54 protein-coding genes and 1 pseudogene (1 of these 55 cut by a window edge) are annotated in these 55,522 nt (G+C 68.3%); 33 read left to right on the plus strand and 22 right to left on the minus strand.

Annotated elements, in window-relative coordinates; genetic code table 11:
• Positions 1-109: 109 nt before the first annotated feature.
• The gene (locus ABD255_RS33485) at positions 110-1,114 is read right to left on the minus strand and encodes a glycoside hydrolase family protein (RefSeq protein ID WP_344220829.1); all 1,005 of its coding nucleotides are present in this window, start codon (positions 1,112-1,114) and stop codon (positions 110-112) included.
• Positions 1,115-1,210: 96 nt separating this feature from the next.
• Between ABD255_RS33485 and ABD255_RS33490 the strand changes: the two genes are divergently transcribed.
• A complete protein-coding gene (locus tag ABD255_RS33490) occupies positions 1,211-2,233 on the plus strand; it encodes a LacI family DNA-binding transcriptional regulator (protein WP_344220830.1) in 1,023 nt (340 codons plus the stop codon).
• On the opposite strand, the gene ABD255_RS33495 is transcribed toward ABD255_RS33490, so the two are convergent.
• Complete coding sequence (locus tag ABD255_RS33495) at positions 2,159-2,959, minus strand: hypothetical protein (protein WP_344220831.1); 801 nt, start codon at positions 2,957-2,959, stop codon at positions 2,159-2,161. The two genes, ABD255_RS33490 and ABD255_RS33495, sit on opposite strands and share 75 nt — an antisense overlap.
• 52 nt (positions 2,960-3,011) lie before the next feature.
• Here ABD255_RS33495 and ABD255_RS33500 point away from each other — a divergent pair, with 52 nt between their 5' ends.
• Complete coding sequence (locus tag ABD255_RS33500) at positions 3,012-4,529, plus strand: phospholipase D family protein (RefSeq protein ID WP_344220832.1); 1,518 nt, start codon at positions 3,012-3,014, stop codon at positions 4,527-4,529.
• Between the two features lie 16 nt (positions 4,530-4,545).
• On the opposite strand, the gene ABD255_RS33505 is transcribed toward ABD255_RS33500, so the two are convergent.
• Positions 4,546-5,598: a hypothetical protein gene (locus ABD255_RS33505; protein ID WP_344220833.1), complete on the minus strand. Its 1,053-nt coding sequence runs from the start codon at positions 5,596-5,598 to the stop codon at positions 4,546-4,548.
• A 188-nt stretch (positions 5,599-5,786) separates the two neighbouring features.
• Between ABD255_RS33505 and ABD255_RS33510 the strand changes: the two genes are divergently transcribed.
• Entirely contained in the window at positions 5,787-6,671 is an 885-nt protein-coding gene (locus ABD255_RS33510; RefSeq protein ID WP_344220834.1) for an aminoglycoside phosphotransferase family protein, read from the plus strand.
• A gap of 133 nt (positions 6,672-6,804) precedes the next feature.
• Positions 6,805-8,535: an L-aspartate oxidase gene (locus tag ABD255_RS33515; protein ID WP_344220835.1), complete on the plus strand. Its 1,731-nt coding sequence runs from the start codon at positions 6,805-6,807 to the stop codon at positions 8,533-8,535.
• Between the two features lie 103 nt (positions 8,536-8,638).
• On the opposite strand, the gene ABD255_RS33520 is transcribed toward ABD255_RS33515, so the two are convergent.
• Together ABD255_RS33520 and ABD255_RS33525 are read right to left on the minus strand one after the other, a co-directional pair.
• A complete protein-coding gene (locus ABD255_RS33520) occupies positions 8,639-9,070 on the minus strand; it encodes a VOC family protein (RefSeq protein ID WP_344220836.1) in 432 nt (143 codons plus the stop codon).
• A 10-nt stretch (positions 9,071-9,080) separates the two neighbouring features.
• Positions 9,081-9,389: a DUF1905 domain-containing protein gene (locus ABD255_RS33525; protein ID WP_344220837.1), complete on the minus strand. Its 309-nt coding sequence runs from the start codon at positions 9,387-9,389 to the stop codon at positions 9,081-9,083.
• A gap of 105 nt (positions 9,390-9,494) precedes the next feature.
• Between ABD255_RS33525 and ABD255_RS33530 the strand changes: the two genes are divergently transcribed.
• From ABD255_RS33530 to ABD255_RS33540, 3 genes are read left to right on the plus strand one after another with little or no spacing between them, the layout of a single operon-like run.
• The gene (locus ABD255_RS33530; RefSeq protein ID WP_344220838.1) at positions 9,495-9,926 is read left to right on the plus strand and encodes an SRPBCC domain-containing protein; all 432 of its coding nucleotides are present in this window, start codon (positions 9,495-9,497) and stop codon (positions 9,924-9,926) included.
• On the plus strand, positions 9,916-10,257 hold the full coding sequence (locus ABD255_RS33535) for an ArsR/SmtB family transcription factor (RefSeq protein WP_344220839.1): 342 nt from the start codon (positions 9,916-9,918) through the stop codon (positions 10,255-10,257). Before ABD255_RS33530 ends, ABD255_RS33535 begins: the two co-directional genes overlap by 11 nt.
• On the plus strand, positions 10,254-10,721 hold the full coding sequence (locus ABD255_RS33540; protein WP_344220840.1) for an SRPBCC family protein: 468 nt from the start codon (positions 10,254-10,256) through the stop codon (positions 10,719-10,721). Before ABD255_RS33535 ends, ABD255_RS33540 begins: the two co-directional genes overlap by 4 nt.
• Here the strand turns inward: ABD255_RS33540 and ABD255_RS33545 are convergent.
• On the minus strand, positions 10,699-11,970 hold the full coding sequence (locus ABD255_RS33545; protein WP_344220841.1) for an endonuclease/exonuclease/phosphatase family protein: 1,272 nt from the start codon (positions 11,968-11,970) through the stop codon (positions 10,699-10,701). The genes ABD255_RS33540 and ABD255_RS33545 overlap by 23 nt on opposite strands.
• 218 nt (positions 11,971-12,188) lie before the next feature.
• On the opposite strand from ABD255_RS33545, the gene ABD255_RS33550 reads away from it, so the two are divergent.
• Positions 12,189-13,661, plus strand: coding sequence for a M28 family metallopeptidase (locus ABD255_RS33550; protein WP_344220842.1), 1,473 nt, complete (start codon positions 12,189-12,191; stop codon positions 13,659-13,661).
• 103 nt (positions 13,662-13,764) lie between these two features.
• Here the strand turns inward: ABD255_RS33550 and msrA are convergent, their stop codons facing one another.
• Both msrA and yczR read right to left on the minus strand, forming a co-directional pair.
• Entirely contained in the window at positions 13,765-14,409 is a 645-nt protein-coding gene (gene msrA / locus ABD255_RS33555) for a peptide-methionine (S)-S-oxide reductase MsrA (protein ID WP_344220843.1), read from the minus strand.
• An 82-nt stretch (positions 14,410-14,491) separates the two neighbouring features.
• A complete protein-coding gene (gene yczR, locus ABD255_RS33560) occupies positions 14,492-15,934 on the minus strand; it encodes a MocR-like transcription factor YczR (protein ID WP_344220844.1) in 1,443 nt (480 codons plus the stop codon).
• A 62-nt stretch (positions 15,935-15,996) separates the two neighbouring features.
• Between yczR and yczE the strand changes: the two genes are divergently transcribed.
• Entirely contained in the window at positions 15,997-16,707 is a 711-nt protein-coding gene (gene yczE, locus ABD255_RS33565) for a membrane protein YczE (RefSeq protein ID WP_344220845.1), read from the plus strand.
• Between the two features lie 69 nt (positions 16,708-16,776).
• Here yczE and ABD255_RS33570 read toward each other — a convergent pair whose 3' ends face one another.
• Positions 16,777-17,871, minus strand: coding sequence for an MMPL family transporter (locus ABD255_RS33570; protein WP_344220846.1), 1,095 nt, complete (start codon positions 17,869-17,871; stop codon positions 16,777-16,779).
• A 160-nt stretch (positions 17,872-18,031) separates the two neighbouring features.
• Positions 18,032-18,961, minus strand: a pseudogene (locus ABD255_RS33575) (MMPL family transporter); the annotation flags it as partial.
• A gap of 71 nt (positions 18,962-19,032) precedes the next feature.
• On the opposite strand from ABD255_RS33575, the gene ABD255_RS33580 reads away from it, so the two are divergent.
• Complete coding sequence (locus ABD255_RS33580; RefSeq protein ID WP_344220847.1) at positions 19,033-19,611, plus strand: TetR/AcrR family transcriptional regulator; 579 nt, start codon at positions 19,033-19,035, stop codon at positions 19,609-19,611.
• A gap of 129 nt (positions 19,612-19,740) precedes the next feature.
• On the opposite strand, the gene ABD255_RS33585 is transcribed toward ABD255_RS33580, so the two are convergent.
• Together ABD255_RS33585 and ABD255_RS33590 are read right to left on the minus strand one after the other, a co-directional pair.
• Positions 19,741-21,132 (minus strand): hypothetical protein, encoded by a 1,392-nt coding sequence (locus ABD255_RS33585; protein ID WP_344220848.1) that lies wholly within the window; start codon positions 21,130-21,132, stop codon positions 19,741-19,743.
• A gap of 8 nt (positions 21,133-21,140) precedes the next feature.
• A complete protein-coding gene (locus tag ABD255_RS33590) occupies positions 21,141-21,722 on the minus strand; it encodes a hypothetical protein (RefSeq protein ID WP_344220849.1) in 582 nt (193 codons plus the stop codon).
• 169 nt (positions 21,723-21,891) lie between these two features.
• On the opposite strand from ABD255_RS33590, the gene ABD255_RS33595 reads away from it, so the two are divergent.
• From ABD255_RS33595 to ABD255_RS33605, 3 genes are read left to right on the plus strand one after another with little or no spacing between them, the layout of a single operon-like run.
• Positions 21,892-23,046 (plus strand): cystathionine gamma-synthase, encoded by a 1,155-nt coding sequence (locus ABD255_RS33595; protein WP_344220850.1) that lies wholly within the window; start codon positions 21,892-21,894, stop codon positions 23,044-23,046.
• On the plus strand, positions 23,043-24,416 hold the full coding sequence (locus ABD255_RS33600; protein WP_344220851.1) for a glutamate mutase L: 1,374 nt from the start codon (positions 23,043-23,045) through the stop codon (positions 24,414-24,416). The genes ABD255_RS33595 and ABD255_RS33600 overlap by 4 nt, the downstream gene beginning before the upstream one ends.
• A gap of 31 nt (positions 24,417-24,447) precedes the next feature.
• On the plus strand, positions 24,448-25,893 hold the full coding sequence (locus ABD255_RS33605) for an AI-2E family transporter (RefSeq protein ID WP_344220852.1): 1,446 nt from the start codon (positions 24,448-24,450) through the stop codon (positions 25,891-25,893).
• A gap of 167 nt (positions 25,894-26,060) precedes the next feature.
• Here the strand turns inward: ABD255_RS33605 and ABD255_RS33610 are convergent, their stop codons facing one another.
• Entirely contained in the window at positions 26,061-27,671 is a 1,611-nt protein-coding gene (locus ABD255_RS33610; protein ID WP_344220853.1) for an MDR family MFS transporter, read from the minus strand.
• Complete coding sequence (locus ABD255_RS33615) at positions 27,668-28,246, minus strand: MarR family winged helix-turn-helix transcriptional regulator (protein ID WP_344220854.1); 579 nt, start codon at positions 28,244-28,246, stop codon at positions 27,668-27,670. The genes ABD255_RS33610 and ABD255_RS33615 overlap by 4 nt, the downstream gene beginning before the upstream one ends.
• A gap of 145 nt (positions 28,247-28,391) precedes the next feature.
• Between ABD255_RS33615 and ABD255_RS33620 the strand changes: the two genes are divergently transcribed.
• Complete coding sequence (locus ABD255_RS33620; protein ID WP_344220855.1) at positions 28,392-29,150, plus strand: SDR family oxidoreductase; 759 nt, start codon at positions 28,392-28,394, stop codon at positions 29,148-29,150.
• Between the two features lie 3 nt (positions 29,151-29,153).
• Here ABD255_RS33620 and ABD255_RS33625 read toward each other — a convergent pair whose 3' ends face one another.
• Positions 29,154-29,525, minus strand: a complete 372-nt coding sequence (locus ABD255_RS33625) for a MerR family transcriptional regulator (protein WP_344220856.1) — start codon at positions 29,523-29,525, stop codon at positions 29,154-29,156.
• 25 nt (positions 29,526-29,550) lie between these two features.
• Between ABD255_RS33625 and ABD255_RS33630 the strand changes: the two genes are divergently transcribed.
• From ABD255_RS33630 to ABD255_RS33660, 7 genes are all read left to right on the plus strand, one after another.
• Positions 29,551-30,948, plus strand: a complete 1,398-nt coding sequence (locus tag ABD255_RS33630; RefSeq protein WP_344220857.1) for an MFS transporter — start codon at positions 29,551-29,553, stop codon at positions 30,946-30,948.
• Positions 30,949-30,957: 9 nt separating this feature from the next.
• Complete coding sequence (locus ABD255_RS33635; RefSeq protein ID WP_344220858.1) at positions 30,958-31,905, plus strand: ABC transporter ATP-binding protein; 948 nt, start codon at positions 30,958-30,960, stop codon at positions 31,903-31,905.
• On the plus strand, positions 31,905-32,690 hold the full coding sequence (locus ABD255_RS33640) for an ABC transporter permease (RefSeq protein ID WP_344220859.1): 786 nt from the start codon (positions 31,905-31,907) through the stop codon (positions 32,688-32,690). The genes ABD255_RS33635 and ABD255_RS33640 overlap by 1 nt, the downstream gene beginning before the upstream one ends.
• Entirely contained in the window at positions 32,690-33,493 is an 804-nt protein-coding gene (locus ABD255_RS33645) for an ABC transporter permease (protein WP_344220860.1), read from the plus strand. Before ABD255_RS33640 ends, ABD255_RS33645 begins: the two co-directional genes overlap by 1 nt.
• A gap of 279 nt (positions 33,494-33,772) precedes the next feature.
• Positions 33,773-34,459: a M48 family metalloprotease gene (locus ABD255_RS33650; RefSeq protein ID WP_344220861.1), complete on the plus strand. Its 687-nt coding sequence runs from the start codon at positions 33,773-33,775 to the stop codon at positions 34,457-34,459.
• 202 nt (positions 34,460-34,661) lie between these two features.
• Complete coding sequence (gene ilvA, locus ABD255_RS33655) at positions 34,662-35,867, plus strand: threonine ammonia-lyase (protein WP_344220862.1); 1,206 nt, start codon at positions 34,662-34,664, stop codon at positions 35,865-35,867.
• A 9-nt stretch (positions 35,868-35,876) separates the two neighbouring features.
• Complete coding sequence (locus ABD255_RS33660) at positions 35,877-37,214, plus strand: extracellular solute-binding protein (RefSeq protein WP_344220863.1); 1,338 nt, start codon at positions 35,877-35,879, stop codon at positions 37,212-37,214.
• 9 nt (positions 37,215-37,223) lie between these two features.
• Here the strand turns inward: ABD255_RS33660 and ABD255_RS33665 are convergent, their stop codons facing one another.
• Entirely contained in the window at positions 37,224-37,658 is a 435-nt protein-coding gene (locus ABD255_RS33665) for a MarR family winged helix-turn-helix transcriptional regulator (RefSeq protein WP_344220864.1), read from the minus strand.
• An 88-nt stretch (positions 37,659-37,746) separates the two neighbouring features.
• Between ABD255_RS33665 and ABD255_RS33670 the strand changes: the two genes are divergently transcribed.
• The 3 genes from ABD255_RS33670 to ABD255_RS33680 all read left to right on the plus strand — a co-directional run bounded on the left by ABD255_RS33670 (position 37,747) and on the right by ABD255_RS33680 (position 42,261).
• The gene (locus ABD255_RS33670; RefSeq protein WP_344220865.1) at positions 37,747-39,243 is read left to right on the plus strand and encodes an MFS transporter; all 1,497 of its coding nucleotides are present in this window, start codon (positions 37,747-37,749) and stop codon (positions 39,241-39,243) included.
• Positions 39,244-39,396: 153 nt separating this feature from the next.
• The gene (locus ABD255_RS33675; RefSeq protein WP_344220866.1) at positions 39,397-41,079 is read left to right on the plus strand and encodes a serine/threonine-protein kinase; all 1,683 of its coding nucleotides are present in this window, start codon (positions 39,397-39,399) and stop codon (positions 41,077-41,079) included.
• A gap of 90 nt (positions 41,080-41,169) precedes the next feature.
• Positions 41,170-42,261 (plus strand): hypothetical protein, encoded by a 1,092-nt coding sequence (locus ABD255_RS33680; RefSeq protein ID WP_344220867.1) that lies wholly within the window; start codon positions 41,170-41,172, stop codon positions 42,259-42,261.
• A 6-nt stretch (positions 42,262-42,267) separates the two neighbouring features.
• On the opposite strand, the gene ABD255_RS33685 is transcribed toward ABD255_RS33680, so the two are convergent.
• On the minus strand, positions 42,268-43,509 hold the full coding sequence (locus ABD255_RS33685; protein WP_344220868.1) for an MFS transporter: 1,242 nt from the start codon (positions 43,507-43,509) through the stop codon (positions 42,268-42,270).
• A gap of 172 nt (positions 43,510-43,681) precedes the next feature.
• Here ABD255_RS33685 and ABD255_RS33690 point away from each other — a divergent pair, with 172 nt between their 5' ends.
• Together ABD255_RS33690 and ABD255_RS33695 are read left to right on the plus strand one after the other, a co-directional pair.
• Entirely contained in the window at positions 43,682-44,743 is a 1,062-nt protein-coding gene (locus ABD255_RS33690) for an ATP-binding cassette domain-containing protein (RefSeq protein ID WP_344220869.1), read from the plus strand.
• The gene (locus tag ABD255_RS33695; protein WP_344220870.1) at positions 44,740-45,579 is read left to right on the plus strand and encodes an ABC transporter permease; all 840 of its coding nucleotides are present in this window, start codon (positions 44,740-44,742) and stop codon (positions 45,577-45,579) included. Before ABD255_RS33690 ends, ABD255_RS33695 begins: the two co-directional genes overlap by 4 nt.
• Before the next feature lie 123 nt (positions 45,580-45,702).
• Here the strand turns inward: ABD255_RS33695 and greA are convergent, their stop codons facing one another.
• On the minus strand, positions 45,703-46,215 hold the full coding sequence (gene greA / locus ABD255_RS33700) for a transcription elongation factor GreA (RefSeq protein ID WP_344220871.1): 513 nt from the start codon (positions 46,213-46,215) through the stop codon (positions 45,703-45,705).
• A 186-nt stretch (positions 46,216-46,401) separates the two neighbouring features.
• Positions 46,402-46,842, minus strand: a complete 441-nt coding sequence (locus ABD255_RS33705) for a DUF4307 domain-containing protein (protein WP_344220872.1) — start codon at positions 46,840-46,842, stop codon at positions 46,402-46,404.
• A gap of 35 nt (positions 46,843-46,877) precedes the next feature.
• Here ABD255_RS33705 and mca point away from each other — a divergent pair, with 35 nt between their 5' ends.
• From mca to ABD255_RS33725, 4 genes are all read left to right on the plus strand, one after another.
• Entirely contained in the window at positions 46,878-47,741 is an 864-nt protein-coding gene (gene mca, locus ABD255_RS33710; protein ID WP_344220873.1) for a mycothiol conjugate amidase Mca, read from the plus strand.
• Positions 47,742-47,772: 31 nt separating this feature from the next.
• Complete coding sequence (locus ABD255_RS33715) at positions 47,773-48,102, plus strand: hypothetical protein (protein ID WP_344220874.1); 330 nt, start codon at positions 47,773-47,775, stop codon at positions 48,100-48,102.
• Between the two features lie 200 nt (positions 48,103-48,302).
• Positions 48,303-49,328, plus strand: coding sequence for a copper resistance D family protein (locus ABD255_RS33720; RefSeq protein WP_344220875.1), 1,026 nt, complete (start codon positions 48,303-48,305; stop codon positions 49,326-49,328).
• 9 nt (positions 49,329-49,337) lie between these two features.
• The gene (locus ABD255_RS33725) at positions 49,338-49,553 is read left to right on the plus strand and encodes a DUF255 domain-containing protein (RefSeq protein ID WP_425554597.1); all 216 of its coding nucleotides are present in this window, start codon (positions 49,338-49,340) and stop codon (positions 49,551-49,553) included.
• Between the two features lie 306 nt (positions 49,554-49,859).
• Here the strand turns inward: ABD255_RS33725 and ABD255_RS33730 are convergent, their stop codons facing one another.
• The 3 genes from ABD255_RS33730 to ABD255_RS33740 form a co-directional block, all read right to left on the minus strand.
• On the minus strand, positions 49,860-50,138 hold the full coding sequence (locus ABD255_RS33730; protein WP_344220876.1) for a hypothetical protein: 279 nt from the start codon (positions 50,136-50,138) through the stop codon (positions 49,860-49,862).
• A gap of 1,249 nt (positions 50,139-51,387) precedes the next feature.
• Entirely contained in the window at positions 51,388-51,993 is a 606-nt protein-coding gene (locus ABD255_RS33735; RefSeq protein WP_063745913.1) for a TetR/AcrR family transcriptional regulator, read from the minus strand.
• A 32-nt stretch (positions 51,994-52,025) separates the two neighbouring features.
• The gene (locus ABD255_RS33740; RefSeq protein WP_040453891.1) at positions 52,026-53,471 is read right to left on the minus strand and encodes an MFS transporter; all 1,446 of its coding nucleotides are present in this window, start codon (positions 53,469-53,471) and stop codon (positions 52,026-52,028) included.
• 101 nt (positions 53,472-53,572) lie between these two features.
• Between ABD255_RS33740 and ABD255_RS33745 the strand changes: the two genes are divergently transcribed.
• The 3 genes in view from ABD255_RS33745 to ABD255_RS33755 are tightly spaced (each overlapping or abutting the next) and all read left to right on the plus strand, a layout consistent with a single transcriptional unit that may run on beyond the window.
• Entirely contained in the window at positions 53,573-54,421 is an 849-nt protein-coding gene (locus ABD255_RS33745) for an alpha/beta fold hydrolase (protein WP_083933162.1), read from the plus strand.
• Positions 54,418-54,894 (plus strand): hypothetical protein, encoded by a 477-nt coding sequence (locus tag ABD255_RS33750; protein WP_020385325.1) that lies wholly within the window; start codon positions 54,418-54,420, stop codon positions 54,892-54,894. The genes ABD255_RS33745 and ABD255_RS33750 overlap by 4 nt, the downstream gene beginning before the upstream one ends.
• On the plus strand, positions 54,855-55,522 hold the 5' portion of the coding sequence (locus ABD255_RS33755) for an FAD-dependent monooxygenase (RefSeq protein ID WP_051084608.1). 502 nt of this gene lie beyond the right edge of the window; only the first 668 of its 1,170 coding nucleotides appear in the window; the start codon lies at positions 54,855-54,857; its stop codon lies beyond the right edge, outside the window. The genes ABD255_RS33750 and ABD255_RS33755 overlap by 40 nt, the downstream gene beginning before the upstream one ends.

A 55,522-nucleotide genomic window follows, 5' to 3' on the forward strand; every position in this document is an offset into this window, starting at 1 on the left:
TCACCGGACAAAACGCCCGGGACCAACTTAAGCAACGAATTTCAGAAGCAGGACACTAGTGCCCTGCGTCGGAAGTCCTCCGGCGCTTGGCGCCGGCCGACCGACGGGTTCAGACGGCTCGGGCGATGGCGATGGAGCCCTGGAGGCGGGTGCCCGCCTCGTAGATCATGTACTCCACGCCGCCGTCCGAGCCGAACGCCGGTGCCGCGCACCGGCCGTTGTCCGGGGCGCCGGCCAGTGGCCGGTGGAAGACGCCGAGGTGGTTGCGCCGGTCGAAGTTGTTGCCCACCTCGGTGATCCGCATCGACCCACCCGCCTCGACGTTGGTGTGGTAGATGACGTACGTCGACCCGTTGCGCTTGGCAACCGTCGGGGCGCCGATGTCGCGGGCGCCGACCTCCTGCGGGGTGATCAGCGGGGTCTGGGAGAAGGTCCAGTTCCGCCCTTCCGGCGACCAGCCCCAGCCGATCGAGCGGCGGTTCGCGGTGGTGTTGATCATGAAGACCATCACGTACCGCGCGCCCCGCGACGGCAGGTCGTGCCGGAACACCCGCGCGTACGACGTCTCGGTGGTGCCGGCCGGCAGCATCGAGGTGGACAGCACCACCTTGTCGTAGGTGAAGTTGATGCCGTTCGTCGAGCGCGCCAGTCGGGTGGTGGTGTTCTCGCCATGGAAGTACATCCACAGTTCGTTCACGTCGTCGTTCCACAGCGCGTGCGGCGACGAGACGTGCGAGACGTTGTAGTGGGGCGACCAGGTGCGCCCGATGATCGGGTTGTTCGGGTACTCCGTGTACGGGCCGCCGAGCGAGTTCGAAGAGGCCAGGCAGAGTCCCCCGGGCGCGTCGTGCGGGGCGTAGTACAGGTAGAAGCGGCCGAGGGCATTGCTGATCCGGCCGACGGTGCCGCGCACGCTCGGGAAGATCAGTTCGCCGGTCGGGTTGTAGCGCAGGTTCGCCTTGGTGAACGCGACGCGGGTGTAGGCGTAGTCGGGGAATCCACCGGGGGCGGCGTTCGCAGTACCGGCGAGCGGTACGCCGGCCGCGAGGCCGAGGCCGGCGCCGGCGGTGCCGCGGAGTAGGGTCCGGCGGCTGACGGGAGGTAGGTTCGTCATCCTGGTTCCTCACACTTCGGGGGGCGGTGCTGCCGAGTGTGTGACGATCCGGGAACGGCAGTCAATAAGCTAATCCGTATTAGCTAAGGTGATGACATGGCAAGAGCGCCGAGGCAGGCAGATATCGCCGCCGCTGCGGGGGTCTCGCAGACGACGGTCTCGCTGATCCTGTCCGGGAACACCGACGGCGTGCGGCTGTCGGAGTCGACCCGGCAGCGGGTGCTGAAGGCGGCCGAGAAGCTCGGCTACGTGCCGGACCCGGTCGCGACCCGGCTCGCCTCGTCGCGCAACCACATGCTCGGCGTCTACACCTTCGCCTCCGCCTTTCCGACCGACGTGGACGGGTTCTACTACCCGATCCTGGTCGGCATCGAGGAGGAGGCGGCCGCGCTCGGCCAGGACCTGGTGCTGTTCACCGGGACCGGCGGGCTCGAGGCCCCAGCGGACGACAAGCTCGCGATCCGCCGGACCCGGATCGCCGACGGGTGCCTGTTCTTCGGCCGGCAGGTGCCGGAGGAGCCGATCGACTGGCTGCTCGGCGGCGGCTTCCCGCTGGTCTACATCGGCCGGCGGGACGAGCTCGGCGGCCGGATTCCGTTCGTGGGCGTGGACTACGTGGCCGCGTCGGCCGCCGTCGTGGATCGGCTGGTGGAGCTCGGTCATCGCGAGATCCGCTATCTGCGCTCGGAGGACGACGCTCCCTCCTCGTCCGATCGCGAAGAGGGTGTGCTCGCCGCAGCTGAGAAGGCCGAGCTGGACGCGCGCCGGATCGTCGTACGGGCTGAGGACGCGGAGGTTGCCGCACTGATCGAGCGGTGGAGGGGCGAGGGGGTGACGGCCGTCGTGGTGGAGGAGACCGACACCGGCTCACTGTCCGCCGCGTTGCTGGACGCTGTCGCGGCCGCCGGACTCCGTCCCCCGGACGATCTGTCGCTGGCCGTGCTCGGACAGCCGAAGGATCACCCGGAGGTGAGCGGGTTCGAGGTGCCTCGGCGTGAGCTCGGGCGGCGAGCGGTTCGGCTGCTGGTCGACCAGATCACCGCATCAGGGCCGAGGATCGCCGAGCATGTGCTCCTCGACTGCATCCCCGTCGCCGGTTCCACCATCGGTCCGGCCTAGCCGCGACCACTGCGCGGCGACCACGAAGAGGCAGGCGACGGCTCCCACGGGCGCTGCCCAGAGGCGGAAGAAGGGCAGGTCGCCGGTCACTCCAGTCACCGCGAAGACGGCGGCGAAGACAGTCAGACCTGCCACGACACCCCGGCGGCGGGAGTCGAGCGTCGTGCCCGGCAGGGGACCAGTGCGACGGTCAACCCAAGCCCCCAGGCCGGCCAGCGCGGCAGCCATCGCGGCGCTGCTGACGACCGCTCCCGGCGCGTCTCCGAGGATCACCGCGACGGCGTTGATCACGGTGAAGACGGTGATCAGGAGCAGGCTCAGAACGCCGCCGGTGGCCAGGTGCCACCGCTTCCGAGCGCGGAGGTCGACCGCCTCGGCCGAGCGGGTCACGGTGGTGGGCTCGGCGGCGAGGCGGCGGACGACGAGGTACAGGCTGAAGGCGGTCGCCGCGGCGAACAGCACGAACAAGACCGTGAGCACTACCGACCGGGCGGTCGAGACGAACTGAAGCACCTCGCCGGCGCCGAAATCACAGGTGGCGCGGGGCGGGAGCCAGTGCGTCGTCACCTGGATGTCGAAGTTCTCGGGGCGGTTCAGGGTGAGGGCGCAGTCCTCGCGTTCGTCGTACCAACTCGGCATCGAGGCCGCCACGGCCACTGCCCAGCCCATCAACGCGCAGAGTGACAACCCGAGTGCGGTGCCCGCCCAGCGCCTGATCCAGTTCACCCATCCACCCTCTCACTCGTTCGGGATCAGCCCAGCGGGGTACGGGGGGCAGGTGAGTGAGTGGTTCCTGACCGCCGAGGAGCGGGGCAATCCCGCGACAGACATCGACCGCGACGGATCCTGGGTCGCGGGGAACTCGGTACGCCCGCTCATCCACGGAGCCACCTACTTCCAGCGCCTGTACGAGGAACTGTGCGCGCTGGAGGCGGGGGATCGGGTGTACTTCACCGACTGGCGCGGGGACGGGGACCAGTTGCTCCGGCCGGAGGGGCCCACGGTCGGGGAGGTGCTGTGCGACCTCGCCCGGTCCGGTGTCGAGGTGCGCGGGCTGCTCTGGCGGTCCCACTCGGATCACCTGCAGTTCAACGCGCAGGAGAACCAGCGGCTCGGGACGGAGTTGAACGAGGCCGGCGCGGAGGTGCTGCTCGACCAGCGGGTCCGGCGGATGGCATCACACCACCAGAAGCTGTTCGTGATCCGGCATCAGGGTGAGCCGGGCAAGGACGTCGCGTTCGTCGGTGGGATCGACCTCAGTCACCAGCGCCGGGACGACGCGAAGCACGCAGGAGATCCGCAGCAGGCGCCGATGGACCCTCGGTACGGATCCCGGGCGCCCTGGCACGACGCCGCGCTGGAATTCCGCGGACCGGTCGTCGGGGATCTGCTAAGGACCTTCGTGGAACGGTGGGACGACCCGCACCCGCTGGACCGGCGTACGCCGTACCGGATGCTGGTGCAGCGCAAGGAGCGGATGCCGCGTCATCCGACGGACCTGCCGGAGGCGTTCCCGGATCCACCGGGGGCCGGGCGGCACGCAGTACAGGTGTTGCGGACGTATGCGCACAAGCATCCCGGGTTTCCGTTCGCGCCGAAGGGGGAGTACAGCGTCGCCCGGGCGTATCAGAAGGCGTTCCGGCGGGCCCGGAAGCTGATCTATCTGGAGGATCAGTACCTGTGGTCCTCGGTAGTTGCCGAGGGCATCTGTCAGGCGCTGGAGCAGGCGCCGGAGCTGAGGGTGATCGCGGTGGTGCCGCGGTATCCGGATCAGGACGGGAGGATCAGCGGTCCACCGGCTCGCTACGGGCAGTTGCAGGCGATCGAGATGATGCGGGCAGCGGCGCCCGAGCGGGTCGGGGTCTACGACCTGGAGAACTCCGACGGGACGCCGATCTATGTGCACGCGAAGGTGTGCGTGGTGGACGACGAGTGGTTCACCTGCGGGTCCGACAACTTCAACCGGCGGTCGTGGACGAACGACAGCGAGTTGACCTGCGCGGTGGTCGGGCCTGGGCTGGCGCGTGAGGTGCGGTCGGAGCTATGGACCGAGCATCTCGGCGGCGAGCCCGTGCTCGATCCGATCGAGGGCTTCGAGCAGTGGAAGTCGGTTGCGGCCGCGTTGGATGACTGGCACGCCGCCGGGATGAAAGGCCCTCGGCCACGAGGACAGATCCGCCGGCACGAGGTCGAGCCCGTCGGACGGCTCACCAGACTGTGGGCGAGACCCCTCTACAACTACATGTACGACCCCGACGGCCGCCCACGCCGAATGCGCCGAGCCAACGAATTCTGAGAACTTCCCAGCTGGATCAGAGTCCCTCGGTGCTCGTCGCCAGCTCGAGCGAATGCAACGAGACGTAGCGCTGTCGCTGGGTGAACGCGGAGCCGCGTCCATTCCCACCGTGCGGAAGGCAAGCGCTGAGCTGGCGATGCTTTGGATCACCAGGCCTGGTCAGCAGAAACACCTGATAGAGACCATCTGTCCAGCTCGTACTCCGGGCGGCATCGATCACTTGAGCGATCTTGCGGTCGAATCGATCGGCGGATCCTCTGAGCCGGTCGGCCTCCTCTTTCGTCCACTCCACGTTGTCCCGGCGGTGAAGCACCTTGGGCACATCTGTCTTGATCTCGCGATCTGCGTAGAACGCGATGCGATCGACGGTACGAAAGGCACGGCCGGGCTGACAGACATAGGCGTAGACGTCTTCGTACAAAGTCCAAGCGCTGCGGGCTGCGACGACGACGGTGTCTTCGATAGCTATGGGCCGCTCCCCATACACCGTCATCGTGGCGCTCCGTCGCTCCAGCCAGTTCGCCGCGTCCTTGTCGATGAAGGATGTCAGCTCGATGATCTGGCGGATCTCGAAGGGCACATCGACGTTGATCATGGAGTCGTGATGCGCCAGCCGATTCCTGAACTTGCGTACTCTCTCCATCGCTGCGGACACCTGCTTGCGACGGCCGGACGAGTGGGGGAAGGCTCGGTGAAGACAGTCGCGCCAGAGTTCTTCGTATCGAGAACCCAGCAGTCCCGACCAGAATCCGAAACTCAGACCGGCCACGATCTGGTGCCGCGACTCCTTGCCGAGCGGTCGCAGCCGTTCACGAACCGTCGCCACCGCGTCGGCGACGTGCTCACCGCCCGGCGTCGGAAGCAGAAACCACGGGATTCCGCACCTCTCCTCCCTGAAGTACTCCCGCAGTTGCCGGTCCAGAGCGTTCCGGAAGAGCACCTCCAAGTGGCCGATGTCCTCGAAGGCAGCCGCAGACGTCCGCGTGCTCCACTCGTACAGCGCCAAAGCTTCCCGTTGATCGTTGCCCGCAATGCGCAGATAGGGCGCCATCCGCGGCTCGGACAGCATGGTCCAGACGGTTTGAACGTTGTCGTCGACGTGTGGCACGCCGCGATGTTATCGTTGTTTCGAACGCCCCAGTGTCGCCTCTGATTCAAGCGCCTGGGGCTTTTTCCTGCCCTCTTCGCGGCACTTGGTCGGACTCCCCACTGGAAACTGATTCGACAAGCGGTTCGATGCTCGGTGGGATGAACCCCATGGGCAAGATGCACGCCGATGAGGCGGAGATCGACGGGGCGCTCGTACTGCGCCTGGTGGCTGACCAGTTCCCGCAGTGGGCCGGGCTGCCGGTTGAGGAGATTCCGTCGAGCGGGACCGTCAACGCGATGTACCGGCTGGGTGATTCGCTGACCGTCCGGTTACCGCGGGTCAAGGGTGGGGTGGAGGACATCGAGAAGGAGTTCGCCTGGTTGCCGCGGCTCGCGCCGTTGCTGCCGGTGCGGATCTCGACTCCGGTCGGGCTCGGCAGGCCCGCTGAGGAGTACCCGTGGCCGTGGTCGGTCCAGGAGTGGATCGAGGGATCCGTCGCGGTCGCCGGCGAGGTCGAGGAGCCGGTCGGGCTGGCGGAGGATCTGGCGTCGTTCGTCCGCGCCTTCCGGCGGATCGAGTTGCCGGACGGGCCGCCGGCGTACCGGGGTGGTCCGCTGGAGTTGCAGGACGCGGGGACCCGGGCGGCGATCCGCCTGCTCGAGGGCTGGATCGACACCGAAACCGCCTTGGCTGCTTGGGGATCCGCCCTGGCTGCCGCCCCGCCGTCCGCTTCCACCTGGGTCCACGGCGACCTGATGCCGTCGAACCTGCTGCTCGTCGAGGGTCGCCTCACGGCCGTCATCGACTTCGCCACGGCCGGCCTCGGCGACCCCGCCTGCGACCTCATTCCAGCCTGGAACCTGCTCCCCGCCTCGGCCCGCCCCGCTTACCGAGCCGCCCTGGACGCCGACGACGCAGCCTGGACCCGTGGCCGCGGCCGGGCGCTCTCGATGGCTCTGATCCAACTCCCGTACTACCGCCACACCAACAAGGGCATCGCCGCCAACGCCCAACACGTCATCGACGAGGTCCTGGCCGACTTCAGGGCTTGAGGCCCGCGTGCGTGACGACCGTCGCGTGGTGGATGTGAAGCGCGCCATTGTGGGGCGCGCGGCTGTCACAAAGTCTGGGGGTGGGTGGTCCTTGTGGTGAGGACCGAACCCGTCGGTCGATTGGAGAACTGCTGTGAACAGCGCAGAGCGGCGCATCGCTACCTCGGTACTGGTGATCGGGACCGGCGGGTCCGGGTTGCGGGCGGTGATCGAGCTGGCCGAGCGCGGTGTCGACGTGGTTGCCGTGGGCAAACGGCCCAAGGAGGACACGCACACCTCGCTGGCGGCGGGCGGGATCAACGCGGCGCTGGCCACGGTCGACCCGGAGGACAGCTGGCAGCAGCACGCGGCCGACACCCTGAAGGAGAGCTACCTGCTGGCCGATCCGCGGACCGTCCAGGTGGTGACGCAGGGCGCGGCCCGGGGGATCGCGGACCTGGAGCGGTACGGGATGCCGTTCGCCCGGGAGGCCGACGGACGGATCTCCCAGCGGTTCTTCGGCGCGCACACCTGGCGCCGTACCGCGTTCGCCGGCGACTACACCGGCCTGGAGATCTCCCGCACGCTGATCAACCGGGCCGCGCAGCTCGACGTACCGGTGCTCGACACCGTCTACATCACCAAGCTCCTTGTCCGCGACAACGCGATCTTCGGGGCCTACGGGTTCGACCTGAACGACGGGACGCGGTACGTCATCCACGCCGACGCCGTCATCCTGGCGACCGGCGGGCACAACCGGATCTGGCGGCGCACGTCGTCGCGGCGCGACGAGAACACCGGCGACTCGTTCCGCCTCGCGGTCGAGGCCGGCGGGCGGATCCGCGACCCCGAACTGGTCCAGTTCCACCCGTCCGGGCTGATCGAACCCGAGAACGCGGCCGGCACCCTGGTCTCCGAGGCGGCCCGCGGCGAGGGCGGCATCCTGCGCAACGCGCTCGGCGAGCGGTTCATGGAGCGCTACGACCCGGAGCGGATGGAGCTGTCCACCCGGGACCGCGTCGCGCTGGCGGCGTACCTGGAGATCAAGGAAGGACGCGGTACCGCGAACGGCGGCGTCTGGCTCGACGTGTCCCACCTCCCGCGCGAGACGATCATGCAGCGACTCCCGCGGGTCTACCAGACGCTGCTGGAACTTCAGATGCTCGACATCACCACCACCCCGATCGAGATCGCGCCGACCGCGCACTACTCGATGGGCGGCGTCTGGGTGCGGCCGGAGGACCACAGCACCGACGTCGAAGGCCTCTGGGCGATCGGCGAGGCGGCCAGCGGGTTGCACGGCGCGAACCGGCTCGGCGGGAACTCGCTGATCGAACTCCTGGTCTTCGGGCGGATCGTGGGGGAGGCGGCAGCGGAGTACTCGGCCGGTCTGCAGGCCCAGAAGCGGTCGGCCGACGCCCTCGGCGAGGCGAGGGCGGAGGTCGACAACCTGCTCGCGGCCAACGGCCCGGAGAACGTCCGCTCACTGCAGCGGACCCTGCGCAACACGATGACCGAACACGTCGGGGTGGTCCGCGACGAACCGGGCCTGCTCAAAGCCCTCGCGGAACTGGACAACCTCACCGAACGAATCGCCTCGGTGGGCGTCCACCCCGACATCGCCGGCTTCCAGGATCTGGCACACGCCTTCGACCTCAAGTCGGCGGCCCTGGCCTGCCGCGCCACGATCGAAGCCGCCATCGAACGGCGCGAAACCCGCGGCTGCCACAACCGCTCCGACTACCCGGAGCTGGACGAGTCCCTGCAGGTCAACCTCGTCTGGTCGGGCCCCGGCAAGATCTCGCGGGAGTCGATCCCGCCCATCCCCGCCGAGATCGCCGGCCTGATGCAGGACGTCTCCAGCACCGGGAAGCTGGTCGAGTAGCCGTCAGAGTGGTAGATCGCCGGGCCGCCGAGATCGGCGTGCCCGAACTCGGTCATGGCTCCCAACGTCAACGAGATCCCGGACGATGCGCTTCCTGAGAAGCTCAGCTCACGCAGAACTCGTTGCCCTCGGGATCCCGCAGTACGACGTAGTAGTCGGGCTCGTCCTCGGTCCCGAACCGGTGCTGCACGGACGCGCCCAGCTCGACCAACTCCGCGACTCTCGCCTCCACGATCTCGACCCGCTGCCCGAAGGTCAGGGCGTCGTCGCGACCGGTGGGATACAGATCGAGGTGCAGCCGGTTCTTGCCCGCCTTCTCCTCGGGAACCTGCTGGAACCAGATCGCCGGCCCCGCCCCGGCCGGGTCGAACAGCCGATCCGCGAACGCGGACTTCCCCTCCAACCGACCGCGGTAGTGCGCCCACCAGGTCTCCCCGCCGTCCGGTGGCACCGCGCGATACCCCAGCGCCTCCGCCCAGAACCGCGCCAACAGAGCCGGGTCATTCGCGTCAACCGTCAACTGCCAGAACACCATGCCGCCGAAGCTACAGGTCGGCCAGTTCCACGAGGGCTTGGACGTCGTCTCCTGCTTCCAGGTGCTCCGCGGTGCGGACGGCCTTCTTCATCGGCAGGACGTAGCTGCCGGACTTGCTCTCCGGGAAGACCGACGTCTGCCAACTCGTGCTGCCGACGGTGACGGTCACCCGCACCGAACCGAAGCCGTGGCGCAGGTCGGCGGTGAGTTCGGCGATGTCGTCGCTGATCTCGGCCGGGACCGTGACGAAGTGCCAGCCGTCGGCCCCGGGGTGCTGCCACAGCGGCGCCGAGAACTCGAAGGTCCCGATGCTGGTCATGGCTCGACCCTAGAGCGACCCGCCGACAATCCGGAGGTTGACGCAACTCGCAGGTTGCAATACTGTTATGGCAACTGAACGGTTGCTACTTCTTGGAGGCTTGTGATGGCATTTCCCGATCGCATCGAGCGGACCCTCGAGCTGGCCCACCCGCCGGAGAAGGTCTGGGCCGCGCTGACCACGGCCGAAGGGCTGGGGACCTGGTTCGGGCACCAGGCGACGGTCGACCTGCGCCCGGGCGGATCCGCCCAGATGACCTGGAACAGCGGCGACAAGGCCGACCTCACGATCGAACGGATCGAGGAGCCGGCGGTGTTCGGCTTCACCTGGCACATCAACGGACTGCCCGAGGACGACCTGCGCCGGACGTACGTCGAGTTCACCCTCGAGCCGGTCACCGCCGGAACCCGGCTCACCGTGGTCGAGTCCGGCTTCGCACAACTGCCCGACGACGCCCACAGCAAGGCGTTCGGTGGCAACACCGAGGGGTGGACCAGTGAGCTCGGCGAGCTGGTCGAATACCTTGATGCCGCCTGACCACGAGGCGACCGCTGAACAGGTCTTCGTCGCCCTGGCGGACCCGACCAGACGCGGCCTGCTGGCCGCCCTGGCCTCGGGTGGACCCGCCACGGCGACGGACCTGGCCAATCGCCTGCCGATCACCCGGCAGGCGATTGCCAAACACCTGGCCCTCCTGTCGGAGGCCGGCCTGGTGGCGCCAGAACCGGGGGAGCGGCGCCGGGTCCGCTACCGGCTCCACTCCGCCCCGATGCAAGTGGCGCAGCAGTTCCTGGCCGCCATGGCCCGGGACTGGGACGGCCGGCTCGACGCCCTGAAGGGCCACCTGGATCTAGGAGAGAGAAGATGACCGACCCGAGCTTCACCACCACCTTCACGGTGGACCAGACCCCGCGGCAAGCCTTCGATGCCATCAGCAACGTTCGTGGCTGGTGGTCGGAGCAGGTCGACGGCGGTACCGCGAACGCCGGCGACGAGTTCACCTATCGCTACCGGGACGTGCACCACTGCACGATGCGCGTGACCGAGGCGATCCCCGGCCGGAAGATCTCCTGGCTCGTCCTGGAGAACTACTTCGACGAGGTCGAGGACACGACGGAGTGGGTCGGCACCACGATCCACTTCGAGATCACCGAAGACGACGGGCGGACGCAGGTCACGTTCACCCACCGCGGCCTCGTACCGGAGTACGAGTGCTTCGAGAACTGCTCCACGGCCTGGAGCTTCTACGTCAACAGCAGCCTGCGTGACCTGATCACCACCGGCAAGGGTCAACCCAACGACAAGGAAGTCAGCGCGACCCAGGCTGGCTGACACCTCCTGGGACTCGGACGTCGACCCACACCAGGCGGTGGTCGCTGGTGGGGAACGGGAAGACCCCGGTCAGCCTGAACAAGGGGTCTGACCGCACCGGCCAGAAGACGCCGGCTGCCTGCGGCCGAAGCTGCTTGGACGGCAGCACGTAGTCGGCGCGCAGGTTGCCGGGCGCCGGGACGTCAGCGAAGTCCGCGGTGTCGTACTTCGGGTCGCCGCGGTGGGACGCGTTCGCACCGCCCTGCAGTACTGCGGCCTCGGCGCCGCCCGCCGATGCCGGCAGCGGGTCGATGATCCGGGGGTGCTCGATCAACTGCTGGATCGAGCCCGGCACCGAATCGCCGTCGATCGGGTCGCTGTTCTGGTCCCCGGCGACGACGAAGGCCGCGCCCGGCCGCAGCCCGCCGTACCGGCCGGTGTCGTCGTAGATGTACTGCGATCGCTTGCCCGGCTGCACGTAGTCCGCCCAGAAGCGGATCTCGTCGTGGTTGCGCCGGCCGTTGCGATCCTCCGGCCCGTCGAAGGTCGGCGGTGTCGGGTGCGAGGCCAGCAGGTGCACGGTCCGGCGGCCGACCAGGATCGGCACGTCCCAGTGCGACTTGCTGGACAGCCGTACGACGTCCAGTTCGGCGGGCGAGTACCAGTCGGCCGGCGCGGCCGTGGCCGGGTCGTCCGGGAGCAGCGCGCCGGGCATGTCCTTCCACTTGAACAACTGGAACGTGCGAACCCGTTCGGTGTCGATCGGGTAGCGCGAGTAGACGACCATGCCGAACTGACCCTCGAACAGGCCGAACCCGAACGCGTCGTCGCCGCCGCCGATCTGACCGTTGTTGTTGAGGTCGAAGCCGCTCGGGATCCCGGTGTTCGAGGGGGCGACGTAGGCGTACGGGAAGTCGATCGGCGCGGCGCCGTTCTGCCCGACCTCCAGGTAGTTGTCCCGGAACAGGTTGACCGCACGGCGCTCTGAGACGTAGTCGAACTCGTTGATGAGCAGCACGTCGGGGCGGGTTCGCTGGATCACCTCCGCGACGGCCCTAGCTTGCGCGTTGGTGCCGGTGCTCAGATCGGTGACCAACTGGCCTGCGGCGTTGCGGTTCAGGCTCGCGTTGTACGTCGCTACTCGGAGCGGCGCGGGATTCTTGCCGGCCTCGAGGCCGGTCGCAGTACTCGGTGCGGCGTTGACGCCGACGAGTCCGCTCGCGGCCAGTGCCGTCAAGGCAGCGATGGCCATGCTTCGCGTCTTGGGCATGGTGCTCCTCCTGATAGGACGGAATGCCCAAACGCTAAACGCCCTGACGGCGGTGCTGATAGAACTCGGGATGAACTCACTGCGAGCACTCGTCCGGGCGCGCTGAGTACGCGATCCCAAGAGCCCGGCGAGCTCTGGCCAGGCACCGACTCGAGGTTTACATTGCGAGAAGTGTGACCGGTACCGGGGGCCGTTCGATCTCGCTCACAGGGGGAATCATGGGTGTGTTCCGTCGTCGCGGCGCTGTCGGCGCCCTCACGCTGGCAGCGGCTCTCGTTCTGGTCGCCGCGCAGCCGGCCCCGGCCAGTGCTCGGTCGATCGACGAGATCTACGCGAAGCTGCTGGTGAAACAGGTCGACGGCAAGAACGTCCAGAAACACCTGAACGCCTTCCAGGCGATCGCCGACGCCAACGGTGGTAATCGCTCGGTCGGGACATCCGGCTACGACGCCTCCCGCGACTATGTGGCCGCCAAACTGCGCAAGGCGGGCTACCGGGTCACGCTTCAGCCGATCAACTTCGTCGAGTCCTGGGTGGAGAACAGCCCGCCGGTCCTGAGTCTGGTCGCGCCGATCGCCAAGACCTACGTTCCCAACCAGGACGTCTTCACGTTCCCGCCGTCGCCGTCGGCTGACGTGACCGCGCTGGTACAGGCTGTGGACCTGACGCTGCCGCCGACGCCGGCACCTTCCTCGACGAGTGGCTGTGAAGCGTCCGACTTCGCCGGCTTCGTGGCCGACCGGATCGCGCTCGTCCAGCGCGGTACCTGCCCGTTCATCACCAAGGTGCTCAACGCCGCGGCCGCCGGCGCCGCCGGGATCATCATCTTCAACGAGGGGCAGCCGGGCCGTACGGACGCGTCCACGATCGACCTCGGCGAGTGGCGGACCGGTATCCCGATGGTCTTCGCCACCTTCGCCGTCGGCAACGAACTGGCCTCGACGCCGGGAGCGACCGTCCGGCTCAAGGTCGACGCCACCCTGACGCTCGGCACCGACCACAACGTCATCGCCGAGACCCGGTGGGGTGACCCGCGCAACGTGGTGATGGTCGGGGCGCACCTCGACAGCGTGCCGGAAGGACCGGGCATCAACGACAACGGCTCCGGCACCGCCGCGATCCTTGAGACCGCGTTGCAGGTCGGGAAGTTCCCGGTCCGCAACAAGCTCCGCTTCGCCTTCTGGGCCGCCGAGGAGGTCGGCCTGCTCGGCTCCGACCAGTACGTCGCGGCACTGTCCGCCGCCGAGCGGGACCGGATCAGGCTCTACCTCAACTTCGACATGGTCGCCTCGCCGAACTTCGCCATCAAGCTGTACGACGGCGACAACTCCGACGCGGTCGGCGCACCGGCCGGTCCGCCCGGCTCGGCCCAGATCGAGAGCCAACTGGCCAGGTTCTTCGCCGGCCGGAACATCGGCACCGTCGGCACGGACTTCGACGGCCGCTCCGACTACGGTCCCTTCATCACGGCCGGCATCCCCGCGGGCGGCATCTTCACCGGCGCCGAAGGCATCAAGACCCCAGCCGAACAAGCCCTGTTCGGCGGCACCGCCGGCGTCGCCTACGACCCCTGCTACCACCAGGCCTGCGACACCCTCGACAACGTGAACTTCACCGCCCTGGACCTCAACTCCGACGCGATAGCCGACTCCACCGCCCGCTACGCCTTCAACACCACCGCCATCCCGTAAGACACTCCGACCGCGATCACAGCTGCTGTGGCGGCGGGTTACTCCGTCCACGCGGCTGTGGTCGCCGTGGCAGGCCGCCCGGTGATCGGGCGGCCTGGCTGGGTCACGCGTCGGTCGGGAACGGTACGCCGGTGTTGCTGTGGCAGCGGTAGCCGTTGGGGACCTTGTGGAGGTACTGCTGGTGGTAGGACTCGGCGTAGTAGAAGGTGGTGGCGGGGGCGATCTCGGTGGTGATGTCGCCGTAGCCGAGGGGCTTGATGACGGGCGCGTAGAGGTCGCGGGTCCGCTCGGCCTCGGCGCGCTGGTCGTCGGTGGTGTAGTAGATCGCCGACCGGTACTGCGAACCGAGGTCGTTGCCCTGGCGCATTCCCTGGGTCGGGTCGTGGGTCTCCCAGAAGACCTTCAGCAGGTCGGTGAAGGTGGTCTTGGTGGGGTCGTAGACGACCCGGACGGCCTCGGTGTGACCGGTGCCGCCGCTGCAGACCTCCTCGTACGTCGGGTACGGCGTGTACCCGCCCGCGTAGCCGACGGCGGTGGTGTAGACGCCCGGCTGCTGCCAGAAGATCTCCTCGGTGCCCCAGAAACAGCCGGTGCCGAACCACACCTCGGCGAACCCCTCGGGGGCGGGTGCGGTCTGCGGCGTACCGAGGACGATGTTCTCCGCCGGTACGGCGAATCCGGGCTCGGGCCTGCCGGGCAGGGCGGCGGCTGGCTCGACCAGGGCTGTCTTGCGGTTGAAGAACGACATCTCACGCCTCTCGCAGAGTGACTCTCATAGTCTCCCAACGCCTCGCCAGGGGTGAACCTTCCCCCGGCCGATTACGGGACGTTTACGCGATCATCGCCGCGCCACGCCGTACGGGCGGGCCGTCGGTCAGCGCTCCGTACGAGGCAGCAAGCCGCTGTACTGCGTCGCGCAGCGTGTCCGGCTCCAGCGTGTACGGCAACCGCAGGAACGACTCCAGCCCGCCGTCGGGGGAGAACCGCGACCCAGCCACCACCAGTACGCCGTTCCGCTGCGCCACCCCCACCAGGCTGGATCCGACCGGCTCGGGGAGTTCGCACCACAGTGACAACCCGCCGCCGGGCACCTCGAACCGCCACGACGGCAACTCGGCCCGTAGCGCGGAAGCCAGCGTGTCCCGGCGCAGCGCGAGCCCGGCCCGTCGCTCGGGCAGGATCGTCGACCGCCGCCGCAGCAACCGGGTGACCACGAGTTGATCGAGCACCGGCGCCCCGAGATCCATCGAGGCGCGGGCGTCGAGGATGCGCGCGACCAGCGTCTCCGGGACCCGCAGCCAGCCGATCCGGAGCCCGCCCCAGAACGACTTGCTCACCGAGCCGACGGTGATCACGCCGGCCGGATCGAACAGCGCGAACGGCGGTGGCATCTCCTGCCCGTCCAGCGCCAGTTCGAACAGCGTCTCGTCAACGATCGCCGTCGTCCGGGCCCGCGCGAACGCGATCGCCAGCCGTTGCCGGTCGGCCGCGGACATCAACCAGCCGGTCGGATTCTGGAAGTCCACCACCAGCCACGCGGCCCGCGGCGACGACTGCCGAATCGTTGCCTCCAGCAAAGGAAGGTCCCAGCCGTGCGGGCTCATCGGCGCGGCGACCACCCGGCTGCCGCTGCGCCGGATCGCGTCCACGGAGTTCGGATGCGTCGGGCTCTCGGTCAGTACCCGGTCGCCGATCTGGGTCATTGCCCGGATCGCGATCGAGGTCGCGGCCAGCGCGCCCGCGGTGACGATGATCTGGTCAGGGGTCGTCGGCAAGCCCCGCGCCTCATAGGAGGCCGCGATCTCGGCTCGCAGTTCGGGCAGCCCTTGCGGGTGATAGCCCGGTGTCGCCAGATGGGGCGGCAACTCGTCCATCGCCTCCGCGACGGCAGTACTGATCCCCGGTACTGCAGGCGACGCCGCGCAGGTGAAGTCGTACAGCCCGTCCATGTCGATGCCGGGCGCGTGATGGCGTCCCAGTTCGGGCCCGACGGTCCGCGACGGCAGCGAGGTCACGCTGCCCGAACCGCGCTTGCTGGTCAGATAGCCACGGTCGCGCAGTTCGCGGTACGCCGAGGCGACCGTGGTCCGGCTGACTCCCAGGGCGTCGGTCAGTTCGCGCTCGGACGGCACCCGGGCGCCGGGCATGATCCGCCCGTCCGCGATCAGCAGCCGAAGCCGCTCGGCCAGGCTCCGGTAGGCCGGTCCGGACGCGTCGGACCAGGTCCCCAGGAGGCCGGCGAGCGTGCTGGCCGGAAGGTGCTGTCCTGTCATGCAGTCCACTATTACTCAATTGGCTATCGAATACCAGGCCAGTCGGCCTCAAACTGGTTCTTGTGACCGCCACTTCTGAAGCGCCCGCCGGCAAGACCGTCCGGGGGAGGCCGCTCGCTGCCCTGAACCCGATCGAGCAGCTCAGGGCCGGGCACCTCCCGCGACGGCTCGTCCAGCTCTACCTCGGCCTGACCCTGTACGGCGCCTCGATGGGCCTGATGATCCAGGGCAACCTCGGCCTCGATCCGTGGGACGTGCTGCACTCCGGCATCACCCAGCACCTGGACCTCAGTTTCGGCACCGTCGTGATCGCGATGAGCTTCCTGGTGCTGCTCGCCTGGATCCCGCTGCGCCAGTGGCCCGGCCTCGGCACGATCAGCAACGCCATCGTGATCGGCCTGGTCACCGACCTGACCCTGTCGACGGTGGACCGGCCGGACGAGCTCTGGCTGCGGAGCGTCTTCATGGTCGCGGGCATCGTGGTGAACGCCCTGGCCAGCGCGCTCTACATCGGCGCCCAGTTCGGCCCGGGTCCGCGCGACGGCCTGATGACGGGACTCGTACGGCGTACCGGCCTGAGCGTGCGGCTGGTTCGGACCACCATCGAGGTCACCGTGCTCGCCATCGGCTTCGCGCTCGGTGGCGTCGTCGGCCTCGGCACCGTCGCCTACGCCCTGGCGATCGGCCCGCTGGTCCACGTCCTGCTCCCGCTCTTCACCATCAAGCTGAACCTGCCGGCCGCGCGCCAGACCGAGCAAGAGGCCGGCAAATAGAACCGCGGGTGCCGGACCAGGGGGCCCGGCACCCGCATCGCAGGACCCCTCAGCCTGCGAACCAGGGGGTCAGCCGACGGTTTCCAGTTGCTTCTCCTCAGCGGCGGCCGGCTTGGTCTTCAGCTTCCGCGGCCACCAAGCGCGTTCGCCCAGCAGCGCGGTGACGCTCGGAACGAGGAAGATCGACATCACGAACGCGGAGATCACGATGCCGGTGGCGACCGAGAAGCCCATCTCGGTCAGCAACGCCATTCCGGCCAGCATCAGTGAGGAGAACGTCCCGGCCAGGATCAGCCCGGCCGCCGCGACCGACGGACCGCCGTGCTCGATCGCGAGATCCGCCGCCTCCCGTGGATCGGTCCCGCGTTCGGCCTCCTCGCGGAGCCGGGCGATCATCAGGATGTTGTAGTCGGTGCCGATGGCAACGACGAACAGGTACAGCATGATCGGCAGCGAGAACGTCACCCCGGCATGCCCGGCCGCTCCCTGGAACACGAGGACCGTCGCGCCGGTCGTGCTGAAGAAGCTGAGCACCACGGCGAGCATCAGCACCAGCGGCGCCAGCAGACTGCGCAGCAGCAGAGCCAGGATCACCGCGATCAACCCGCCCGCGACCGGGAAGATGACCGAGAGGTCGCGGCTGTTGGCATCTCGGATGTCGGTGTAGCTCGCACTCACCCCACCGAGCAGCGTCGTAGTACCGGCTGGTGCTTCGGCGTGAGCGGTGTCGCGCAGCTGTCCGTCGACCAGGTCCAGCGCCGACTTCGCGTACGGCGGATCCTTCAGTACTACGTTGATCTGCGCGACTGACTTGTCCGGACTGAGCAGCGCGAGTGATCCGTCGGCACCAGCCGGCAGCACCGACCCGACGCCGCCCACCTTCGCCAGCTTCCCGGCGTACGCCTCGAGCTCGGCCGGATCGAGCGGCGTGCCGTCGGTACTGCGTACGTACACCGTGGTCGGGCTGAGCGCACCGGCCGGGAATCCCGCCTGCAGGTCCTTCACCGCGCGAGCGGACTCGGTGTCCTTCGGGAGTTGGCTGAAGGCGTCGTAGTCGACCTTCATCCCCAGCGTGCCGAGCGCCAGCGCGACCATCAGTCCACCCGAGATCAGCGCGACGAGCGCGGGGCGGCGGGCGGTGAACCGGCCGAACCGCTTGAACATCGCGCCCTTCGGGGTCTTCTGCCAGGACTTCGACGGCCAGAACACCTTCGGGCCCAGCAACGACACGACCGCCGGGATCAGCGTGATCGCCGCGAACGCCCATCACCGCGACGGCGATCGCGAGGCCGGGACCGAGGCTCTTGAAGCCGCCGAACACGGCCAGCAGCAGCGCGCTGAACGCGACCACGATCGCGCCGGCCGCCGACACGATCACCTCGGAGACCCGCGCGGTCGCCGAGGCCAGCGCCTCCTTCGGCTGCTCGCCGGTGCGGAGGCGTTCCCGGAAGCGGAACAGCAGGAACAGGATGTAGTCCGTGCCGACGCCGTAGAGCACGACGGTGAGGATGGTCTGCAGGTCCTGCGTCACCTGCAGGTCGAACGCCTTCGCGGCCAGGGCGATCAGGCCCGGCGCGATCGCGCTGACCAGGCCGACCGTGAGAATCGGCAGCAGGGCGGCGACCGGGCTGCGGTAGATGAACAGCAGCAACCCGACGATCAGTACGAGAGTGGCGATGCCGACCACCACGAAGGCGTTGTCGAACGCGTCCTGGTTGTCGAGGAGGAGAGCGGCGTCGCCCGTTACGCCGTACTGGAGGTCGCTGTTCGCCAAAGCCGGGCCGGTCAGGTCGCGGACGCGCTGGACCGCGTCGAGTACGGCCTGGTCCTCGGCCAGCCCTTTGAGGCCGACGCTGACCAGTTGCACCTGTTTGTTGGGGGAGACCGCCTGAGGTCCGGTGACCGCGCCGGTGACGCGGTCGATCTTCGCGGCGGTGATCTTGGTCGCGAGCTCGGCCGCCCTGGCCTGGTCGGCCGCGGTGAGCTCGCCGCCGTCGGTCCGCTTGATCACGATGCTCGCGGTGGCGTCGTTGGTCTGGCCGAACGCGTCGGCGGCCAGTTGCTGCGCCTGAACGGACTCGTAGGAGTCGGGCAGGAAGCTGGTCTGGTCCTTGTTGGTGACGTCGGCGAGCGTCGGTGCGAACGCGACCACGGCGATCGCCGCGATCACCCAGGCGGCGATCACCTTCCAGGGGTTGTGGACGACGAAGCGTCCGAGCTTAGTGAACACGGGGTCCTCCCGAGATGCTGTCACTCTGTCTACCTGCCGGTCGGTTGGTAGACTACCTGCCGCACGGTAGGTAAGAGAAGTGAGAGGGTGGTCACGTGCAGCACGAGACCAGGGCCCGCGACACCAAGGGCGACATCCACCGGGCCGCGCTCGACCTCTTCTCGACCCGCGGGTACGAGAAGACGAGCCTGCGGGAGATCGCCGAGCAGGTGGGCATCACGAAGGCGTCGTTGTACTACCACTACTCGTCGAAGCAGGACCTGCTGCAGGCGATCATCGGCACGTTCTTCGACGACATGCGCGCCGTCTTCGACCAGGTCGACGACCAGCCGTGGTCACCCGAGCGCGAGCGTGAACTGCTCGGCGCGTACCTCGACGTGGTGATCAACCACCGCTCGACCGGTCCGACCATCCTGCGGGACATCGCCGCGGTGCTGGCGGCGTTCGGTGATCAGTTGGACGACCTGATCGAGCAGAGCCGCCGCTTCCAGGTCTGGCTCGCCGGCCCCGACCCGAAACCCTCTGACCGGATCCTGGCCGCCGCCGCGGTGGAGGTCGTCGGCGCCGTATTCTCCGCCGGGCTCGACCAGTCCGAGGTCCCGGACGAAGAATTCCGCACCATCCTGCTGGACGCCGCCACCGCGGTTCTCGCCCGCCGCCAGCACCACCGCTAGCCCTGGGTTCACAGACAGACGACCGCCGCCAAGCGGGTGCTTGGCGGCGGTCGTTTGTTGGGTGCTTGGCGGCGGTCGGGTGTTGCTGGTGCGCCGTTCTCGCCGACCAGCGCCTGCGCCTCGCCGCCGTTACTGCTCGCGGCCGTCTGGTTTGTTGCCTCGGCCGGCACCGGACTGCTCGCGGGGCTTGGTGGTCGACTGCGCTGTGCTCGGCTTGGTGGCGCCCGAAGCACCTGCGACTCCGCTGAACGCGGCTGCGGCGGCTTTGTCCGGTGCTTGCTGGCTCCCACCTCCGGTCTTCTGGCTTTCGGCCGGCCCGGTGCTCTGCGGCTTGGCAGCCTCTTGCGGGGTCTGGCCTCCCGCAGGCGTCACCAGGTTTGCGAAACGCTGGGTCTCCTGGAGTTGCGCCTTCCCAGCACCCTGCTCCTGCTGCGACGTGCTGGTGCCTGCTGCCTCCGCGGCGGGATTGGGCATGTTGTTGTTGAGCCCCGCATGCACCGCCTTGGCCAACGCCGCCCGCTCATCAGCCGTCTGCCCCTGAGCCGGCTGCACCTGAGCCGGCTGCACCTGACCCGGCTGCACCTGACCCGGCTGCGCTTGACCAGGCTGCGCCTGACCCGGTTGCGCCTGACCCGGTTGCGCCTGACCAGGTTGCGCCTGACCAGGCTGCGCCGGGGCCTGCTGCGCCTGGGCCGGTTGGATCGGCGTCAGCCGTAGCTGGACCGGGTGTGAAGCCTGGGCCGCGGGCTGCGGGCGCGCGCTGCGCCCGGTCGGGTTCTGCCGGCGCTCGGTGTAGTCGGCGTGGAACTTCTTCGCCTTCTCCGTGGGATACGTCTTCACCGCCTTGGCCCAGCGCGACGCCGTGTTCACCGCATTCGCAACCCGCTGCCCCGCGCTCTCAGACGGAGCCGCATGGGCCGGACCAGGCCCCCGAGCCGCCTGCGCCGCAGCTCGAGCACGAGCCTCAGCCTGATGCTGCTGCGCCGCCTGCTGAACGCCGGCCTGCAGCGGCGCGGTCATCTGCGCCTGAGACAGCAACTTCAAATCCTGTTTGCTGACCCGCGACCGCCCGATCGCCTCCCGAACGGACGGGTCCATCCGTTTCACATCCCGCGCGGCCTGCGCGTAAGCCGCCTTGAGCGTCGCGGTCCCCTTCCGGGTCTCCTGCCAACGAGAAACCCGGTTCGACAGCTTCTTGAACGGATTCCGCGTCCGCTGCGCCGCCGGCGTCGTCGCCTGAACCTGAGCGGCGGCCTGCGCAGTGAGCTGCCGAGCGAAGCGCGCCTCATTCGGCCCGTACATCGCAGCCGTGTTGGCCTGCGCCAGATGCTTGAGGTCGTCCTTCGTCATCCCGGACCGCCCGACGGCAGCCCGCATCGCCGGGTCCATCCGCTTCACGTCGCGCGCGGCCTGGGCGTACGCGGCCTTGAGTGTCGAGGTGCCACGCCGGGTGTTCCGCCAGCGCGAAACTCCAGCGGCGAGGCGGCGGATCGCGCCGGGGCCCTGGTGCGGTGTGCTCATCAGGTCTCCTAGTCGATGTAGACGGCGTAGTTGACTCCGACAGCCGTCGTCAACGGCTCCTTGCTCGGCTTGGTGCTGTACAGGTGGTACTGCGCCCCATTGCGGAGCCAGACCGCAAGATGCCGACGGCCCGCACCGCTTCCCGGTTCCCACTGGTCCTCGAAGCCCGGGGTGCTGTCGTCACCGACATAGTCGGGAGCACCCCAGTGGCGGGTAGCCAGTTCGAGGTGATCCGGCCAGTGCTCGTCCAAACCGGTCTCGGCCGCGGCGATGTCGTCAGGCCCGATCTCGTACGCCGACCAGCCGCTGTCCGGGCAGTCCGAGAACGCGAGGCCACCGAAGACGATCATCGTGGTACCGCGCCGGGTGGTGAACCCCCAGGAGACCATCGAGTCGTCGATCACCTCACCGGCGTCCAGCGGCCACGGCGTCCAGGTGGTGTGCCTCATCACCCGGTGGACCAGGGCGCGGACGACCTCCGGGCCGGACTCGTCGTCGTCCGGGCCGGCCAGGACAGTCCAGTCCGTGATCTCGGCGAGGTCGGCCATCGCCAGGTCGTCCTCGTCCAGGGGCCTGTCCTGCGTCTTCATCCGGGTCGCTCCCTCTCCAGTCGTGACTGAAAGTCATCGATCGAAACCGTAGGCCCGATCCGGGGTCACCGCCACCGGTCATCCACAGCCTGTGCCGTCGGCGGCGCCGAGAGTCTGGGGTTGTGGACAGGGTGCGGGGCCGGATAGGACCAGGACGTAGGCTGGTCCGGTGAATCACGAACACCGCTACGGCTTCGAGACGCTCGCCATCCACGCCGGGAACGAGCCCGACCCCACCACCGGTTCGGTGGTGCCGCCGATCTACGCGACCAGCACCTACAAGCAGGACGGTGTCGGCGGGCTCCGCAACGGCTATGAGTACTCCCGGTCGGCCAATCCGACCCGGACCGCTCTGGAGGAGTGTCTGGCGGCGATCGAGGGCGGCAACCGCGGGTTCGCCTTCGCCAGCGGCCTGGCCGCCGAGGACACCCTGATCCGTTCGCTCTGCGTGCCGGGTGACCACGTGGTCTTCCCCGACGACGCGTACGGCGGCACCTTCCGGCTGTTCGCGAAGGTGCTCGGCACCTGGGGTGTCGACATGACCCCGGCGGCGGTCACGCATCCGGAGGCGATCCGGGCCGCGATCCGCCCGGGCAAGACCAAGGTGGTCTGGCTGGAGACGCCGACCAACCCGCTGCTGAACGTGGCCGACATCGCGATCGTGGCGCAGATCGCCCACGACGCCGGCGCGCTGCTCGTCGTCGACAACACCTTCGCCTCGCCCTACCTGCAGCAGCCGCTCGAGCTCGGCGCCGACGTGGTCGTGCACTCGACCACGAAGTACATGGGTGGGCACTCCGACGTCGTCGGCGGCGCGCTGATCGTCCGCGACGCCGGACTGGCCGACAAGATCGCCTTCCACCAGAACGCGATCGGCGCCGTCGCCGGCCCGTTCGACGCCTGGCTGGTGCTGCGTGGCATCAAGACGCTCGGCGTCCGGATGGACCGGCACAGCGACAACGCCGAGAAGGTCGTCGAGTTCCTGCAGCGGCACAACGGCGTCACCTCGGTGCTCTACCCGGGCGTCGACGGTCACCCCGGCCACGAGACCGCCGCCAAGCAGATGAAGCGGTTCGGCGGCATCGTGTCCTTCCGCGTCACCGGTGGCGAGGAGCACGCGCTCGACATCTGCAACAAGGCGGAGGTCTTCACCCTGGGCGAGTCGCTCGGCGGCGTCGAGTCGCTGATCGAGCACCCGGGCAAGATGACGCACGCCTCGGTCGCCGGTACTCCGCTGGAGGTCCCGGCCGACCTGATCCGGCTCAGCGTCGGCATCGAGACGATCGACGACCTGCTGCTGGATCTCGACCGCGCGATGTCGTGAGCCTGTATGTGGCGGTCGACTTCGGGTCGACCTTCACGAAGGCGATCGCGGTGGACGCCGGCTCGGGTGACCTGGTCGCCCGGGCCGAACACCGCACCACCGTCGACACGGACGTGATGGACGGCTGGCAGGCCTGCCGTACTGCGCTGCTGTCGGCGGACGCCGGTGTCGCCAAGGCCGAGGTGCTGGCCTGCTCCAGCGCGGGCGGCGGTCTGCGGATCGCCGTCGTCGGCAACGAGGAACTCGTCACGGCCGAGGCCGGCCGCCGGGTCGCGTTGTCCAGCGGTGGACGAGTTGTTGCCGTGGTCAACGGTGGACTGACGGCCACGTCGCTGAAGGCGTTGCGGGCGGAGCGGCCGGACGTAGTACTGCTGCTGGGTGGGACGGACGGCGGCAACTCGGCGGTTCTCACCAAGGCGGCGGCGGTACTGGCGAAGTACCGGTGGCGCCGCCCGGTGGTTGCTGCAGGCAACGTCGAGGTTCAGGCGGAGCTCGCGGAACTGTTGGCCGGCGCCGACGTGCCGCACGTGTTCGCGGCGAACGTGGTGCCCGAGATCGGGGTGTTCGCGCCGGACAGCGCGCGGGCCGCGATCCGGGAGATGTTCCTCGCGCACGTGATCGGCGGGAAGAACCTCTCGCGTGACCCCGGCTTCGCCCGGATGGTGCGCGCGGCGACCCCGGACGTCGTACTGCGTGGGGTCGAGGTGCTCGCCGGGTTGCACGGGGACGTCGCGGTGGTGGACATCGGCGGCGCGACGACGGACGTGCACTCAGTGATCGAGTTGGACCCGGAGGACGCGAATCTCGGCCGCGAGGTGGTGGCGACGCACCCCGTCACCCGTACGGTCGAGGGCGACCTCGGGATGCGGTGGAGCGCAGTACCGGTGGTTGCTGCTGGGGTGGAGGCCGGGTTGCTCCCCGAGGATGACACCGCACTGGCTGGAGCGGCGAAGCGGCGGCACGACGATCCGTCGTACCTGCCGGCTGACGCGACGGAAGCGTCGTACGACGAGACGTTGGCTCGGGTGGCTGCCACGGTTGCCCTGCGGCGGCACGCGGGGAGACAGCGGGTGGTCTTCGGGCCGGGCGGTCGGGTGATCGAGCGCTCCGGGAAGGATCTGCGCGAGGTCGATCTGCTGGTGGGGTCCGGGGGAGTGCTGCGGCACAACGGTCCCGAGGTCGCCGCGCGGATCCTCGGCGGCGTCGCGGCCGGTGCGCAGGAGGAGGGCTGGCTGGTGCCGTCCAACGCCCGCACCTGCGTGGATTCGGACTACGTCCTGGCCGGCGTCGGACTGCTGGCCGATCTGGACCCGGCCGCTGCACAAGGTTTGGCCGCACACATTCATGGATCCGTCAGCGCGGGGCACTAGGCTCGGAAGGACCTGAGACCGCGGAGGTGTCATGAGCACAACGGACGAGCCGGTGGCGCGGGACGACCCGGCCGGCACCTCGGCGGCGAAGCATTCGAAAGCCCACACCGCGGGCGTGGAGCACTCAGGAACCGCCGACACCGCGGGCGTGGAGCGCTCAGGAACCGCCGGCTCGGGCGGGGAGCGCTCAGGAGCCGGATCCTCGGCGGCGGAGCGATCGACGGCTGACGTTCCGGAGGTCGGACGGGACGAGCAGAGCCCGGTGGCGGACAACCAGGTCACCGATCAGGTCAGTGACACCGTGCCCGTGCAGGACCGCATCCCGCAGGACCACCTGGTGGCAGCCTCCAGCCGCGGCCCCGTCGATCTCGGCGTCACGCCCGCCATGCAGATCGCGAGCGCGTGGGCCTGGCGGTTCCTGGTCATCGTCGCCGCGATCGCGGTGATCGGCTGGGGGATGCGCTATCTCTCCGAGGTCGTCGTGCCGGTGACCGTCGGCGTGCTGCTCACCGCACTGCTGGTGCCGGTGACCACCGGGCTGCAGAAACTCCGGTTCCCCCGCGGCGCGGCCGCGGGCATCACCGTTCTCGGCACGCTGGTGGTGATCGCCGGACTGCTCACCCTGGTGGGGGCGCAGATCGCGAACCAGTTCGATCGGCTGTCCACCCAGGTGACCGAGGGCGTGCAGGAGGCACGCGACCTGCTCCGGATCAACTTCGGCCTGTCCGAGCAGGACATCACCGACTCGCTCAACCGGCTCCGGGAGACCGTGATGAGCGGTGGCGCGATCGGCCAGCGCGCCGCCGAGGTCGGTACGACGGCGACGCACGCGATCGCCGGCCTGTTCATCGCGCTGTTCTGCCTGTTCTTCTTCCTCTACCAAGGGGAGCAGATCTGGGCCTGGGTGGTCCGGTTGTTCCCGCGCCACGCTCGGGAGAAGGCGGACTCGTCCGGCCGCAAGGCGTGGGTGTCGCTGACGGCGTTCGTCCGGGCGACCATCATCGTCGCGGCGGTGGACGCCGCCGGCATCGCGCTGGGCGCCGCCGTGCTCGGCCTGCCGCTGGTGAGCGCGATCGGAATCCTGGTCTTCGTCGGCGCCTTCGTACCGGTGATCGGTGCCCTGGTCAGCGGAATCGTCGCGGTCCTGGTCGCGCTGGTCGCCAAGGGCCCGGTCGTCGCGATCATCATGCTGGGCGTGGTGATCGGCGTGCAGCAGTTGGAGGCCCACGTCCTGCAGCCGTTCCTGCTTGGCCGCGCCGTCAGCGTCCACCCGCTCGCGGTGATCCTGGCGATCGCGACCGGCGTGGTCATCGCGGGCATCGTCGGCGCCCTGGTCGCAGTACCGACGGTCGCCGTCATCAACACCATCGTCAACCACCTGGCCGGCAACGACGTAGACCCAGAACCACCCCGCCCCCTACCCCGCCGAAGACCCCCCGCCGGCTCCGCGCCGGCTAAAGCGGACCCTCCGGCCTGACCCCGGTACGCCGGAACGGCCGGCCCAGGCGGTCCCGGTCCTCGCCGGTGCTGGTGGTGAGCGCGTTCAGGGCCCGCCGCAACCACTTCATGCGGACAGTCTGCCGAACGAGGAAGGCCCGCCGGTTACCCCGGCGGGCCTTCGGTACAGCCAAGGAGTACTGCGGGTCAGTGCATCGAGGCGGCGGCTGAAGACTCGATGTTCTCGTCGTCGGGCTTCGGGGCGTCGGAGCGGCCGGCGAGTTTTTGTTCGGGCGTGATGATGGCGAGGACCAGGGCGATCACCAGGAACGGGAGTGAGACGAGGAAGACGTCTCCCATCGCGTCCACCAGACCGTGCAGGGCCCAGCCCTTCATCGGTTCCTTCAGGGCGTGCAGGGCCTCGACGCTGTTGGCGGCCTTGGCGAGTCCGTCGACCATGCTCTGGGTGGCGTTCGGGACGATCTCGCCGAGGTGGATCTCCAGCCGGCTGGTCAGCACCGCGCCGTACACGGCGGTGCCGATCGCGCCGCCCATCGAGCGGAAGAACGTCATCGTCGAGGTCGCGGTCCCCATGTGCTGCCGGGGCACGCTGTTCTGCGCGGCGGTGACGGTGATCTGCATCGACAGACCCAGACCGGCGCCCATCACGAACATGTAGATCGCCAGCTGCCAGTACGGCGTGGTCATCGACAGCGTCGACAGCATCACCATCGCACCGCCGACCAGGACCGCCGAGATGATCGGGTAGATCTTGTACCGCCCCGTCTTGCTCATCAGCTGGCCGCTCGGGATCGAGGCGGAGAAGATGCCGATGATCATCGGCAGCAGCGCCAGGCCCGACCGGGTCGGGGACAGGTCCTTGACGGCCTGCAGGTACAGCGGCAGGAAGATCAGCGCACCGAACATCGCGAAGCCCAGCAGGAACGTGTATCCGGCGTAGCCCGAGAAGATCCGGCCCTTGAACAGGTCCATCGGGATGATCGGCTCGGCCACCTTCAGCTCGACGAAGACGAACGCGACGGCCAGTGCGACCGCGCCGACGAGCAGCGCGATGGTGGTCCCGGCGCCCCAGCCGTAGGTCGGGCCGCTCCACGAGACGGCCAGCAGCAGCGAGGTGACCGCGGCGGTGACGACGGCCGCACCCACGTAGTCGATCTTGTGGCTGCGCTTCACGTGCGGCAGTTTCAGCACGGCGGCGACGATGCCCAGCGCGACCAGGCCGATCGGCAGGTTGATCCAGAAGATCCAGCGCCAGCCGGGACCGTCGGTCAGGACGCCGCCGAGCAGCGGGCCGGCGACCGAGGACAGGCCGAAGACGGCACCGAAGTACCCCATGTACTTACCGCGCTCGCGCGGCGGGATCACGTCGCCGATGGTGGCGAACGCGAGCGACATCAGACCGCCGGCGCCCAGCCCCTGGACGGCGCGGAAGCCGATCAGTTCTTCGATGTTCTGCGCCAGCGCGGACAGCACCGAGCCGGCCAGGAAGGTCAGGATCGCCGCGATGAACAGCGGGCGGCGGCCGTACAGGTCGGAGATCTTGCCCCACAGGGGAGTGGAGGCGGTCGAGGTCAGCAGGTAGGCCGTGACGACCCAGGACAGCTTGTCCAGGCTGTTGAACTCGCTGACGATCTGCGGCAGCGCGGTACCGACGATGCTCTGGTCGAGTGCGGCCAGGAACATGCCGGCCATCAGGCCGCCGAGGATCACCAGGATCTGCTTGTGGGAAAGGTAGTTCGGCTCAGGCGCTGAGTCGGTCGGACCGCCGCCTGCGGTGGCGGGCTCGGTGGTGCTCATGTGCTGCTCTCCGCGTTCTCTTCGGTGTTCAGGCGCGCGGCGTCCGCAGTACTGCGCTGCGAGGCGTCGGCGGTGCTCTGGTGTACGGCGACCGCCGCGGCCCAGCCCTTGTCGGCCCAGGCCTTGCTGTCGTCGGCGAGGCTGGTGACGCCATCGGCGAACCGGGTCATCAGCCTCTCGAAAGTCTCGATGTCGGAGTCGGACCAGCCGTCCATCGCCTGGCTCAGCAACGCCATCCGGCGCTTGGCGGCGGCCTCCCACTCCTGCATGCCCTGCTCGGTCAGCTCGACCCGGAAGGCGCGGCCGTCGTCGGGATCGGCGGACCGGCGGACCAGGCCCACCGTCTCCAGCGCCCGGACGTGCCGGCTCGCGGTGGAGGCGTCGATCTCCATCCGGCTGGCCAGATCGGACAGCCGCAGTGCTCCGTTGCACCGCAGCACGAACAGCACCAGGTGGGCGCTGTGATCGATGGTGTCGCCGGGCTGCTTGGACTTCAGCCGGCGGCCGATCCGGGTGAAGGCGTGCATGACGCCCTCCACCGGCGTCTGCGGAGCCCCTCCGTCATTTACATGCATGGTGCAAGCATATACATGCTTGCGTGATACACGCAAATGAGTTTCCGCCCGGTCCTGACTGCTCGCAAGTTGTTAACCGGGCGTTATCAAGAGGTCACGCAGAGGTAACGGGCAGACTGGTGCGCAACCGACTTCAGGAGGACGGATGCAGCAGGTCGCGGTGGTCACCGGTGGCGGGAGCGGGCTCGGACGGGAGATGGCGCTCGCTCTGGCCGCGGCCGGGTTCGCCGTCACGGTCACCGGGCGGACCGAGGAGAAGTTGCGGGAGACCGCTGCCGCCGCCGAGGAGGTCGCCGGGGTGGGAGCGGCTGGGGTCGGCGGGGTGCGGACCGCAGTACTGGATGTGGCTGATGGTGCCGCGGTCAGTGCGTTCTTCGGTGGGTTGGAGCGGATCGACCTGCTGGTGAACAACGCGGGGACGGGGGCGCCGGCGGCCGCAGTACCGGAGGTGAGCGAGGCTGACTGGCGGCGGGTGATCGACACCAATCTGACCGGGTCGTTCCTCTGTGCGCAGGCCGCGTTCGCGCTGATGTTGCGGCAGTCGCCCAAGGGTGGTCGGATCATCAACAACGGCTCGATCTCGGCGCACGTGCCACGGCCGCACGGAATCGCCTACACGGCGTCCAAGCATGCGATCACCGGGCTGACGAAGGCGCTCGAACTGGAGGGCCGGGCGCACGGGATCACCTGCGGCCAGATCGACATCGGCAACGCCACGACACCGATGACCGCGAAGATAGGTCAGGGGGTGCTGCAGCCGAACGGTTCGACCGCCGTGGAGCCGACCTTCGATCCGAAGATCGTGGCCGACTTCGTGGTGAAGATCGCGCAGTTGCCGACCGATGTCGCGGTGCCCACGCTCACAGTGATGGCCGCCGGCATGCCGTACGCCGGCCGCGGCTGACGCTCAGGGCTGGGACAAGTAGTAGGCGAGCGTGCCGCGGGTCTGCTGCAGGGTGTCGATGCGATCGTCCATGGCGGCGAGTTCGCGGTCCATCAGGTCGCGCAACTCGGCGCACCAGTCGAACTCCGGCCCCTCACCGACCGTGCACGGCAGGACAGTGCGGATCGTCTCGGTCGACAGGCCGGCCTTGAGCAGGACCCGGATCTTGCGGACGGTGGTGACCGCGTCCTCGTCGTACTCCCGGTAGCCGCTCGGGGTGCGTGTCGTCTCGAGCAGACCTTGCGCCTCGTAGTACCGGAGTAGGCGGGGGTTGACTCCGGTCCGCCGCGCCAAGTCGCCGATCAGCATCCACACCTCCGGGGTTGACCTTCTCACCGATGTCAGACTTTAGCGTCCGGGCATGACAGAACATTCCAACCGAACGGTGGGCCGGTGGTCGGCGCGGCTGTGGGTCGCGTTGCTGATCTGCAGCGGGGTGATCCTGCTGGACGGCCTCGACGTCTCGATGATCGCGGTCGCGATTCCGGAGATCCAGCACGAGTTCGGGATGAGTGCCGGTACGGCGCAGTGGCTGGCGGGCGCCTACATCCTGGCGTTCGGCAGTTTCCTGTTGCTGGGTGGACGGTTCGCCGATCTGTTCGGACGGCGGCGGGTGCTGGTCGTCGCGATGGGCGTGTTCGCGGTCGTCTCCGTGGTGGGGGCGTTCGCGGACGACGCGGTCCTGGTGATCGTGTCGCGGTTCGTCAAGGGGATGGCCGCGGCGTTCACGGCGCCGGCGGCGATGTCGTTGCTGACGACGACGTTCCCCGAGGGGCCGCAACGGAACAAGGCGTTCGGGATCTTCAACGTGTTCGAGGCGTCGGGGTATTCGTCGGGGCTGCTGGTCGGGGGACTGCTCGCCGCGATCAACTGGCGAGCCACCTTCCTCCTGCCGGTGCCGATCGCAGTACTGCTGCTGGTTGCGGCGCTGCGCTGTCTACCGCCGGATCCGCCGCGGACTGAACGAGTCCGGCTGGACCTCGGCGGCGCCGCGACCTTGGTGACCGGGATGCTGTTGCTGGTCGTCACCGTGTCCTCGGCAGAGCATGTCGGGTGGGCGTCGGGGCGGACTCTCGGTGGTTTCATCGGGGCGGCGATCCTGCTGGTCGGCTTCGTCCTGATCGAGCGGTCCGTGCAGCAGCCCCTGATCCGGCTCGGGCTGTTCCGCGACAGAGGTCTGGTGGCCGCCAACGCCAGCGCCGCCCTGCTGTACGGCGGCGCGATGGGCTTCCAGTTCCTGCTCGCCTTGTATCTGCAGAACCTGCACGGCTGGCAGCCGTGGCAGATGGCGCTGGTCCTGCTGCCGGCGGGACTCATGGTCGTCGTGATCGGCCCTCAACTCGGAACCCTGATGAACCGGTACGGCGTCAACCGGGTGCTGCTCGTCGGACTGACGGCCTTCATCCCGTGCTATCTGCTGATGCTCCGGATCGGAGACAAGCCGGACCTGTGGACCGTCCTGCTGCCCGCCTCCGTGCTGTGGGGACTCGGGTTCGCGCTCAGCATCTCTGCGTTGATGGTCGCCGGCACCAGCGGAGTCGCCGACGAGGAGCAAGGCCTGGCAGCCGGCCTCCTCAACAGCTCCCTGCAGGTCGGAGGAGCGACCGGCCTCGCCATCGTCACCGCCACCATCGTGCCGGCGACGAACCTGTCGGACTTCCCGCCAGGCGTGATGGTGATCCTCGGCTTCGCCGTCCTGACCCTCCTCGCCCAGCTGATTCGCCAAAAGGGCGTGAGGAATGTCGGCGGGGGCGCTTAGGGTCGCAGGGTGGATGAGCAGCGGGAGTCCTTGGTCCATGCGCGGGGGCTGCGGAAGTCGTACGGGGACTTCGAGGCGGTCGCGGGGATTGATCTGGACGTGCGGAAGGGGGAGGCGTTCGGCTTTCTCGGTCCCAATGGGGCGGGGAAGTCGTCGACGATGAGGATGATCGGGGCCGTCTCGCCGATCAGTGGGGGAGTGCTGCGCATCCTCGGCATGGACCCCGCCACCGAGGGGCCGCAGATCCGGGCGCGGCTGGGCGTCTGCCCGCAGGACGACACCCTCGACTCCGAGCTGTCCGTGTCCGAGAACCTGACGGTCTACGGCCGGTACTTCGGGCTCAGCCGGGCCGAGTGCCGCCGGCGGGCCGACGAGTTGCTGGAGTTCGTCGCGTTGACGGACAAGGCGAAGGTGAAGGTCGACGAGCTGTCCGGCGGGATGAAGCGGCGGCTGACGATCGCCCGGTCGCTGGTCAGCAAGCCGGACCTGTTGCTGCTGGACGAGCCGACGACGGGGCTCGACCCGCAGGCGCGGCACCTGCTCTGGGACAAGCTGTTCCGGCTGAAGCAGGCAGGCGTCACGTTGATCATCACCACGCACTACATGGACGAGGCCGAGCAGTTGTGCGATCGGCTGGTGGTGATGGACGCGGGGCTGATCGCGGCCGAGGGGTCGCCGGCCGAGCTGATCCGGGACTACTCGACCCGCGAGGTGACCGAGTTGCGGTTCGGGCCGGAGGTGATGCACGCGGATCACGAGGCGCTCGCGGGCAAGGTGGAGGACCTGGCCGAGCGGATCGAAGTACTGCCTGATCGGCTGTTGCTCTACACCGACGACGGTGAGCGGGCGGTCGCGGCCGTGCACGAGCGTGGGCTGGAGCCCGCGGCCGTGCTGGTCCGCCGGTCGACGTTGGAGGACGTGTTCCTGCGGCTCACCGGCCGGACGCTGGTCGACTGATGAGCGTCGTCGCCCTCGAGAACAGCCGGCGCCAGTTCGACTACTGGGCGACGGTCTACAAGCGCACCTGGAAGGGCAGCCTGGTCAGCAGCTTCCTGCTGCCGCTGCTCTACCTGGCCGCGATGGGGATCGGGCTCGGGTCGTTCGTCGACGACAACGGCTCGGGCGCGCTCGGCGGGGTCAGCTACCTGCAGTTCATCGCGCCCGGCCTGCTGGCGGCGACGGCCCTGCAGATCGCGGTCGGCGAGTCGACGTACCCGGTGCTGGCCGGCATCAAGTGGCAGAAGTTCTACTACTCGATGATCTCCACGCCGCTGCGCCCGGCGGACGTCATGTACGGGCAGCTCGCCTTCATCGCCTTCCGGGTGCTGACCACCTGCCTGGTGTTCACGCTGGTGATCGCCGCGTTCGGTGGGCTGAGGTCGGCCTGGGGAGTGCTCGGCCTGCCGGTCGCGCTGCTGGTCGGGATGGCCGCGTCCGCGCCGGTCTGCGCGGTCGCGACCAGGCTCGACAACGACTCGGGCTTCGCGATGATCTTCCGGTTCGGCGTGATCCCGGCGTTCCTGTTCTCCGGCGCCTTCTTTCCGGTGTCCCAGCTCCCGAACTGGATTGAGTGGCTCGCGTACCTGAGCCCGCTGTGGCACGGCGTCGAGCTGGCGCGTGATCTCAGCCTGAGCACGGTCGAGTTGCTTCCTGCGCTCGGCAATCTCGCCTATCTCGCGGCCTGGTTCGCGGTCGGCACCTGGTTCGCGGTCCGCGGCCTGACCGGGAGGTTGATCCGCTGATGGCGACACTGACTGCCCGGGTCCTCCCGGTGCCGGTGCGGGCCGGCGGCGGCCGGCACCTGGTCGAGCGGAACTTCCTGGTCTACCGGCGCTCGTGGATCGTGTTCGTGTCCGGCTTCTTCGAGCCGGTGTTCTACCTGCTGTCCATCGGCATCGGCGTCGCCCAACTGGTCGGCGACTTCCGGCTGGCCGACGGCACGGTGATCGGGTACGCCGCTTTCGTGGCGCCCGCGATGCTCGCGAGCTCGGCGATGAACGGCGCGATCTTCGACTCGACGTACAACATCTTCTTCCGGATGAAGTACGCGAAGTTGTACGACTCGATGCTGGCCACGCCGCTGCGGCCGTGGGACGTCGCGACCGGCGAGGTGACCTGGGCGCTGCTGCGCGGCGCGTGCTATTCGGCGATGTTCATCCTGGTGATGCTCGCGCTCGACCTGGTCGAGTCGTGGTGGGCGCTGCTCGCGCTGCCCGCCGCGGTGCTGATCGGCTACGCGTTCGCCGGCGCCGGGATGGCGCTGACCACCTTCATGCGCAGCTGGCAGGACTTCGAGTTCGTTCAGCTCGCCACGATGCCGATGTTCTTGTTCTCCGCCACCTTCTACCCGATCGAGACCTACCCCGGCTGGATCCGCTGGCTGGTCGAGCTCACTCCGCTCTACCAGGGCGTCGCGCTGGAACGGGCCTTCACCACCGGCACAGTCAGCTGGTCCCTCGTCCTCAACGCCCTCTACCTGACCGCGATGGGCACCTTGGGCATGTACGTCGCCTCCCGCCGCCTCGGCAAATTGCTCCTCAAGTAATCAACCGGCGTAGCCACGCGGTCGCGCCTTACGCCGTGACCGCCACAGCACCCTCCTCATCGACTCCCGAAGGGTAGGTGGGCGGTCGGGCCAACCGGCCGGCGAGACAAGTCAGCCAGAATTCACTTCCGCGACAGGTTGTGACCGGTCTGGACCGTAAGCTGACTCCCTGTGCGCGCCGTGTTCAAGTCCCTTGCCAACAAGTACAAGCAGGTCGATCCGCCGAAGCCCGTGACCAGGCGGTTGGCTGCCGGTCACCCCGACTGGATCGACGAGTCGATGAGGTGGCTGGCCGACGAGTTCGGGGACGCGATGCTGCTGCGTCCGATCGTGCGGCCGGCCGATTTCATCCCGGCGGACAATGACGGCTCCACCGAGGCGGCGCGGGAACTGTTCGCAAAGGTTTGCGACCGGATGGACGTGGAAGCGGATCGGCTCGACCTCCGGTTCGACCTGGACGAGGTGCCGCCGCACCTGTCGCCGGCGCGACTGGATCAACTGACCCACCAGCGCGTGTCCGAAGTGGTGAAGGGCCGGTTCGGTCAGTGGCGCGAGGGCGAGGACCGCAACCTCGTGCTCGTCGCGGCCGGCCTGTTGGCGCAGCCGGAGGTGCTGGTGGCGGTGTTCGCGCACGAGGTGGGCCATGAAGCGCTGCTCGGCGCGGGCCGGATCGATCGCTATCGCCGCGACCAGGAGGCGCTGACCGATCTGTTCGCGGTCTTCGCCGGCTTCGGCATCCTGATGGCCAACTCCGCCCATGCGCCGCTGCCGGAAGGTCTCGAGGGCGGGAACGCTCCCCGTTTCTACCTGCGGGAGCACGCGCTGTCCGACGCCCTCGCGTACTACGCCTCGCTGCGCGAGGAGCGCACCCTGCCGTCCTGGGCCAAACACCTCGACTGGCCGGTCCGGATCCGGGCGATGTCGCGCCTGAGCAAGCTCGAAGAGGCGGCACAGGGCGGTAAATGAAGATCCCGGAGGGCTCATCGCGCTTAGGGCGTGTCTGGCGATTCCCTGCGTGCTGCGCGGCACCCGGCACGGCACCTCGCCGCACTGGGGCAAAGGCCACGATGGAAAAGCATCGAGGCCTTCACCCCAGCACGCCGAGCCACCGCACCGGGCACCTGCTCGCGACTGCAGGGAATCGCCAGACACGCCCTAGTGTGAGGAGATGAGCATCAGTGCGGCCGAGATTGCCCGGGCAGCGAACCTGCTGCACGACGTGGTGGCGCCGACCCCGTTGGAGTACTCGCGCTGGCTGAGCGACCTGGTCGGCGGGGACGTGTTCCTCAAGTGCGAGAACCTCCAGCGCACCGGGTCGTTCAAGCTGCGCGGCGCGTACGTACGGATGGCCCGCCTCTCCAAGAAGGAGCGGGCCCGCGGCGTCGTCGCGGCCAGCGCCGGGAACCACGCGCAGGGCGTCGCGCTGGCGGCCCAGTTGCTCGGGATCAAGGCGACCGTGTTCATGCCGTACGGCGCGCCGATTCCGAAGGAGAAGGCGACCCGCGCGTACGGCGCCGACATCCGCTTCGTCGGCACCTCGATCGACGACTGCCTGAGCGCGGCCCGGGCCTTCGAGGCGGAGACCGGGGCGATCCTGATCCACCCGTTCGACCACCGGGACATCGTGGCCGGTCAGGCGACCACCGGGCTCGAGATCGTGGAGCAGTGCCCGCAGGTGCGGACGGTCGTCGTACCGACCGGTGGTGGCGGGCTGATCGCCGGGATCGCGCTGGCGATGCAGCGCGACGGGATGCCGATCGAGGTGGTCGGCGTCCAAGCCAAGGGCGCCGCGGCGTACCCCGAGTCGTTGCTCCGGGGCGAGCCCGTGCAACTGGAGAAGATGGCGACGATGGCGGACGGGATCGCGGTCGGTCTGCCGGGACTGGTCCCGTTCACGGCGATCCAGCAGCACGTCAGCGAGGTGCTCACGGTCAACGAGGACTCGTTGTCGCAGGCCCTTCTGCTGGTGCTGGAGCGTGCCAAGCTGGTGGTGGAGCCGGCCGGCGCCGCGGCAGTTGCCGCAGTACTGGACGAGCCCGAGCGGTTCAAGCCTCCGGTCGTGGTGGTGCTGTCAGGCGGCAACATCGACCCGCTGCTGTTGATGCGGGTGATCCGGCACGGCATGGCTGCGGCAGGTCGCTACATGTCGCTCCGAGTGCGCATTCCCGACACCCCTGGCGGCCTCGCGACGTTGCTGACCGAGCTTGCCGCCGCTGACGCGAACATCATCGAGGTGCTGCACGAGCGCATCTCGGAGACGCTGAACCTGGACGAGGTCGAGGTGGCGTTGCAACTGGAGACCCGGGGCAACGAGCATCGCGAGCGAGTACTCGCGAGCCTGCGTTCCAACGGGTACACGTACACACTGAACTGAGGAGTCCCAGTGAAGGTTGTCGCGCTGGCCACAGCGGCCCTATTGCTCACCGCAGCCTGTACTCCGGGATCGGACAATCCGGGTGACGCCGCGAGCGCGCCCAGCACCATCAAGACGGACGCGGCGCAGTTGGGCGACGTCACCCTGACCGTGTGGGACCAGGAGGTCCGCGGCGGCCAGGCGGCCCAGATGGCCGAGCTGAACAAGCAGTTCCAGGCGAAGTACCCGAACATCAAGCTGAAGCGGGTCTCCCGCTCGTTCGACGACCTGAAGACCACACTGCGGCTGGCGCTGTCCGGCAACGACGCGCCGGACGTCGTACAGGCGAACAACGGGCGTTCCGACATGGGTGAGTTCGTCAAGGCCGGGCAGTTGGTGCCGTTGGACAAGTGGTCCGACGCGTACGGCTGGAAGGACCGCTATCCGGAGACCGTGCTGCAGTACTCGCGCTACTCCGCTGATGGCAAGACCTTCGGCCAGGGCGATCTCTTCGGCCTGCCGCAGGTCGGTGAGGTCGTCGGGATCTACTTCAACAAGACCAAGCTCGGCGCGCTCGGGGTGGAGCCGCCGAAGACCTGGGCGGAGTTCGAGGACGCGCTCGGCAAGGCGAAGGCGGCGGGGCAGCTCCCGATGCAGTTCGGGAATCTCGACAAGTGGCCGGCGATCCACGTGTTCGGCACGGTGCAGGGCAGGTTCGTGCCGGCCGACCAGATCACCACGCTGGCGTTCGGCCGTCCCGGGTCGAGTTGGAAGACGCCGGAGAACCTGGAGGCAGCCCAGGCGGCGGTGTCGTGGGTGGACAAGGGCTACTTCAACCAGGGCTTCAACGGCCAGGGGTACGACCCGGCCTGGCAGGACTTCGCCAAGGGCAACGGCGTCTTCCTCATCGCCGGGACCTGGCTGCAGGCGGATCTGGCCAAGGCACTCGGGGACAAGGTCGGGTTCATGCTTCCGCCGGGTGCCTCGGCGGAGGAGAAGCCGGTCGTCACCGGTGGAACGGGGCTGCCCTTCGCCATCACGAACAAGGCGAAGAACCCGGACGCGGCAGCGGCGTACATCAACTTCATCACCAGCGCCGACGCGATGAAGGTGCTCACCTCGACCGGCAACCTGCCGATCGCCGACACTTCCGCACAGCAGGCGCCGCCCGGCCTCGCGGGCGACATCTTCAGCGCCTTCGGTACCGCGGTCAGCAAGGAAGGCCTGGTTCCGTACCTCGACTACGCCACGCCGACCATGTACGACACGATCGGCGCCGCGTTGCAGGACCTGCTGGCCAAGAAGGCGACTCCGCAGCAGTTCGTCGACAAGCTCGAGGCCGACTACAGCAAGTTCACCGGCAGCTGAGGGGCCCGCTCAGGTAGAGGGCGCGTCGCAGGTCTTGGTCAGCGGCGAGTGCAGCCGATTGGCCAGCACGCGTCGCTGGGTGGGCTGCGCTTCGGTCTGGCGGACCAGGCCTTCGTCGGTCAGGCGGACGTTGATCGCGCGACGGTCCTCGGGGCACATGTGCCGCTCGACCAGGCCTGCGGTCTCCAGCCGGCCGATCACGCGGGACAGCGCGCTCTGGCTCAGGTGGACCGACTTGGCGATGGTCTGCACCTTGGCCGACTGCTCGGGGAGCTCGGCGAGCCGCTCGAGCACCTCGTACTCACTCATGCCCAGTTGGTGACCGGCCTGCAGTTCGCGGTCGAGCGCGCAGGTCAGGTCGGCGTGACGGGCCAGGAGTTGGCGCCACTCGCGGACATCGGCGCTGATCTCACCAGTCTCAGCGCTGACCTTCAGGTCGGTCATGGGGGCGACGTTATCATGCAGGCGCATTCAATGCAAGCGCATTTAATGCCTAGACATTAGATGCACACGCATGCAATGCTCTCTTCTCGTGACACAGACAACGCACACCACCACACCGGACCGCCTGACCTGGGACGCGCGCCTCTGGGGCGCCCTGCTCGTGGTCTGCGGCGTGATCTTCCTGGACGGCCTGGACGTCTCCATGGTCGGCATGTCGCTGCCGGCGATCGGCGCGGACCTGGGTGTCTCCCTTTCCTCCCTGCAGTGGGTCGTGACCGGCTACGTCCTCGGGTACGGGGGTCTGCTGCTGCTCGGTGGGCGGACCGCCGACCTGCTGGGCCGCCGCCGGGTCTTCCTGATCGCGCTGGCCGTCTTCGCCGTCGTCTCGATGCTGAGCTCGCTGGCCACCAACCCCGAACTGCTCATCGCCGCGCGGTTCGTGAAGGGCGTCGCCGCCGCGTTCACCGCGCCGGCCGCTCTGTCCATCATCACCACCACCTTCCACGAGGGCCCGGACCGCAACCGGGCGCTCAGTATCTTCACCACCTGCGCCGCCAGCGGCTTCTCGATGGGGCTGATCCTCGGTGGCCTGCTGACCGAGGTCGGCTGGCGCTGGACCTTCCTGATGCCCGGCCCGGTCGCCCTGATCGTGCTGCTGTTCGCGATCAAGCTGATCCCGAACAGCCCGCGAGACGAGAGCGCCGGCGGGTACGACGTACCGGGGGCCGTCACCGTCACGGCAGGCATGCTGACGCTGGTGTTCGCCGTCGTCGGTGCCGAGACCGCCGGTTGGGGATCCTTCCGCACGATCGGTCTGTTCGTCCTGGCCGCCGCCCTGCTGGCCGCCTTCGTCCTGATCGAGATGCGCACCAAGCACCCGCTGGTCCGGCTCGGCATCCTGCGCCTGTCGAACCTGCGGAACGCGAACCTCGCGATCATGACCGTGTTCGGTGCCTACGTGTCCTTCCAGTTCATCGGCACGCTGTACCTGCAGAACCTGCTCGGCTGGTCGTCCTTCGAGACCGCGCTCGGCTTCCTGCCGGCCGGCCTGCTGGTGGCCTTCCTGTCGCCGAACGCGGGCAAGCTGGCCGACCGGATCGGTACCGAGCGGATGGTCGCGGCCGGCATGGTCCTGTTCGTGGCCGGCTACGCGCTGTTCCTGCGGATCGGCCAGCAGTCGGACTACGTGGCCACTGTGCTGCCGACGATCGTGCTGATCGGCCTCGGCTTCGCGATCACCTTCCCGGCGCTGAACATGCAGGCCACGAACGGGGTGGACGACAACGAGCAGGGGCTCGCGTCCGGCCTGTTCAACACCTCGAGCCAGGTCGGCGGCGCGATCGTCCTGGCCGTCACCACCGCGGTGATCGGCAGCCAGTCCCACGGCGTCACCGTGCCGAGCGGGATGCTGGCGGCGTACAAGCCGGCTCTGGTGGTTGTCACCGGTATCACTGTGCTCGGCCTGTTGATCGGTCTTGTCGGTCTAAGGGGTCTGGCCGGCCGCCGGGCCGCCGCGGCAGCCGAGGCCGCCGAGCTCGAGGCAGTACAGAAGGAACTGGCGGAGGAGATGACGCCGGTCGCCTGAGAATGACCGGTCGCCTGTCGGGGGCCGTGAAGTACATAGAGAACGCAGTGCGGGTCTCGGGCTACTCCGCCGAGACCCGCACTGCTTGTTGTTGCTCGTCGTTGTTGTTGGCGCCGAAGGTGTCATGCCTGCTGTGTTGGGCACCAGTGTGTGATGGCTGGTGAAGGGTCGAGGGATCGTCTTCTGGCCGGGCGGTACCGGTTGCTCGGATCGCTCGGACGCGGTGGCATGGGTGCGGTCTGGCACGCCCATGACGAGGTGCTCGACCGTGAGGTGGCGATCAAGGAGATCGTGTTCCCGCCCGAACTACCCGACGGCGAACGCGACGTACTCCGTCGGCGGACGCTGCGGGAGGCCCGCTCGGCCGCCCGGCTCAGTCACCCCAACGTCGTCGCCGTGTACGACGTCGTGGAGGAGGAGGGGCGGCCGTGGATCGTGATGGAACTGGTCAAGTCCCGCACACTGGCGGACGCTCTGCGGCAAGACGGTCCGTTGCCGTCGCGGCAGGTGGCGAAAATCGGTCTGCAGGTGCTGGCCGCCTTGGAGGCGGCTCACCCGGCGGGGGTACTGCATCGTGATGTGAAGCCCAGCAATGTGCTGCTCGCGGACGATGGCAGAGTCGTACTGACCGACTTCGGGATCGCAACGCTGGAAGGTGATCCGTCGCTCACCCAGTCCGGCACGTTGGTGGGATCGCCGGCGTACATCGCGCCTGAGCGGGTCCGGGCCCGGGGTGCTGGGCCGGAGTCGGATCTGTGGTCGTTGGGTGCCACGCTTTATACGGCGGTTGAGGGGCGGCCGCCGCATGATCGTGGTTCTGCGTTGCCGACGCTGACTGCCGCTGTGACCGAGGCGCCAGATCCGCCGCAGTTGGCGGGGACGCTCTGGCCCGCGCTGGAGGGTTTGCTCCGGAAGGAGCCGGCCGAACGCATCGACGCCCCGACGGCTCGCCGGTTGCTCGAAGTGGCCGCTGCTCCGCCCCCGCTCGTCATCCCGCGACCCCCAGTCGTCGCTCGTGAACCAACTGGTGCCTCGGATCATGGGGAGGAAACCCGTGTCATCGCTGTGCCTGCGGTCAGTGCGGGATCGCCGCCGTCGAAGAAGTGGGGACCCAAGGTGATGGCCGTGGTGGTCTCTGTCCTGCTGGCTGGGGCTCTGGGTGCTTGGGCCTTGATGAGGCCGGACGACGACAACAACCTCGGGCAGCAGCCGGGTGCGGTCAGCGCGTCGCCCACGGTGACGCCGAGTTCGCAGGCGCCGCGCAGTACGGCGACTGCTCCACGTACTACGCCGACCGCGCCGCGCAGTACGCCGACTGCGGCACCTAGTACGCCGCGTCCTTCCAGCGCGCCCACATCCGCGCCCACCAGCCGGCCGACGGCCGATCCTTCAGGTGCGGTAGTTCCGGCTGGGTTCGAGCGGCACAGCGATCCCACCGGGTTCTCGTTGGCGGTGCCGAGCAACTGGACCGTTCGGCGTGAGGGCGGGCGGGTGTACTTCCGGGAGCCGGGCGGGTCGCGTTTGCTGCTGATCGACCAGACCGATCAGCCCAAGGCGGACCCGGTGGCCGACTGGCGCCAGCAGGAGGAGGCGCGGCGGGACGGTTATCCGGAGTACCGGCGGATCCGGATCGAGGCGGTGGACTACTTCCAGAAGGCTGCGGACTGGGAGTTCACCTATGCGGTAGGGGACGGACGTCAGCATGTGCTCAACCGCGGCGTCGTCACCAGTTCGCGGCAGGCGTACGGCATCTACTGGTCGACGCCGGAGAGCCAGTGGGCCGACAGCCAGCAGACCTTGCGGACCATCACGAGCAGCTTCCGCCCGGCCTCCTGAGCGCCTGAGATCGCGCGGTCAGGGGCCGGACGGGGGACTTCGGGGCGATCCCCGATTGGTTTCGACCCGTCCGGGTGCTGGACTGGGTGCATGAGCGATCAGAGCAACGACTACGACGCCCGCGTCAAGGACATCCTCGACCGCGTCGCCAAGGGCCACCTCACCAGCGACGAAGCCGCGACCCTGATCGCCGCCATCACCAAGTCACCCACTCCCACCGCGACAGACCCTGCCGCAACGGTCTCCGCCACCGTGGATGCCCCGGCGGCCGAAGTAGCAGATGAGGGTCCTGCGGCTGCGGCAGCAGACAGCGGCACCGCCGACGTACCTTCACCGTCCGTCTGGGCGGAGGTCGTCGACTCGCCTGACGCCTCGCCGTCGCCCACCCCGAAGCACGCTGGGCCCTCAACCACGGCAACCGAGGAGGAAGCACCCACCGCCTCGATCCCCGACGCAGCCGACGCAGCCGACGCCGTTGCGTCTACCGGGGAGGGCAGCGTGGTGGATGACGAGGCTGAGGAGGTGGAGACCGAGCACAGCAATGTGCCGGTGCCGTCGGGAGTTCAGCGAGTGACGATCAGGGCCATCGGGCGGCGGGTTCGGTTGATCGGTGAGCCGGCGGTGAGCGGGGTCGCCGTGGACGGGCCGCATGTGATCAAGCGGGACGGCGACACCCTCGCGATCAGCAGTGAGGGTGACATGGGGGTCTCGATCGACGGGTTCAGCATGTTGCGCAACCCGACCAACCTCAAGTCGCACGTGAACGGGCTCGCCAAGGAGTTGTCCATCCGGGTGAACCCGATGCTGAACGTGGAGATCGAGGTCACCGGTGGCAGCGTCAGCGCCGAGCGTCTGCCCGGTCTGACCCGCGTCCGCGTGACCGCCGGTACTGCGAAGGTCACCGACGTGGACGGCCCGATCGACCTCCTGGTGCAGGCGGGTTCGGCCAGCCTCGACGCGCAGATCACCAAGGGCCGGTCCCGCGTCCGGGTCGAGTCCGGCGCCGCGACGGTCAACCTGCGCCGCGGTTCCGACGTCCGCGTCCACACCGAGTCCCAACTCGGCCGCGTCACCTGGACCGGCGCCGTCTCCGGCCAGAGCAAGGACGTGGAGATCGGCCGCGGCCGCGCCGCCCTCGACGTAGAGGTCCTGGTAGGCACCGCCCAGATCGCCTCCGACTGATCGGTTCTACTGCTCCGAAGCCACCGCCACGGGGATCCGGCGGAGGCTTCGGAGTGGCGAGAAGATCAGCCAGGCGGAGCCGAGCAGGGTGGCGACGCCGGAGATCAAGAGGGTGGGGCGGAGGCCGAAGGCCGTCCCCAGCAGGCCGCCTAAGAGGCTGCCGATCGGGGCGGCGCCCCAGGCTACGAAGCTCATCGTGGCGCTGACCCGGCCCTGGAGCTCGGGCGGGCAGAGGCGTTGGCGGATGCTGATCTGCAGGATGTAGCAGACGATGATGCAGATCGCGGCGAGCAGCATCGCCAGCACGTACCAAGCCAGCCGCCAGCCTGGGCCGGTCAAGGCCTGAAGGCTGAAGGCGACTCCGATGCCGACGGCAGACCAGAGCAGCGCGCGGGCCTCACCCAGGCGTGCGGACAGGCGTTCGGTGAACCACGCAGCGGCCAGGGCTCCCAGCAACCCGGCCATGCTCAGCAACCCGATCGTGCTGGGGGACAACCCGACCTCGCGCACTAGGAAGACCACCATCACCGCGCCGCTCGCCGACTGGAAGAGCATCGTCGTGGTGGTGTTCAGGGCGATCGGCCGCAACAGCGGATGCCGGAAGACGTAGCCCAGTCCTTCGCCGATCTCGCGGCGCAGGTTCGGCTTGGCCGCGGCGGCCGGCCGAGGTTCCGGAGTACGGATCGAGCGGAGCCAGAGGGCTGACCAGATGAAGCCGACCGCGTTGAGTCCGAGAGTGACCGCGGCCGACAGCCACTGGACCAGGAACCCGCCCGCGCCGGCTCCGACCACCGCGGCGAACGAGTGGTTGGCGGCGAGCTTCGCGTTGCCCGGCAGCAGTTGTTCCGGAGCCAGCAGCCGCGGGGGATACGCGCTGTGCGCCACGTCGAACAACACGGTCAACACCCCAGCCACCGCGAGTACGGCGTACAGCTGCGCGAGCGTCAGTACTCCGAACCACGCGGCGACCGGGATCGACCCGAAGAGCAGCGCCCGGCCGAGATCCGCCCAGACGAGCACCGGCAGACACCGGATCCGGTCGATCCAGGCGCCGGCGAACAACCCGAGCAGCAACCAGGCGGCCGTCTCGCAGGTTCGCAGCAGGGAGACCTGGAAGGTGGTGGCGTTCAGGGTGAGCACCGCCAGCAAGGGCGTCGCCATCATGCCGAGGCGGCCGCCGAGCTGGCTCAGCAGATCCGCGATCCAGAGGCGGCGGAAGTCGGCGTGGCCGAGGATGCCGGACGTCATGGAGGCGACGGTAAGCCCGAGAGTTGAGCCTTGTCGACTCAATGCCAACTAAGTTGAGTCGACTCCACTCAAGTCTGCGCTGAGAATAAATAGTTGCGCCGCCTTATATAACTGTTAGCGTATCCAGCGCTCTAGGATGACCTGCATCACATTTCCGGAAGGAGCGGCTGGAATGGCTGCTATCGAGGCGACGGGCCTCGTCAAGACGTTCAAGTCCAGGAAGAACACGGTCAAAGCGCTCGACGGCATTGACCTCGAAGTCCCCGAAGGCAGCGTCCTCGGCCTGCTCGGGCCCAACGGCGCCGGCAAGACGACCACGGTCCGGGTCCTCACCACTCTGATGCAGCCGGACTCCGGCAGCGCGCGGGTGCTCGGCCACGACGTGGTGAAGGAAGCCGACACCGTCCGCCAGTTGGTCGGGCTGTCGGGGCAGTACGCGGCGGTCGACGAACTCCTCACCGGCCGGGAGAACCTGTGGATGTTCGGCCGGCTCTACCGGCTGACCAGCGAGCAGGCGAAGCGCCGGGCCGACGAGTTGCTGGAGATCTTCGACCTCACCGAGGCGGCCGACCGGATCCTGAAGACCTACTCGGGCGGTATGCGCCGCCGGCTGGACCTGGCCGGCTCGCTGATCGCCCACCCGAAGGTGCTGTTCCTCGACGAGCCCACCACCGGGCTGGATCCGCGCAGCCGGCTCGACCTGTGGCAGATCATCCGCGACCGGGTCAGCGAGGGAGTCACCATCCTGCTGACCACGCAGTACCTGGAAGAGGCCGACGAACTGGCCGACAGCATCGCGGTGGTCGACCACGGCTCGGTGATCGCCCGCGGTACGGCGGACGAACTCAAGGCGAAGGTGGGCGGTGAGCGGATCGAGGTCGTCGTGCACGACCCGGACGAGACCTATCGGGCGCTCGAGTTGCTGACGGCGGCGCTGGAGATCACCGATCCCGACGCAACCACGCTGGAGAAGCACACCAAGCGGCTGACGGTGCCGGCGCCGGGTGGGTCGAGCGCGCTGGTGGACGTGATCCGGACGCTGGACGGGGCCGGGATCCGGATCGCCGACATCGGGTTGCGGCGGCCGACGCTGGACGACGTGTTCCTGACCCTGACCGGGCACGCCACCGACAACCCGGACACCGGTGCCGACGAGGCGGCCGGCGACACGGGCAAGGGGTCAGGCAAGGCGGCAGACAAGGCAGAGAAGGCCGGAAGGAAGGTGCAGTCATGAGCGCGGCCGAAACGCCGTCCAAGGTGAGCCCGTTCGCCCGGGCGGTGTCCGATGCCGGCGTGCTCGCCTGGCGGAGCCTGAAGCGGATCCCGCGGACGCCGGACATGCTGATCTACGCGACCATCCAGCCGATCATGTTCGTGCTGCTGTTCGCCTACGTGTTCGGCAACGCGATCCCGATCCCCGGCTTCCCGGGCGCCCGCGCGTACCGCGAGTTCCTGATGTCCGGCATCTTCGCGCAGACGATGGCGTTCGCGGTCGCGTCCGCGAGCGTGGGGCTGGCCGACGACATGTCGAAGGGGCTGATCGACCGGTTCCGGTCGCTGCCGATGGCGCGGTCCGGGGTGATCGCCGGCCGGGTGATCGGCGACGTCGTGTTCAACGCGTTCGTGATGCTGGTGATGGTCATCTGCGGCTTCATCGTCGGCTGGCGCTGGCACAACGGGTTCGGCAACGCGCTGGCGGCGTTCGCGATCCTGCTGCTGTTCGCGTTCGCGATGCTGTGGGTGGGCGCGCTGATCGGGTTGTCGGTGGGTGGTCCGGAGGTCGCGGCCTCGGCCGGGCTGATCTGGCTGTTCCCGCTGACGTTCCTGTCGAACGCCTTCGTGCCGACCCCGAACCTGCCGAGCGGGCTGCAACCGGTGGCCGAGTGGAACCCGATCTCCTCGATCGTGGCCGCCTGCCGCCATCTGTTCGGCAACCCGTCGCCGTTCGCCAGCCCGGACGGCTTCCCGGCCCAGCATCCGGTCTGGCTCAGCCTGATCTGGTGCACCGTCATCATCGGCGTCTTCGCGCCGCTGGCCGTGAACAAGTACCGGCGGGCCACCGGGCACTGAAGCCCGCGAGCGCGCCAAACCTTCCGGGTCTGGCCGCCGCACCAAGCTTTCCGGGCCTGTACCGCGAAAAGCAGCACCCCCGGCGCCCGAGGCGCCGGGGGTGCTGCCGTCACCGGCGTGGACTCAGCCGGTGAAGGGCACCGCGGCGACGATCTCGACCGTCACGGGCTTCCCGTTGGGAGCCTCGTAGGTGGCCTTCTCGCCCTTCTTCTTGCCCAGGATGGCCGAGCCGAGCGGGGACTGCGGCGAGTACACGTCGATGTCGACCGACGTGTCCAGCGCGAGCAGTTCGCGGGAGCCGAGCAGGAAGGTCTCCACGTCGTCGTCGCCGGCGAACTTGATCGACACCTTCATGCCGGGGCCGACGACGCCGCCGGACTTCGGGGTCTCGCCGACGCGGGCCCGGCGCAGCATGTCCTCCAACTGCCGGATCCGGGCCTCCATCTTGCCCTGCTCGTCCTTGGCGGCGTGGTAGCCGCCGTTCTCCTTCAGGTCACCCTCGTCGCGGGCGTCGCTGATCCGCTGGGTGATCTCGGCGCGGCCCGGACCCTTCAGCTCCTCGAGCTCGGACTTCAGCTGGTCGTAACCATCCTGTGTCAGCCAGACAACGCTGTCCTCGTCGATCTTCTGCGTCACGGGCTGCTCCTTTGTCGATGGGATGGGTAGAAAAGCTTCAGGCCGCCGTCGTCGACGGCGACCAATCCACTGAGCCTAGCAAGTTCGCGCTCAGAACCCCACAGTTCTGTGCCCGCTCAAACACCGCGCAACCGTTTGCGTAGGCGGAGAGGCAATCGTTTGCCGTCGCAACCGTCCGTCAGCCGGTCAGTTCGGCCGGTGAGCGTCCGCGGTGGTGCAGCCGACCAGTACCACGGCCGTCGCGGCCCGCTGGGTGGTGAGCGTCGACTCGATCGACTGCTGCCGCGGGGAGTCGGCCGCGACGGTGACGGTCAGTTCGCCGACGATGGAGAAGTCGGCCGCCTTCGCCTGCAGCCGGCAACTCGCCTCGACCGACTCGGTGCGGTCCACCTGGATCGTGGCCTTGGCCGAGGTCGGCGAGGTGATGGTGAAACCGAGCAGCCGCGACGAGACCGGCGGGTTCGACTGGAGCAGTGCCACCCACAGCAGCCAGACCAGCGCGACCAGGGACAAGGTCGCGATGATGCCCAGAACCAACGGCTTGCGGCTGCGTCCGGTCCGCCCGTAGCGGGCGTCCAGATCGGTGCTCGCGGCGTCGGTCCGCGCGGCTGGGTGTGGGTCGGTCACTGGTTCTCCTCGGGCTTGGAGGACCATTGTGTCTTGTGACTGAAGATCTTCGCCTGCTGCATGTCCATGCTCACCCCGATGACGAGTCCAGCAAGGGCGCCGCATCGACCGCCCGGTACGTCGCCGAAGGCGTCGACGTGATGGTCGCCACCTGTACCGGGGGCGAGCGCGGCTCGATCCTGAACCCGAACATGGATCGCCCGGACGTGCTGGCGAACATCACCGAGATCCGCCGCCAGGAGATGGATGACGCCCGGGAGATCCTCGGTATCCGGCAGGAGTGGCTCGGCTGGGTCGACTCCGGCTTCCCCGAGGGCGATCCGCTGCCGCCGTTGCCGGACGGCTGCTTCGCCTCGCTCAAGGTCGAGGACGCGGCCGCGCCGTTGGTGAAGCTGATCCGCGAGTTCCGCCCGCAGGTGGTCACCACGTACGACGAGAACGGCGGCTACCCGCACCCGGATCACGTGATGTGCCACCAGATCACCGTGGCGGCGTTCGAGGCTGCCGGTGATCCCGACGCGTACCCCGAGCTCGGCGATCCGTTCCAGCCGCTGAAGCTCTACTACCACCACACCTTCCACCGCGAGCGGATGAAGGCGCTGCACGACGCGATGATCGAGCGCGGCCTGGAGTCGCCTTACGCCGACCGGCTGAAGGACTGGAAGCCGGATCCGGAGAACGAGAAGCGCATCACCACCCGGGTGGAGAGCTCGGAGTACTTCGCGGTCCGGGACCGGGCGCTGCTCGCGCACGCGACCCAGATCGACCCCGAGGGCGCGTGGTTCGCCGTACCGCTGGAGGTTCACCAGACCGCCTGGCCCACCGAGGACTACGAGTTGGCCCGCAGCCTGGTGGACTCCGAACTGCCCGAGGACGACCTGTTCGCGGGGCTGCGCTGACGGCGGGGCGAGACGGTGAGACACTGGCGTGGTGAAAGCGACGACCCATCTTCTGAGCATCAGGCTGCCGGCGACCGAGATCGACCCGAACTCGGTCCGGCCCGGATGGGTCGCGCTGCTGATCGTGCTGGCGCTCGGTGCCGCCACGGTGCTGCTGATGCGCAACATGGGCAAGCAGTTGAAGAAGATCGACTTCGAGCCGGACGATGGTGCGCGCGACCGAGCACCGTCCGACGTCCCGCCGACCGAGGACAGCTCAGCGGACCCGGCTGGCGATGTCGCGCAGACGCCGACCCCACCCCACCGCCCCGGTCAGGTGCCGACGACGACTGAGGACTCGGCGGACAGCAAGAAGAAGTAGCAGCGGGTCACCGGCTGCTCCGGCCCGCCGAAACTCGGTGCCGACGGCAACGGCCAGATCCCGGTTGTCGCCGAAAGTCACGCTCAGGCAACCGTTTGCGCATCCCTGATCACGAGATGGTGTCGTGCCGGGACACTCTGAGTTGGCTGACCCTATAGTGTGCGCGTGTCCAACCTAGGTGCCCAGGGCCGGAACGCTCTGTGACCGCGACCCGCGCCGCCCGGCACCGCATGCCCGGACGTCTGGTCGCGGGTGGAGCCGCCGCAGTCTCCGTCGCCGCGATCGCCATGGCGGTCGCCTTGGTCGCGGCCGGCAGCGAGCCCTCGAGAGACGGGCTCATCACCGGGCCCAGCGCCTTCACCGAGTGGCTACTGCCCTTGTTCCGGGTGGTTTCCGTGATGGCGACGGTCGGCTGCGCGGGCGCGTTGCTCGCCGCGGTGGTGCTGCTGCGCACGGACGGCGGCCCGTTGGGCGTGCAGGGACGGCGCGCGGTCCGGGACGCGAGCAACTCCGCGATCATCTGGGCGATCGCCTCCTTCACCGGGGCGATCCTGACCGCCGCGGTGCTGCTCAACACCCCGGTCACGCTGCTCCGGCTCCGGCTGGACAACGCGCTCGGGGTGCCCGAGGTGAAGGGTCTGCTGATCACCGGCATCCTGGTCGTCGCCCTGGCCGTCGGTATCCGCCGCGTCCAGACCTCTTCGGCGGCTGGACTCGGCGTGCTCGTGGCCATCACCGCGTTGGTCCCACCCGCCCTGACAGCGTTCCCGCGCAATGAGTCGTACGTCGTACTGGCGGGCGCCGCGCTTGTCATCCACGTGATCGCCGCGACCAGTTGGGTCGGGGGACTGGCCGGCCTGGTCCGCTACGGACGCGCCAGCCGCAGCGGCCTGCCGCTGGTGCTGGAACGCTTCAGCCAGGTTGCTCTGGCCTCGTCGATCGCCCTCCTGCTGAGCGGGTTGATCAGTGCCGCCGGCCGACTCGCAGCCAAGGGTGGCGGCTTCGGCGCGGTCCTCGACGTCCTCACCGCGGACGCGTACGGCGCCCTGCTGCTCGCCAAGACCGTCGCCTTCGTCGTCCTCATCATCGGCGGTCTGCTTCACCGCCGCCACACCATCGGCGACCACGAGGTATCCGGTCCCCGCTTCTGGCAACTCGTCGGCGGCGAACTCTTCATCATGGCCGTCGCGCTGGGCCTGTCGGTGGCGCTTTCCCAAGTCCCCTAACGTGGAGGTATGGCCTCCAACGAGCTCGGTGTGTCCACTTCTCCCTATCTGCGGCAGCATGCGGACAATCCGGTGCACTGGCGGGAGTGGTCCGACGCGGTGTTCGCGGAAGCGCGGGAGCGGGACGTGCCGGTGTTCCTGTCCATCGGCTACTCGGCTTGTCACTGGTGTCAGGTGATTGCCAGCCCGCTCCAGTTGGACCCCGTAGGGTCGGGATCCCTGTGATCCAGGCGCAAAACGCGGCTTGTTGGCGCATGGCTCGGCCATATTCCGCAGCGTCTGCAACACCTAATGCATCACGCTGATGCATCGCGTGACACCCGAACGACACGATGGTGGCGGGGCCATTTGCACCGCCCCAGGCTGATCACCGCCTCAAGCTATCCGATATCGCCCCCGGTCCGAACGGCCGTGGATGCGAGCCTCTGGACGAGTGCGGTCGAGAGGGCGAACGATGGTCAACTTCTGCTGGGCAAGGCGCATCCTGGTAAGAGCCGCCGACCCTCACAGAGCCGCACGCCGCAGCGAAGGTCAGGCGGAGCGGCGGTGCTGTTGCTTGGGCTGGGGGAGGAGGGTCGCCATGCGGCGATGCGCGCCCGGTTCGGACTCGCGATCCGGCGCGGTCGGCTGGCTCGCCGCCATCAACCTCTCCACCTCCTTCTCCGAGAGAGCGATGTGGCGATCCTCGTTGGCAAGCAGCTGATCGAGCCGCCAGCGATCCGGGTGCCTCACAACCGGCGGTGGGACTAGCTCGCGATCCTGGAGGTTCTGGTAGCCCCGCCGATGCCCCCAACGGTAGCGCGCGATCACCTCTTGCGCGCTGAGGAATACGCGCCTCGGGTCAGGTCCCGCGTCGAACGCGATGCCGGACTCGCTGACCGGCTCATCGTGCGACCGAGCCGATCGTCCGGGCGTGTAAAGCGTGATGGACCAGGACCGCGGCGCGATCCGCGGAGATGCCGCGTCCTGACATGAACCACGTCCTGGGTGAGATGAGTCGATGGCCTGTGACTCCCTATAGACAATGATGGGCAGAAGTACTCCATGCAGCACGTGATCGTCTCTCACGCGCTCGACCCTCTCGACGATGATCCAGACGCCTGTACGCCAGGTATGCTCGGCTGCTGCGATCGAGTCAGGATGTATCGCTTTCGGTCAGAGCTGGACACCTGCAGGCCCTTGCCTTGGACCGGGGATTGAGAAGGCCGTCGGTTCGATTCCGACAGGCGGCTCCATGAAAGGCCCTCTGACCAGGCAAAACGCCTGAGTCAGAGGGCCTTCTTATCGAACCGGATCTGCCAGGTACGCACAAAAGTACGCAAAGATGGGCAGGGTTGTGCAGGTGTCCGCAGTGGTGTAGGCCGCGCGGGTGTGTGGGCGGGTTTGCTCTCACCTGCGTGTATGAGCGAGTCGCGGACTGTGACCGGGGTGCATGCCCTCGGGAAGAGCCTTGAAGCTGTCGGGCCGTGCAGGGGCTGCTCGTGGTCTCGTTCTGGCGTCAATGAGGGCTCTGCCTGGTATCCCTGTTGTCCCAAGTGGGGCGTCGGCTCGGAATGACCCGGTAGCGGTCGCGCAAGAGGCGATAGAGCGCCGCCGATGAGACCCAAGATGGACCTGGTCGTGGCTTGGTCCTTTGGCACTCGCAGAAGGGTCTTGGTCTGGGCCTGACCGAGGCGATGTAAAGCCGAGCAGCGGCCCGAGATCTGCCCGTTGACTCCGTAGGGCAGCGAGTTGCTGAGGTGTTCCTCGCTCGAAGAGCGCTCGTGTCGTCTACGGGCGGAGTGGGGCGGTACTCGATCGGTACGTCGGTGTCGCGGAGCTGGGGCTGAGCCGAGGTCCGTGCGCCATTGTTCGACGTAGGCGTCTTGGGTCTGTCCGAGAGCGGGCTTGAAATGCCTGGGTAGGGTCGCCTGGGAGACGCCCGTCGCTGCGGCCAGGGCCTTTGTCTAGCCAGGGGCGCTCGGGCTGGGGGTGGATATATGTCAACGCGTCGCGCACGACTTGATCGCGCACTGCGCCCAGCTATGAGGTGCCCTGCACTCCGGATGGCGGGCCGCGGCTAGCTCGGCTTCGGTGTGGGCCTGTGGTGCGCTGGGCGCAGGGTGGCGAGGAGGGTTGGAATCAGTGAGTCGGCGGCGGTGTCTGAGGACAGTCGGCCGGCGTCTACTTCGTCTGCTGCGGCGTGCAGGATGGCGTAGAAGACGGCGGTGAGCCAGTCGCGGGTGAGGTCGTTGCGGAAGGATCCGGTGTCTTGTCCGCGAGCGATCAGTTGGTCGACGTGGCGGAATGCGGGGTCGTGGTGGGCGCGGAGTGCCTCGTGCCCGATGGCTGTGAGGGCCACGGTTCGGACTTTGCGGTGGCGGTCGAGGATCGGCCACGAGGTTCGTACGAGTCGCTCGAGGGCGTCCTCGACCGGGCCGGTGTCGAGGCCGAGATCTGACAGGGCGTCAGCCGTGTCGGCGACGGCGCGGTGCACAACAGCCTCGAGGAGCAGTTCGCGTGTTGCAAAGTGCTTGTACAGCGTGACTCGGCCAACGCCCGAGGCGGTGGAAACCTCGCTCATCGATGGAAGTGTTCCTTGAGCGAGGAGTCCCCTGGCAGCGGCGAGAATTGTCTCGGTGTTTCGCTCGGCGTCCGCGCGCCGCCGGGGTTGGTCGGGTGTCATGCTACAAAGCGTACGGACTGCTCGTAGCCGGTTCAGTGGCCGTGTCCGTGCCCAACGACAGCCGCTGGCTTTCCGCCCGGCACCAGTACGAGCGCCACGAGCGCCGCCGCACCCGCAGCGACGGCGCAGGCGAGATACGCGTCGGTGAATCCGTCAACGCTAGCCGCCGCACCGTCGGGCGTGGACAGGCTCGCTGCGGCAATCGTCGACACAACGGCAACTCCGATGCTTCCGCCGAGCTCGTGGAAGGTGTTGACCACACCCGAGGCGACACCTGCTTCCGGCGTAGGCACATTGGCCAAAGTGGTGGTGGTCGCCGTGACAAAGACCGGGCCGATGCCGATAGCAGCCAGCAGGAAGCCCGGCAGGACCGAAGTGGCGACGCTGTCGCCGGGGGAGACCTGAGTCAACAATGCGGCGCCGGCTGCGACCAACGAGAAGCTGGCGACAGCGATAACCCGGCCGCCAACCCGGCTGATCAGGTGCGCGGCTGCCTGAGCGCCGACGGTGATGGCGAGTGCAACGGGGAGGAACAGCAGCCCTGTCTTGAGAGGACTGAACCTGAGCAGATGTTGGAAGTAGAGCGAGGTGAGGAAGAACAAGCCAAGTAGCAGCCCTGTCGCCACCAACATGAGGAAGGTGCCCGACACGACAGGGCGGCGGGTCAGTGTCTGAATCCGCATCAGCGGAACAGCAACCCGTGTCTCGACCAGTACGAACATGCCGTACCCGATCGCGGCGCCGGCGAGAGCGGCCAATGTCCCGGCTGAGGTCCAACCAGCCTCGCCTGCGTGGACGAGGCCGTAGATCAGCAGTGCAGTCGCGCCGGTGACCAGCATGGCGCCGGGCACGTCGATGCTCTGACGCTCTCTGTCCACATCTGCTGCCACGAGCCGGGGAATGAGCGCCAGGACCAGCACGCCGATTGGCACGTTGATGATGAACACCCATTGCCAGCCCGGGCCTGCTGTCAGCAGGCCGCCGAGCAGTACGCCGATCGCGGCGCCGGTGCCGCCGATTGCCGCCCAGACCCCCAGTGCCCGAGTTCGGTCCTTCCCGTGGAACCTGGTGGTGAGGATGGACAACGCCGCTGGGGACATCAGTGCCGCACCGATCCCTTGCGCCGCCCTGCCTGCGATCAGCAGGCCTGCGTTGGTTGCCAAGCCGGCTGCCAGTGATGCCAGCGTGAAAACGCCGAGCCCGGTGAGCAGCATGCGACGGGCGCCGAAAACGTCGGCGAGGCGTCCGCCGAGGATCATCAGGCCACCGAAGACCAGGGTGTAGGTGGTGACCACCCAGGTCAGGGATTCGCGGCCCAGGCCGAGATCGTCGCCGATGCTCGGCAGAGCGACCTGCACGACGGTGATGTCGACGATCAACATGAATTGAGCGAACGCCAGCAATGTCAGCGTGATCCACCGACGTGGATCAGCTCGTCCCGCGACCGGAGGTGTCTGCTGGGGTGATTGGTGTGTCATCTGGTCTCCCTGTGTGGCCGTAGCGACATCCTCGACTAAACTGAACACTAGTGTATAGTTTATATACTGTACGGGGGTATGGCTAGTGGGAGGAGTGCGCTGTGGTGGGTGAAAGCTTTGCGCCGCGGATCGCAGTTGCTCGGACGGCTGAGGTTCGGTTCAGCTATGCCCGCGCGGGGAGCGGGCCGCCGGTAGTGCTGGTGCCTGGAGCCGGTGGATGGCGCCTGACTTTCGGTGCGATGGTGGCTGAACTTGCCTCCAGGTACACGGTTTATGCAGTGGATCCGCCGGGCCAAGGCGGCACTCGGGTTCTCGGATCAGACTTTGCTCACGATGCGGATGCGGTTGCTCTTTCCATCGCCGACTTCCTTGATGCGGTCGGTCTGTCGCAGGTGGCAATGGTGGGCCATTCGTGGGGCGGCGGCTTCGCGTTGCGGCTTGCTGAGTTGCAGCCCGAGCGGATCAGTCGGCTCGTACTGCTGGCGCCGGCGGGGCTGGATGTGCCTGATGTCTGGGAGTTCCGCCTGCTCAGGTTGCCGATCGTCGGTGGGTTGGCAGCCCGCTTCACCTCGGCTGCTTCGCTGCGGCACATGCTGCGGAAGTCCTTTGCTCGGCCTGACCGGATGCCGGCCGATGAGGTCCTTCGTTCCGTGGCTGCCGCTATTCGGCACGAGCCGTCACTGCGACGAGACATGCTGCGTGTCGAGCGCAGCGTGCGATGGCGCGGCACGGAACGCGATCTCGGGCTGGTCGGATGCCCGGTTCTGATCCTCTGGGGAGATCGCGACCGGTACTACCCTGCAACGCTTCTCGATCGGTTTGCTCACCGGATCCCTGGCGTCCTAACGCACATACTCCCTGGCGCGGGTCACTCGCTGCACGACGACTGCCCCGAGCAGACCTACCGCCACCTGAACGCTTTTCTCGACCCACCCATGGAGGATCTGTGAACTCGCGCCGCGAAGCACCCGCGGTCAACGGCCTGGTGGTGTCCGGACTGGCGCAGATCGCAGCCGGTGCGCTGACCGGATTCCCGTACGCAGCAACCGTCTACAAGCCGGAGCTCCTGGCGAAGGCCGGGGTGCAAGCGCCCGGCCGCATCCGTCAGCTTCACCTCGACCTCATCATCATGGGAGGAATCGTCACGGCCGCCGGTCTTGCTCTGCCGCGGCTACCGCGCGCGATCTCGGTTCCCCTGGCCATCGGTTGCTGGACGAACGCGCTGGCCTTCGCGCCAGTCGCCATCCGGCCCTCCGTCGAGCACGCGAAGCCCTACCGCGCGGCGTTGGCGACCTCGTTCGTCACCACGACCGCCAGCTGGGTAGCGGTAGCCGGCATCGCCCTGCACCGCTGGTCGAACCGCAATAGGCAGCCGTCGCAGTCATGGTCGGCGCGGAGCACCAAAGGAGAGCAGGGAAGTTGAGTAAGAGGCGAGCTGTCATCGTCGGGGCGGGGATTGGCGGTCTGGCCGCTGGAATCGCTCTGCATCGGCGTGGGTGGAAGGTCAGCGTTCTCGAGCAGGCAGCCGAGTTGCGCGAAGTAGGAGCCGGGATCTCGCTGTGGCCGAACGCAGTGCGAGCACTGGACTTGCTCGGGTTGGGAGACCGGGTCCGCGGCCTGGGCGGAATCGAAGCTGCCGCGGGCTTCAGGGATTCCAGTGGCCGTTGGCTGTTCCGTTCTGACATCGCAGCCATCCGCGAGCGCTATGGCGACACGCTCATGATCCGCCGCCCGGATCTTCTCGAAATCCTGAGAAGCGCACTCCCCGTCGAGGCAGTCGTACTGGACGCCAGCGTACGCCAGGTAGTGCCTGGCGGACGGCAGGTGACCGTCACGCACACCCGAGGTGAGCACATCGGTGACCTGGTTGTCGGCGCGGACGGAATCCGCAGCACGGTTCGGGCGCATGTCTTTCCGGCCGCGAAGCCACCGGTTTACGCTGGTTACACCACCTGGCGTCTGATGACGCCCCCCTTGCGGATCCAGATCGAAGCCAGCGAGAGTTGGGGCCATGGCGAGCGGGTCGGGATCTTTCCACTCAGTGACGGCTC

The organism is Kribbella sancticallisti, assembly GCF_039530625.1.
Lineage (GTDB): Bacteria > Actinomycetota > Actinomycetes > Propionibacteriales > Kribbellaceae > Kribbella > Kribbella sancticallisti.

What these genes read in the sequence shown, in the direction of transcription:
- yczR (WP_344220844.1), bottom strand. Translation starts at nt 15,934, where the DNA reads ATGACAGGACAGCACCTTCCGGCCAGCACGCTCGCCGGCCTCCTGGGG.
- ABD255_RS33610 (WP_344220853.1), bottom strand. Translation starts at nt 27,671, where the DNA reads ATGAGCACCACCGAGCCCGCCACCGCAGGCGGCGGTCCGACCGACTCA.
- ABD255_RS33550 (WP_344220842.1), top strand. Translation starts at nt 12,189, where the DNA reads ATGGGTGTGTTCCGTCGTCGCGGCGCTGTCGGCGCCCTCACGCTGGCA.
- ABD255_RS33490 (WP_344220830.1), top strand. Translation starts at nt 1,211, where the DNA reads ATGGCAAGAGCGCCGAGGCAGGCAGATATCGCCGCCGCTGCGGGGGTC.
- ABD255_RS33485 (WP_344220829.1), bottom strand. Translation starts at nt 1,114, where the DNA reads ATGACGAACCTACCTCCCGTCAGCCGCCGGACCCTACTCCGCGGCACC.
- ABD255_RS33725 (WP_425554597.1), top strand. Translation starts at nt 49,338, where the DNA reads ATGGCCTCCAACGAGCTCGGTGTGTCCACTTCTCCCTATCTGCGGCAG.
- ABD255_RS33630 (WP_344220857.1), top strand. Translation starts at nt 29,551, where the DNA reads ATGACAGAACATTCCAACCGAACGGTGGGCCGGTGGTCGGCGCGGCTG.
- ABD255_RS33535 (WP_344220839.1), top strand. Translation starts at nt 9,916, where the DNA reads ATGCCGCCTGACCACGAGGCGACCGCTGAACAGGTCTTCGTCGCCCTG.
- ABD255_RS33735 (WP_063745913.1), bottom strand. Translation starts at nt 51,993, where the DNA reads ATGACACCCGACCAACCCCGGCGGCGCGCGGACGCCGAGCGAAACACC.
- ABD255_RS33590 (WP_344220849.1), bottom strand. Translation starts at nt 21,722, where the DNA reads ATGAAGACGCAGGACAGGCCCCTGGACGAGGACGACCTGGCGATGGCC.
- ilvA (WP_344220862.1), top strand. Translation starts at nt 34,662, where the DNA reads ATGAGCATCAGTGCGGCCGAGATTGCCCGGGCAGCGAACCTGCTGCAC.
- ABD255_RS33505 (WP_344220833.1), bottom strand. Translation starts at nt 5,598, where the DNA reads ATGCTGTCCGAGCCGCGGATGGCGCCCTATCTGCGCATTGCGGGCAAC.
- ABD255_RS33530 (WP_344220838.1), top strand. Translation starts at nt 9,495, where the DNA reads ATGGCATTTCCCGATCGCATCGAGCGGACCCTCGAGCTGGCCCACCCG.
- ABD255_RS33740 (WP_040453891.1), bottom strand. Translation starts at nt 53,471, where the DNA reads ATGACACACCAATCACCCCAGCAGACACCTCCGGTCGCGGGACGAGCT.
- msrA (WP_344220843.1), bottom strand. Translation starts at nt 14,409, where the DNA reads ATGTCGTTCTTCAACCGCAAGACAGCCCTGGTCGAGCCAGCCGCCGCC.
- ABD255_RS33645 (WP_344220860.1), top strand. Translation starts at nt 32,690, where the DNA reads ATGGCGACACTGACTGCCCGGGTCCTCCCGGTGCCGGTGCGGGCCGGC.
- ABD255_RS33680 (WP_344220867.1), top strand. Translation starts at nt 41,170, where the DNA reads ATGAGCGATCAGAGCAACGACTACGACGCCCGCGTCAAGGACATCCTC.
- ABD255_RS33510 (WP_344220834.1), top strand. Translation starts at nt 5,787, where the DNA reads ATGGGCAAGATGCACGCCGATGAGGCGGAGATCGACGGGGCGCTCGTA.
- ABD255_RS33570 (WP_344220846.1), bottom strand. Translation starts at nt 17,871, where the DNA reads ATGTTCAAGCGGTTCGGCCGGTTCACCGCCCGCCGCCCCGCGCTCGTC.
- ABD255_RS33620 (WP_344220855.1), top strand. Translation starts at nt 28,392, where the DNA reads ATGCAGCAGGTCGCGGTGGTCACCGGTGGCGGGAGCGGGCTCGGACGG.
- ABD255_RS33585 (WP_344220848.1), bottom strand. Translation starts at nt 21,132, where the DNA reads ATGAGCACACCGCACCAGGGCCCCGGCGCGATCCGCCGCCTCGCCGCT.
- ABD255_RS33675 (WP_344220866.1), top strand. Translation starts at nt 39,397, where the DNA reads ATGGCTGGTGAAGGGTCGAGGGATCGTCTTCTGGCCGGGCGGTACCGG.
- ABD255_RS33525 (WP_344220837.1), bottom strand. Translation starts at nt 9,389, where the DNA reads ATGACCAGCATCGGGACCTTCGAGTTCTCGGCGCCGCTGTGGCAGCAC.
- ABD255_RS33665 (WP_344220864.1), bottom strand. Translation starts at nt 37,658, where the DNA reads ATGACCGACCTGAAGGTCAGCGCTGAGACTGGTGAGATCAGCGCCGAT.
- ABD255_RS33685 (WP_344220868.1), bottom strand. Translation starts at nt 43,509, where the DNA reads ATGACGTCCGGCATCCTCGGCCACGCCGACTTCCGCCGCCTCTGGATC.
- ABD255_RS33520 (WP_344220836.1), bottom strand. Translation starts at nt 9,070, where the DNA reads ATGGTGTTCTGGCAGTTGACGGTTGACGCGAATGACCCGGCTCTGTTG.
- ABD255_RS33690 (WP_344220869.1), top strand. Translation starts at nt 43,682, where the DNA reads ATGGCTGCTATCGAGGCGACGGGCCTCGTCAAGACGTTCAAGTCCAGG.
- ABD255_RS33695 (WP_344220870.1), top strand. Translation starts at nt 44,740, where the DNA reads ATGAGCGCGGCCGAAACGCCGTCCAAGGTGAGCCCGTTCGCCCGGGCG.
- ABD255_RS33640 (WP_344220859.1), top strand. Translation starts at nt 31,905, where the DNA reads ATGAGCGTCGTCGCCCTCGAGAACAGCCGGCGCCAGTTCGACTACTGG.
- ABD255_RS33615 (WP_344220854.1), bottom strand. Translation starts at nt 28,246, where the DNA reads ATGCATGTAAATGACGGAGGGGCTCCGCAGACGCCGGTGGAGGGCGTC.
- ABD255_RS33540 (WP_344220840.1), top strand. Translation starts at nt 10,254, where the DNA reads ATGACCGACCCGAGCTTCACCACCACCTTCACGGTGGACCAGACCCCG.
- ABD255_RS33650 (WP_344220861.1), top strand. Translation starts at nt 33,773, where the DNA reads ATGAGGTGGCTGGCCGACGAGTTCGGGGACGCGATGCTGCTGCGTCCG.
- ABD255_RS33545 (WP_344220841.1), bottom strand. Translation starts at nt 11,970, where the DNA reads ATGCCCAAGACGCGAAGCATGGCCATCGCTGCCTTGACGGCACTGGCC.
- ABD255_RS33605 (WP_344220852.1), top strand. Translation starts at nt 24,448, where the DNA reads ATGAGCACAACGGACGAGCCGGTGGCGCGGGACGACCCGGCCGGCACC.